The organism is Streptomyces sp. NPDC031418, assembly GCF_055581605.1.
On sequence record NZ_JBVIJC010000003.1, the window covers coordinates 335,745 to 388,987 of the forward strand.

At 71.4% G+C, this 53,243-nt stretch carries 55 protein-coding genes, 1 tRNA gene and 1 riboswitch (1 of these 57 only partly in view); of the genes, 23 read left to right on the plus strand and 33 right to left on the minus strand.

Annotation, left to right across the window (positions count from 1 at the left end; genetic code table 11):
- Positions 1 to 165 carry the end of an LLM class F420-dependent oxidoreductase gene (locus ACZ5CZ_RS05705; RefSeq protein ID WP_385843688.1) on the plus strand. It extends 711 nt beyond the left edge of the window, so the window shows 165 of its 876 coding nt (coding positions 712–876); its start codon lies off the left edge, out of view; the stop codon is at positions 163 to 165.
- 21 nt (positions 166 to 186) lie between these two features.
- Here ACZ5CZ_RS05705 and ACZ5CZ_RS05710 read toward each other — a convergent pair whose 3' ends face one another.
- The 3 genes from ACZ5CZ_RS05710 to ACZ5CZ_RS05720 all read right to left on the minus strand — a co-directional run bounded on the left by ACZ5CZ_RS05710 (position 187) and on the right by ACZ5CZ_RS05720 (position 2,368).
- Complete coding sequence (locus ACZ5CZ_RS05710; RefSeq protein WP_468939483.1) at positions 187 to 1,044, minus strand: fumarylacetoacetate hydrolase family protein; 858 nt, start codon at positions 1,042 to 1,044, stop codon at positions 187 to 189.
- 128 nt (positions 1,045 to 1,172) lie between these two features.
- Positions 1,173 to 1,910, minus strand: coding sequence for a YidC/Oxa1 family membrane protein insertase (locus tag ACZ5CZ_RS05715; protein ID WP_468939486.1), 738 nt, complete (start codon positions 1,908 to 1,910; stop codon positions 1,173 to 1,175).
- A 134-nt stretch (positions 1,911 to 2,044) separates the two neighbouring features.
- Entirely contained in the window at positions 2,045 to 2,368 is a 324-nt protein-coding gene (locus ACZ5CZ_RS05720) for a DUF6412 domain-containing protein (RefSeq protein ID WP_385843683.1), read from the minus strand.
- Between the two features lie 102 nt (positions 2,369 to 2,470).
- Here ACZ5CZ_RS05720 and ACZ5CZ_RS05725 point away from each other — a divergent pair, with 102 nt between their 5' ends.
- On the plus strand, positions 2,471 to 2,857 hold the full coding sequence (locus ACZ5CZ_RS05725; RefSeq protein WP_385843682.1) for a thiol-disulfide oxidoreductase DCC family protein: 387 nt from the start codon (positions 2,471 to 2,473) through the stop codon (positions 2,855 to 2,857).
- Between the two features lie 124 nt (positions 2,858 to 2,981).
- Positions 2,982 to 3,755 (plus strand): serine hydrolase domain-containing protein, encoded by a 774-nt coding sequence (locus ACZ5CZ_RS05730; RefSeq protein WP_468939619.1) that lies wholly within the window; start codon positions 2,982 to 2,984, stop codon positions 3,753 to 3,755.
- 60 nt (positions 3,756 to 3,815) lie between these two features.
- Here ACZ5CZ_RS05730 and ACZ5CZ_RS05735 read toward each other — a convergent pair whose 3' ends face one another.
- Complete coding sequence (locus ACZ5CZ_RS05735; protein ID WP_468939491.1) at positions 3,816 to 4,625, minus strand: class E sortase; 810 nt, start codon at positions 4,623 to 4,625, stop codon at positions 3,816 to 3,818.
- A gap of 201 nt (positions 4,626 to 4,826) precedes the next feature.
- Between ACZ5CZ_RS05735 and ACZ5CZ_RS05740 the strand changes: the two genes are divergently transcribed.
- Complete coding sequence (locus ACZ5CZ_RS05740; protein ID WP_468939494.1) at positions 4,827 to 6,299, plus strand: glycoside hydrolase; 1,473 nt, start codon at positions 4,827 to 4,829, stop codon at positions 6,297 to 6,299.
- Between the two features lie 12 nt (positions 6,300 to 6,311).
- Here ACZ5CZ_RS05740 and ACZ5CZ_RS05745 read toward each other — a convergent pair whose 3' ends face one another.
- Positions 6,312 to 7,055 carry a TIGR03943 family putative permease subunit gene (locus ACZ5CZ_RS05745; protein WP_468939622.1) on the minus strand — a complete coding sequence of 248 codons (744 nt, stop codon included), beginning with the start codon at positions 7,053 to 7,055 and terminating at the stop codon, positions 6,312 to 6,314.
- Between the two features lie 5 nt (positions 7,056 to 7,060).
- Positions 7,061 to 8,122: a permease gene (locus ACZ5CZ_RS05750; RefSeq protein WP_468939497.1), complete on the minus strand. Its 1,062-nt coding sequence runs from the start codon at positions 8,120 to 8,122 to the stop codon at positions 7,061 to 7,063.
- 103 nt (positions 8,123 to 8,225) lie between these two features.
- Between ACZ5CZ_RS05750 and ACZ5CZ_RS05755 the strand changes: the two genes are divergently transcribed.
- Positions 8,226 to 9,236: a tetratricopeptide repeat protein gene (locus ACZ5CZ_RS05755; RefSeq protein WP_468939500.1), complete on the plus strand. Its 1,011-nt coding sequence runs from the start codon at positions 8,226 to 8,228 to the stop codon at positions 9,234 to 9,236.
- A gap of 9 nt (positions 9,237 to 9,245) precedes the next feature.
- Here the strand turns inward: ACZ5CZ_RS05755 and ACZ5CZ_RS05760 are convergent, their stop codons facing one another.
- Positions 9,246 to 10,364: an MrcB family domain-containing protein gene (locus tag ACZ5CZ_RS05760; protein ID WP_468939503.1), complete on the minus strand. Its 1,119-nt coding sequence runs from the start codon at positions 10,362 to 10,364 to the stop codon at positions 9,246 to 9,248.
- 66 nt (positions 10,365 to 10,430) lie between these two features.
- On the opposite strand from ACZ5CZ_RS05760, the gene ACZ5CZ_RS05765 reads away from it, so the two are divergent.
- A complete protein-coding gene (locus ACZ5CZ_RS05765; protein WP_468939506.1) occupies positions 10,431 to 10,973 on the plus strand; it encodes an MOSC domain-containing protein in 543 nt (180 codons plus the stop codon).
- An 81-nt stretch (positions 10,974 to 11,054) separates the two neighbouring features.
- On the opposite strand, the gene ACZ5CZ_RS05770 is transcribed toward ACZ5CZ_RS05765, so the two are convergent.
- Complete coding sequence (locus ACZ5CZ_RS05770; protein WP_468939509.1) at positions 11,055 to 11,516, minus strand: DUF2267 domain-containing protein; 462 nt, start codon at positions 11,514 to 11,516, stop codon at positions 11,055 to 11,057.
- A 107-nt stretch (positions 11,517 to 11,623) separates the two neighbouring features.
- A complete protein-coding gene (locus ACZ5CZ_RS05775; RefSeq protein ID WP_468939512.1) occupies positions 11,624 to 12,049 on the minus strand; it encodes an Hsp20/alpha crystallin family protein in 426 nt (141 codons plus the stop codon).
- A 182-nt stretch (positions 12,050 to 12,231) separates the two neighbouring features.
- Here ACZ5CZ_RS05775 and ACZ5CZ_RS05780 point away from each other — a divergent pair, with 182 nt between their 5' ends.
- Positions 12,232 to 12,534 carry a hypothetical protein gene (locus ACZ5CZ_RS05780; RefSeq protein ID WP_450792911.1) on the plus strand — a complete coding sequence of 101 codons (303 nt, stop codon included), beginning with the start codon at positions 12,232 to 12,234 and terminating at the stop codon, positions 12,532 to 12,534.
- 69 nt (positions 12,535 to 12,603) lie between these two features.
- Here the strand turns inward: ACZ5CZ_RS05780 and ACZ5CZ_RS05785 are convergent, their stop codons facing one another.
- The 3 genes from ACZ5CZ_RS05785 to ACZ5CZ_RS05795 all read right to left on the minus strand — a co-directional run bounded on the left by ACZ5CZ_RS05785 (position 12,604) and on the right by ACZ5CZ_RS05795 (position 16,440).
- Positions 12,604 to 13,368, minus strand: a complete 765-nt coding sequence (locus ACZ5CZ_RS05785; protein WP_385843661.1) for a hypothetical protein — start codon at positions 13,366 to 13,368, stop codon at positions 12,604 to 12,606.
- A 111-nt stretch (positions 13,369 to 13,479) separates the two neighbouring features.
- Complete coding sequence (locus ACZ5CZ_RS05790) at positions 13,480 to 15,000, minus strand: MFS transporter (protein WP_468939517.1); 1,521 nt, start codon at positions 14,998 to 15,000, stop codon at positions 13,480 to 13,482.
- A 123-nt stretch (positions 15,001 to 15,123) separates the two neighbouring features.
- Entirely contained in the window at positions 15,124 to 16,440 is a 1,317-nt protein-coding gene (locus ACZ5CZ_RS05795) for a DUF445 domain-containing protein (RefSeq protein WP_468939519.1), read from the minus strand.
- A gap of 219 nt (positions 16,441 to 16,659) precedes the next feature.
- On the opposite strand from ACZ5CZ_RS05795, the gene ACZ5CZ_RS05800 reads away from it, so the two are divergent.
- Together ACZ5CZ_RS05800 and rdgB are read left to right on the plus strand one after the other, a co-directional pair.
- A complete protein-coding gene (locus ACZ5CZ_RS05800; protein ID WP_468939522.1) occupies positions 16,660 to 17,997 on the plus strand; it encodes an SGNH/GDSL hydrolase family protein in 1,338 nt (445 codons plus the stop codon).
- A gap of 46 nt (positions 17,998 to 18,043) precedes the next feature.
- Positions 18,044 to 18,646, plus strand: coding sequence for an RdgB/HAM1 family non-canonical purine NTP pyrophosphatase (gene rdgB / locus ACZ5CZ_RS05805; protein WP_468939525.1), 603 nt, complete (start codon positions 18,044 to 18,046; stop codon positions 18,644 to 18,646).
- 11 nt (positions 18,647 to 18,657) lie between these two features.
- On the opposite strand, the gene ACZ5CZ_RS05810 is transcribed toward rdgB, so the two are convergent.
- A tRNA-Leu gene (locus ACZ5CZ_RS05810) sits at positions 18,658 to 18,741 on the minus strand.
- Positions 18,742 to 18,780: 39 nt separating this feature from the next.
- The gene (gene bcp, locus ACZ5CZ_RS05815) at positions 18,781 to 19,248 is read right to left on the minus strand and encodes a thioredoxin-dependent thiol peroxidase (protein WP_385843653.1); all 468 of its coding nucleotides are present in this window, start codon (positions 19,246 to 19,248) and stop codon (positions 18,781 to 18,783) included.
- Positions 19,249 to 19,341: 93 nt separating this feature from the next.
- Here bcp and ACZ5CZ_RS05820 point away from each other — a divergent pair, with 93 nt between their 5' ends.
- From ACZ5CZ_RS05820 to ACZ5CZ_RS05830, 3 genes are all read left to right on the plus strand, one after another.
- The gene (locus ACZ5CZ_RS05820) at positions 19,342 to 19,671 is read left to right on the plus strand and encodes a DUF3618 domain-containing protein (RefSeq protein WP_385843652.1); all 330 of its coding nucleotides are present in this window, start codon (positions 19,342 to 19,344) and stop codon (positions 19,669 to 19,671) included.
- 79 nt (positions 19,672 to 19,750) lie between these two features.
- Positions 19,751 to 20,110: a GroES family chaperonin gene (locus ACZ5CZ_RS05825; RefSeq protein ID WP_385843650.1), complete on the plus strand. Its 360-nt coding sequence runs from the start codon at positions 19,751 to 19,753 to the stop codon at positions 20,108 to 20,110.
- Between the two features lie 57 nt (positions 20,111 to 20,167).
- Positions 20,168 to 20,232, plus strand: a riboswitch (guanidine-III (ykkC-III) riboswitch).
- Positions 20,233 to 20,269: 37 nt separating this feature from the next.
- Positions 20,270 to 20,590, plus strand: a complete 321-nt coding sequence (locus ACZ5CZ_RS05830) for a DMT family transporter (RefSeq protein ID WP_385843649.1) — start codon at positions 20,270 to 20,272, stop codon at positions 20,588 to 20,590.
- Between the two features lie 27 nt (positions 20,591 to 20,617).
- Here the strand turns inward: ACZ5CZ_RS05830 and ACZ5CZ_RS05835 are convergent, their stop codons facing one another.
- Positions 20,618 to 23,023 (minus strand): transglycosylase domain-containing protein, encoded by a 2,406-nt coding sequence (locus tag ACZ5CZ_RS05835; protein WP_468939625.1) that lies wholly within the window; start codon positions 23,021 to 23,023, stop codon positions 20,618 to 20,620.
- Positions 23,024 to 24,265: 1,242 nt separating this feature from the next.
- Here ACZ5CZ_RS05835 and ACZ5CZ_RS05840 point away from each other — a divergent pair.
- Genes ACZ5CZ_RS05840 through ACZ5CZ_RS05850 form a run of 3 tightly spaced genes read left to right on the plus strand, consistent with a single transcriptional unit; the run spans position 24,266 to position 26,854 of the window.
- Positions 24,266 to 25,066, plus strand: coding sequence for an ABC transporter permease (locus ACZ5CZ_RS05840; RefSeq protein WP_385843647.1), 801 nt, complete (start codon positions 24,266 to 24,268; stop codon positions 25,064 to 25,066).
- Complete coding sequence (locus ACZ5CZ_RS05845; RefSeq protein ID WP_468939530.1) at positions 25,059 to 25,886, plus strand: ABC transporter permease; 828 nt, start codon at positions 25,059 to 25,061, stop codon at positions 25,884 to 25,886. Before ACZ5CZ_RS05840 ends, ACZ5CZ_RS05845 begins: the two co-directional genes overlap by 8 nt.
- A gap of 5 nt (positions 25,887 to 25,891) precedes the next feature.
- Positions 25,892 to 26,854, plus strand: a complete 963-nt coding sequence (locus ACZ5CZ_RS05850) for an ABC transporter ATP-binding protein (protein WP_468939533.1) — start codon at positions 25,892 to 25,894, stop codon at positions 26,852 to 26,854.
- 18 nt (positions 26,855 to 26,872) lie between these two features.
- On the opposite strand, the gene ACZ5CZ_RS05855 is transcribed toward ACZ5CZ_RS05850, so the two are convergent.
- From ACZ5CZ_RS05855 to ACZ5CZ_RS05865, 3 genes are all read right to left on the minus strand, one after another.
- Positions 26,873 to 27,274: a hypothetical protein gene (locus tag ACZ5CZ_RS05855; RefSeq protein WP_385843643.1), complete on the minus strand. Its 402-nt coding sequence runs from the start codon at positions 27,272 to 27,274 to the stop codon at positions 26,873 to 26,875.
- Positions 27,275 to 27,410: 136 nt separating this feature from the next.
- A complete protein-coding gene (gene rph, locus ACZ5CZ_RS05860; protein WP_385843642.1) occupies positions 27,411 to 28,148 on the minus strand; it encodes a ribonuclease PH in 738 nt (245 codons plus the stop codon).
- 99 nt (positions 28,149 to 28,247) lie between these two features.
- Positions 28,248 to 28,481: a PTS sugar transporter subunit IIB gene (locus tag ACZ5CZ_RS05865; protein WP_385843640.1), complete on the minus strand. Its 234-nt coding sequence runs from the start codon at positions 28,479 to 28,481 to the stop codon at positions 28,248 to 28,250.
- A gap of 184 nt (positions 28,482 to 28,665) precedes the next feature.
- Here ACZ5CZ_RS05865 and ACZ5CZ_RS05870 point away from each other — a divergent pair, with 184 nt between their 5' ends.
- Complete coding sequence (locus tag ACZ5CZ_RS05870; RefSeq protein ID WP_385843639.1) at positions 28,666 to 29,970, plus strand: PTS transporter subunit EIIC; 1,305 nt, start codon at positions 28,666 to 28,668, stop codon at positions 29,968 to 29,970.
- 168 nt (positions 29,971 to 30,138) lie between these two features.
- Positions 30,139 to 31,404 (plus strand): PTS transporter subunit EIIC, encoded by a 1,266-nt coding sequence (locus ACZ5CZ_RS05875; RefSeq protein WP_468939540.1) that lies wholly within the window; start codon positions 30,139 to 30,141, stop codon positions 31,402 to 31,404.
- An 89-nt stretch (positions 31,405 to 31,493) separates the two neighbouring features.
- Here the strand turns inward: ACZ5CZ_RS05875 and ACZ5CZ_RS05880 are convergent, their stop codons facing one another.
- Positions 31,494 to 32,246, minus strand: coding sequence for an MBL fold metallo-hydrolase (locus tag ACZ5CZ_RS05880; RefSeq protein ID WP_385843636.1), 753 nt, complete (start codon positions 32,244 to 32,246; stop codon positions 31,494 to 31,496).
- Positions 32,247 to 32,469: 223 nt separating this feature from the next.
- On the opposite strand from ACZ5CZ_RS05880, the gene ACZ5CZ_RS05885 reads away from it, so the two are divergent.
- Complete coding sequence (locus ACZ5CZ_RS05885; RefSeq protein ID WP_385843634.1) at positions 32,470 to 32,928, plus strand: type II toxin-antitoxin system PemK/MazF family toxin; 459 nt, start codon at positions 32,470 to 32,472, stop codon at positions 32,926 to 32,928.
- On the opposite strand, the gene ACZ5CZ_RS05890 is transcribed toward ACZ5CZ_RS05885, so the two are convergent.
- The 8 genes from ACZ5CZ_RS05890 to clpS form a co-directional block, all read right to left on the minus strand.
- Positions 32,925 to 33,374, minus strand: a complete 450-nt coding sequence (locus ACZ5CZ_RS05890) for a hypothetical protein (protein WP_385843633.1) — start codon at positions 33,372 to 33,374, stop codon at positions 32,925 to 32,927. The genes ACZ5CZ_RS05885 and ACZ5CZ_RS05890 overlap by 4 nt on opposite strands.
- Positions 33,375 to 33,507: 133 nt before the next feature.
- A complete protein-coding gene (locus ACZ5CZ_RS05895; protein WP_385843632.1) occupies positions 33,508 to 35,574 on the minus strand; it encodes a putative Ig domain-containing protein in 2,067 nt (688 codons plus the stop codon).
- 274 nt (positions 35,575 to 35,848) lie between these two features.
- Positions 35,849 to 36,799: a PLP-dependent cysteine synthase family protein gene (locus tag ACZ5CZ_RS05900; protein ID WP_385843630.1), complete on the minus strand. Its 951-nt coding sequence runs from the start codon at positions 36,797 to 36,799 to the stop codon at positions 35,849 to 35,851.
- A 17-nt stretch (positions 36,800 to 36,816) separates the two neighbouring features.
- Positions 36,817 to 37,095, minus strand: a complete 279-nt coding sequence (locus ACZ5CZ_RS05905; protein WP_385843629.1) for a MoaD/ThiS family protein — start codon at positions 37,093 to 37,095, stop codon at positions 36,817 to 36,819.
- Positions 37,096 to 37,258: 163 nt separating this feature from the next.
- Positions 37,259 to 37,681: a M67 family metallopeptidase gene (locus ACZ5CZ_RS05910; RefSeq protein WP_385843627.1), complete on the minus strand. Its 423-nt coding sequence runs from the start codon at positions 37,679 to 37,681 to the stop codon at positions 37,259 to 37,261.
- Positions 37,682 to 37,827: 146 nt separating this feature from the next.
- A complete protein-coding gene (locus ACZ5CZ_RS05915) occupies positions 37,828 to 39,264 on the minus strand; it encodes an amino acid permease (RefSeq protein WP_468939545.1) in 1,437 nt (478 codons plus the stop codon).
- Between the two features lie 379 nt (positions 39,265 to 39,643).
- Positions 39,644 to 40,249, minus strand: coding sequence for a DUF2017 domain-containing protein (locus tag ACZ5CZ_RS05920; RefSeq protein WP_468939548.1), 606 nt, complete (start codon positions 40,247 to 40,249; stop codon positions 39,644 to 39,646).
- A gap of 13 nt (positions 40,250 to 40,262) precedes the next feature.
- Positions 40,263 to 40,580: an ATP-dependent Clp protease adapter ClpS gene (clpS, locus tag ACZ5CZ_RS05925; RefSeq protein ID WP_385843623.1), complete on the minus strand. Its 318-nt coding sequence runs from the start codon at positions 40,578 to 40,580 to the stop codon at positions 40,263 to 40,265.
- A 57-nt stretch (positions 40,581 to 40,637) separates the two neighbouring features.
- Between clpS and ACZ5CZ_RS05930 the strand changes: the two genes are divergently transcribed.
- Positions 40,638 to 41,984: a nicotinate phosphoribosyltransferase gene (locus ACZ5CZ_RS05930; RefSeq protein WP_385843622.1), complete on the plus strand. Its 1,347-nt coding sequence runs from the start codon at positions 40,638 to 40,640 to the stop codon at positions 41,982 to 41,984.
- Positions 41,985 to 42,079: 95 nt separating this feature from the next.
- Positions 42,080 to 42,673, plus strand: a complete 594-nt coding sequence (locus tag ACZ5CZ_RS05935) for a nicotinamidase (protein WP_468939552.1) — start codon at positions 42,080 to 42,082, stop codon at positions 42,671 to 42,673.
- Here ACZ5CZ_RS05935 and ACZ5CZ_RS05940 read toward each other — a convergent pair.
- Both ACZ5CZ_RS05940 and ACZ5CZ_RS05945 read right to left on the minus strand, forming a co-directional pair.
- Positions 42,663 to 42,974 carry a hypothetical protein gene (locus ACZ5CZ_RS05940; protein WP_385843619.1) on the minus strand — a complete coding sequence of 104 codons (312 nt, stop codon included), beginning with the start codon at positions 42,972 to 42,974 and terminating at the stop codon, positions 42,663 to 42,665. The two genes, ACZ5CZ_RS05935 and ACZ5CZ_RS05940, sit on opposite strands and share 11 nt — an antisense overlap.
- A 121-nt stretch (positions 42,975 to 43,095) precedes the next feature.
- Positions 43,096 to 45,456, minus strand: a complete 2,361-nt coding sequence (locus ACZ5CZ_RS05945) for an immune inhibitor A domain-containing protein (protein WP_468939555.1) — start codon at positions 45,454 to 45,456, stop codon at positions 43,096 to 43,098.
- A 355-nt stretch (positions 45,457 to 45,811) separates the two neighbouring features.
- On the opposite strand from ACZ5CZ_RS05945, the gene ACZ5CZ_RS05950 reads away from it, so the two are divergent.
- Positions 45,812 to 46,045, plus strand: coding sequence for a hypothetical protein (locus tag ACZ5CZ_RS05950; RefSeq protein WP_385843616.1), 234 nt, complete (start codon positions 45,812 to 45,814; stop codon positions 46,043 to 46,045).
- A 31-nt stretch (positions 46,046 to 46,076) separates the two neighbouring features.
- Here the strand turns inward: ACZ5CZ_RS05950 and ACZ5CZ_RS05955 are convergent, their stop codons facing one another.
- Both ACZ5CZ_RS05955 and ACZ5CZ_RS05960 read right to left on the minus strand, forming a co-directional pair.
- Entirely contained in the window at positions 46,077 to 46,847 is a 771-nt protein-coding gene (locus ACZ5CZ_RS05955) for an RDD family protein (protein ID WP_468939558.1), read from the minus strand.
- A gap of 62 nt (positions 46,848 to 46,909) precedes the next feature.
- Entirely contained in the window at positions 46,910 to 48,448 is a 1,539-nt protein-coding gene (locus ACZ5CZ_RS05960; RefSeq protein ID WP_468939560.1) for an RDD family protein, read from the minus strand.
- Positions 48,449 to 48,678: 230 nt separating this feature from the next.
- On the opposite strand from ACZ5CZ_RS05960, the gene ACZ5CZ_RS05965 reads away from it, so the two are divergent.
- Positions 48,679 to 49,092 carry an SsgA family sporulation/cell division regulator gene (locus ACZ5CZ_RS05965; protein WP_468939563.1) on the plus strand — a complete coding sequence of 138 codons (414 nt, stop codon included), beginning with the start codon at positions 48,679 to 48,681 and terminating at the stop codon, positions 49,090 to 49,092.
- 17 nt (positions 49,093 to 49,109) lie between these two features.
- Here ACZ5CZ_RS05965 and ACZ5CZ_RS05970 read toward each other — a convergent pair whose 3' ends face one another.
- Complete coding sequence (locus ACZ5CZ_RS05970) at positions 49,110 to 50,504, minus strand: FAD-binding oxidoreductase (protein ID WP_385843611.1); 1,395 nt, start codon at positions 50,502 to 50,504, stop codon at positions 49,110 to 49,112.
- A 97-nt stretch (positions 50,505 to 50,601) separates the two neighbouring features.
- Here ACZ5CZ_RS05970 and ACZ5CZ_RS05975 point away from each other — a divergent pair, with 97 nt between their 5' ends.
- On the plus strand, positions 50,602 to 52,059 hold the full coding sequence (locus ACZ5CZ_RS05975) for a tetratricopeptide repeat protein (RefSeq protein WP_468939566.1): 1,458 nt from the start codon (positions 50,602 to 50,604) through the stop codon (positions 52,057 to 52,059).
- 14 nt (positions 52,060 to 52,073) lie between these two features.
- On the opposite strand, the gene hppD is transcribed toward ACZ5CZ_RS05975, so the two are convergent.
- Positions 52,074 to 53,219: a 4-hydroxyphenylpyruvate dioxygenase gene (gene hppD, locus ACZ5CZ_RS05980; protein ID WP_385843608.1), complete on the minus strand. Its 1,146-nt coding sequence runs from the start codon at positions 53,217 to 53,219 to the stop codon at positions 52,074 to 52,076.
- Between the last annotated feature and the right edge of the window lie 24 nt (positions 53,220 to 53,243).

A 53,243-nucleotide genomic window follows, 5' to 3' on the forward strand; every position in this document is an offset into this window, starting at 1 on the left:
GTCGACGCGGTCTTCGCCTGGGGCGACGACAGCCGGGTACGGGAGCGCATCGACGCCTTCCGGCAGGCGGGCGCGGACCACATCGCCCTCCAGGTGGTGACGGAGGACGGCCCGTTGGCCCTGCCGCGGGCGGAGTGGCGCAGGCTCGCCGACCTCCTGAAGTGACGAGCGGGGGCGGGGTCCGGTTCAGGCGTCCTTCAGTTCCTGCCGCTGCCGGCCCAGCCCCTCGATCTCCAGCTCGACCACGTCGCCTGCGCGCAGGAACGGCTTGGGCTCGGGCTGTCCCATGGCCACCCCGGCCGGCGTGCCGGTGTTGATGACGTCACCGGGGTAGAGGGTCATGAACCGGCTGACGTACCGCACGACCTCGCCCACCGGGAAGATCTGCTCGGCCGTCGTGCCGTCCTGCTTCAGCTCGCCGTTGACCCACAGCCTCAGCGGCAGCCGCTGCGGGTCGGGCACCTCGTCGGCCGTGACCAGCCAGGGGCCCAGCGGGTTGAACGTCTCGCAGTTCTTGCCCTTGTCCCAGGTCCCGCCCCGCTCGATCTGGTACTCGCGCTCGGAGACGTCGTGGGCGACCGCGTACCCGGCGACATGCGCGAGCGCCTCCTCGGCCGACTCCAGATAGCGGGCCGTACGCCCGATGACGACGGCCAGCTCCACCTCCCAGTCGGTCTTGGCGGAGCCGCGGGGCACGAGCACGGTGTCGTTCGGGCCGACGACCGTGTCCGGCGCCTTCATGAAGACGACCGGCTCGGCGGGCGCCTCGGCGCCGGTCTCCCGGGCGTGGTCGTGGTAGTTGAGCCCGATGCACACGATCTTCCCGATCCGGCCGAGCGGCGGTCCGATGCGCAGCCCGGCCGGGTCCAGCGCGGGCAGCTCGCCGGAGTCGGCCGCCGCGCGGATCCGGTCGAGCGCGGCGGCGTCGGCGAGGAGCGTGCCGTCGATGTCGTCCACGAGCGCCGAGAGGTCCCGCAGGGTTCCCCCGGCGTCGAGCAGCGCGGGGCGCTCGGCCCCTGCCGTACCGACGCGCAGCAGCTTCATGGTCACAATCTCCCTCGATCGCGGGCGCCCGTCCGACGGGTGCAGCCATCGGAAGGACTGGCTGATCCTCCAATTCGGCTGTCCAGTCCGCAAGACCCTGTTCACGTACTGGACCGTAACCGTGGCTCCTACCGGTACAGCGCGGCCCGTTCCAGGGCGCTCCAGGTGGTGGAGGTGACGACGTACAGCGCGGCCGCGAGCGGTACGACGGCCACGGTGACGAGGGTGAAGAAGGACATGAAGGGTGCGGCCTTGGTGAGCGCGCCGAGCCCCGGGACCTGTTCGCCGGTCCCGGTGGCCGCCGGGACCGGGTTCTGGGCCATGGTCCGCTTGGTGCGCCGGTAGGTGAAGGCGGCGACGGCCGCGACGAGCACGAACAGCGCGAGGTAGACGAGCCCGGCCGGACCGAGGAGGCCGCCGTCGGCGAGCGCGTCGGCCCACCGCCCGCCGAGCGGGGCCGCGAACAGCCGGTGGGCGAGCAGCGCGTTGCCGGCGCCGCCGATCTCGGCGCTGGAGAAGAGGTGGTAGAGGAGGAAGAAGGCGGGGAGCTGGAGCAGGCTGGGCAGACAGCCGGACAGCGGCGAGACCTTTTCCTCGGTGTGCAGCTCCAGCACCGCCCGCTGGAGCCGCTGCGGGTCCTGGGCGTGCTTCTCGCGCAGCTCGGCGATGCGCGGCTGGAGTGCGGCGCGGGCGCGCTGGCCACGGGCGGCGGCCCGGGACAGCGGGTGGACGAGGAGTCGTACGAGGGCGGTGAACACCACGATCGCCACGGCGGCCGCGGAGCCGTGGAACAGCGGCCGGAGCAGGTCGGCGAGGTGCTCGACCAGCTGGGCGAAGAGGGAGAAGAGGTCGGAGAAGACGGACATGGGTGAGCCCTCCGGGGGGTCTCGTCGTGCCGGAGGCATCCGGAGAGGTGCGGATGCGTGGGAAGAGCGCGGAATGCGCTCGGCGGCAGGACGACCCGCGCGGGGTCACGTGAGGGAAAGAGAGAAGACGTGCCCTACGCGGCGGTCGCCGGCAGGACGCGTCCGGGCGCCCGGGGCCGTCGCCGGCCGGGTGCGTCGGGGTCGCGTTGCGGCAGGAAGGCGGTACGCCGGGCCCGGTCGCGGATGGCCGTACGCACCCGGTGGGGCGGTACGGCGGGCACGCACCGCGCGGCGATCAGCGCGCACGCGGTGAACGCGGAACCGGCCGCGGCGGTCGCGGCGAGCGCCACGGTGGTGAAGAGGGAGCCGGTGTCGAGCAGCACGACCGGCAGCAGCAGAAGCAGCAGGGAAAGGAGCAGCGGGGCGAGCGCGCGCGACCGCGCGAGACTGCGGATCATCTGGCTCCCTCCCCCGGTCACGGCCCTCAACGGCCTCTGTTCTGCCCTCTTTTATACCTGACCGGCTGTCATGCCCGACGGGCGGAGGCGGACAATGGGAGGGTGAAGACTTCCTCACTCGTCCTCGCCTACGACGGGGACTGCGGCTTCTGCCAGGCGTCCGTCGACCGGATCCGGGCCCTCGCCCGGCCGGCGATCGACGCGGTGCCCTGGCAGTTCCTGCCCGAGGAGACGACCGCGCCCCATCTGCGACGCCTGGAGACGGAGGTGCTGCTGCTGGACGGCGGCACGGTCGTCGCGGGCGGTGCCGACGCGCTCGCCCGGTTCGCGGCCTCCTCCCCGGCGCGTGCGCCCCGCGCTGTGGCGGCCCTCGTCGGGGCCCCGGGGGTGCGCGCCCTGTCCCGGGCGGTGTACCGCCAGGTGGCCCGGCACCGTCACCGGCTGCCCGGCTCCACCCCGGCCTGCGCCGTCCCCCCGCGGCACGCCTGACCCGCCCCTGTCCGAGAGACACCGGCCACGAACAGAAGCCGGTGGCCAGGGGACCATCCACCCGAGAGGACCGGCCCTGCCTCCCATACCCACCTGCGTCCTGAGCGACTCGGCTCCCGCCCGGCTGAGCGACGGCCACGCGACGGACCGGTTCGTCGAGATCGGCTCCTTCACCAAGGTGCTCACCGGCACCGCCCTCGTCCGCATGGCCGCCGCGGGCCTGCTCGGCCTGGACGACCCCGTCGAGCGCTGGCTCCCGGCCGCTCCCGGCACCGGCATCACCCTGCGGCAGCTCGCCGACCACACCTCGGGGCTGCCCCGGCTGCCGCCCGGCACCAGGGGCCGCGACCCGTACGCCGCCTTCGACCGGGCCGCCCTGCACCGGCTGCTCGGCCGGCTGGACCGGGTCGCGGTGCGGCCGGCGGGGCAGCAGGAGGAGTACTCCAACCTGGGGTACGCCGTCCTGGGTGCGGCGCTGGCGGGCGCGGCCGGCACCTCGTACGAGGAACTGGTCGGCGAGCATGTGCTGCGCCCGCTCGACGTCCACGAGGTGAGCGCGCGGCCCGACCCGGCGCGGCGGCTGCTCGCGCCCGGCTTCCTGGGCCGCCCCCGACGGCCGTGGACCATGGACGGGGCGATCCTTCCGGCGGGCGGCCTGTGGGCCACTCCGCGGGCGGTCGCCGACCTGCTGGTCCGGCTGGTCATCGAGCGCCGGCTGGGCGAGCCCGCCCCGACCTGGGCCACGGCGGGCCCGATCCGCTGGCACAACGGGGCGACCCGGCACGCCTCGCTCTTCGCCGGAGCCGTACAGGACGGCCGCTGGGCGGTGGTCCACCGGCTGAACGGCGACCCGGAGGGGACGGACCGGGCGGGCGTCGACGTGCTGCGGGGCGAGTGAGCCGGACCGGTCGTCCATGAGCGGCAGGACGGCTCCGGGCGGGACGGTCGCCGCCTCGGCTCAGCGCGGGCGCACGGACACCAGCTTGCCCCACACCACCATCCGGTACCGCGAGGTGAACTCGGGGGTGCAGGTGGTCAGGGTGATGTAGGAGCCGGGCTCGTCGTACCCGTAGCCGGGCCGGACCAGGGAGCGCGGGACGGGCCGGACCACCCCCGAGTCCCGGGCCGAGGTCCGCGGCAGGATGCGGTCGACGTCGTAGGTGTACGTCGCCGTGGCCGTCTCCACCTCGACGGCGTCCCCGCGCCGCAGCCGGGGCAGGTACCGGAACGGCTCGCCGTGCGTGTTGCGGTGCCCGGCGAGCGCGAAGTTCCCCGCCTGGCCGGGCTGTTGGGTGCCCCGGTAGTGGCCGACGTACCCCTTGTCGAGGACGTCCGCCTTGCCCACCCCCTCGGCGACGGGCACCCGGAGCCCGAGCCGGGGGATGGTCAGCACGGCGTACGCCTGGGACGGCCGGGGCGGGGCGTCGGCGGCCGGCCGGTAGGAGCGGTGCGGGGCGGGGGCACCGGCCGTGGGCGCGGGCGTGGACGTCGTACCCGATCCGTCCCCCGGTCCGCCACCCGATCCGCCGGCGGAACTCCCGCCGGAGCCCCCGCCGGAGGCGTCCCGCCCCCACTGCCGCTCCAGGGCCTGCGCGGTCCGCTCGGCGCCGCGCCGGGCCTCCCGGTTGGTCCACCACACCTGGTGCACGACCAGCAGCAGAAGCACCACCCCGACGGTGACGAGCGCCTCGCCGCCGCCCCACAGCACCCGCCGGCGCCGAGCCCGCCGACGCCGGTCACCGTGCCGTACGACCCGTACCCGCGCCATGCCGCCTCCCCCACCGAACGGCCGGAAGTCGCCCGCACGATAGACGGGGACGCTTCAACCGGCCAGAGCCGCACCGGGACCAGGGCTTTCTCCAGCCGTTTTCACAAGCACCGGAGAAAGGGGTGTCAGACCTCTCGACATCCCCACCCGCCACCCCCGATGCTTCGTGCTGCCGGAGCCGCACGGAGAGGCAGACGACCCATGATCCGACGCAGAACGCTGCTGGCCGCCGCGGGCGGTGGCCTCCTCGGCAGCGCCCTGGCCACGGGCACCGCCCGCGCGGACGCGACGATTTCCGTCAACCCGTCCGCGACCTACGGCACCTGGGAGGGCTGGGGCACGTCCCTGGCCTGGTGGGCGAACGTCTTCGGCACCCGGGACGACTTCGCCGACATCTTCTTCACCACCAAGTCCACGACGTACAACGGCACTTCACTCCCCGGTCTCGGCCTGAACATCGCCCGCTACAACCTGGGCGCGTGCAGCTGGAACAGCGTGAACGGCGCGACGATGACGGCCTCGCCCAACATCCCCGCCTTCAAGCAGATCGAGGGCTACTGGCAGGACTGGACGAACGAGGACCCGGCCTCCTCGGCCTGGAAGTGGACGGCGGACGCGAGCCAGCGGGCGATGCTGGTGAAGGCGACCCAGCGCGGCGCGATCTCCGAGCTGTTCGCCAACTCCCCGATGTGGTGGATGTGCTCCAACCACAACCCCTCCGGCGCCGCCGACGGCGGCAACAACCTCCAGTCCTGGAACTACCGCCAGCACGCCTCCCACCTGGCCGCGGTCGCCCTGCACGCGAAGCAGAACTGGGGCGTGGACTTCGCCACGGTGGAGGCCTTCAACGAGCCCTCGTCCTCCTGGTGGACGTCGACCGGCACCCAGGAGGGCTGCCACATCGACTCCACCGTGCAGGCGGCCGTACTGCCGTATCTGCGCAGCGAGCTGGACAAGCGCGGTCTGACGGGGACCAGGATCTCCGCCTCCGACGAGACCAACTACGACCTGGCCCGCACCACCTGGGGCTCCTTCTCCGCCACCACGAAGGGCTATGTCGACCGGGTCAACGTGCACGGCTACCAGGGCTCCGGCGGTCGCCGCGACCTGCTCTACACGGACGTCGTCACGACGGCCGGCAAGGCCCTGTGGAACTCGGAGACCGGCGACGGCGACGCCACCGGCCTGACCACGGCCAGCAACCTCCTCTACGACTTCCGCTGGCTGCATCCCACCGCCTGGGTCTACTGGCAGGTGATGGACCCGAGCGCCGGCTGGGCCACGATCGCGTACGACGCCTCGACCCTCCAGCCGGGCGCGGTCCAGACGAAGTACTACGTACTAGCCCAGTTCACCCGTCATATCCGGCCCGGGATGACGATCCTCGACACCGGGGTGAGCTATGCCGCGGCCGCCCTGGACCGGGCGGCGAAGCGCCTGGTGATCGTGGCGGCGAACACGTCGGCCTCGGCCCAGACCCTGACCTTCGACCTCTCCCGCTTCTCCGCGGTGACCGGCGGCTCGGGCGGGCTCGTCCCACGCTGGAACACGGTCACGACGGGCGGCGACCGCTACACGGCCCACTCGGACATCCGACTGTCCGGCAGGACGGTGTCGGTCCCCTTCGCCGCGAAGTCGGTGCAGACGCTCCAGATCGACGGGGTCACGGTGTGAGGGCCGAGCAGGTCACCGTGTCAGGGCCGAGGGCAGCGGAAGGGCGTCCTGGTAGCCGTTCAGCGGGCGGGGCACCTTCGTGACGGTGCGGGCGTCGAGCGCGACCTGCGCGGACCTGGTGCCGAGCGTGCCGCCGGGGTGCCAGGTCCCGGTGACCGACACCCAGGTGTTGGCGGGCAGCGTGGGTCCGCCGTAGATCCGCACCTTCACGGACTGGGCGTCGGCGGCGCAGCAGCTGATGATGATCCGCGTCAGATCCCAGCTGTGGTCGTCGTGCGGGGTGACGATCCCGGTCATCAGCACGGTGCGCCCCTCGATCGCCCGCCCGCGGTCCTGCTGCACCCGGCCGGTGAAGTCGGACAGGGTGAGGGGCAGCGGCGAGGTCGCGGGCAACGGCTCGAACGACCGCCGCTCGGCGATGGCCTTGGCCGGCTGCCGGGAGGCGGTGTAGGCGCCGAGGGCGGGCGGGGCGTAGACGAGGAGGCTGAGCGCGGGGAGGAGGAGCAGCCAGGCGACGCGGGGCAGACCGGAGTGATCGTGCCCGTGCGACGCTTCCCCTGCGTGGGGACGGTCGAGGAGCAGGCTCGCGACCCCGAGGAGGAGCAGGACGGCCCCGGAGGCGATGAGCAGCGGCCGCATGCTCTCCTTCACATATCGCAGGCAGAGGTCGGTGAGGAGGGAGATGTGCAGCAGCCCGGCCCCGCAGAGCAGCAGCAGCCCCGCCTGGAGAACCCCTCGCCACGACGGTCGCTGGATCCGCCTCACAGCACCACTCCCCCGATCAGCGCGCTGCACGCGATGGCGACGACGACGGTGGCGGCGGAGAACCGTACGGCGAAGGCCCGCCCGAAGGTGCCCGCCTGAAGGGCGATGAGCTTGAGGTCGACCATGGGCCCCACCACCATGAACACCAGCCGCGCCACCGCCGGGAACCCGGTCAGCGAGGCGGCGAGAAAGGCGTCGGCCTCGGAACACACCGCGAGCAGCACCGCGAGCCCGGCCAGGAAGAGCACCGACAGCCAGGTGGACCCGGCGAAGGTGTCGAGCACGGAGCGCGGCACGGCGACGTTGAAGGTGGCCGCGGCCATGGCCCCGAGCACCAGGTAGCCGCCCGCGTGCAGGAAGTCGTGCTGGAACCCGGCCCGGAACTCGTCCCACCGGCTGCGCCCCTCCGTGTGCCCGGCGTGCCGCACGGCCGGCCGCAGCCACTCGGCCCGCCCGAACCGCAGCCAGAGCCAGCCCATCGCGACGGCGGTGGCGAGGGAGGCGAGCAGCCGGGCCAGCACCATGCCGGGCTGCCCGGGAAAGGCGACGGCGGTGGCCGTGAGCACCACGGGATTGACGGCCGGCGCGGACAGCAGGAAGGCGAAGGCGGCCGCGGGCGTGACCCCGCGCCCGATGAGACTGCTCGCGACCGGCACGGAGGCGCACTCGCACCCCGGCAGGACGACGCCCGCGACCCCGGCCACCGGTACGGCGAGAAAGGGCCGCCGGGGAAGGAAGCGCCGGAAGACCCGCTCGGGCACGAACGCGTTGATCGCACCGGACAGCGCGGTCCCCAGCAGCAGGAAGGGCAGGGCCTGCACGGTGACGGCGAGACACACGGTCCGCCAGGCCTGCACGGCGGGGGCGTCGCCCCAGCGCCCGACGAGAAAGAGAAGGGTCCCGGGCACGACGGCGGCCGCGAGCAGCATCAGCCCCCAATGCCGAGGCAACTGCTCGTCCCCGCCCCTCCCGGCCTCTCCTATCTCTGCTTCTGTCTCTGCTTCTCTGTCTGCTTCTATGTCTGCTTCGGTCGGAGCCACCCCACCCGTCCTCTGCATGCCGACTCCGCGTGTTAGACGTCGGCTCCGAAGATAGCGGCCTGCCCCGTACGCTCCCCCACGCGCCTCACTTTTGTCACCGGCCGGCAGTACGGTGTCCCTCATGCGCCCCGACACGCCTGCCGAGAACGTCGACCACCCCGCCGAGGCGGCACGCCTGGAGCGGACCGCCGCCCTGTACCCCGAGGACGCCGAGACCCTGATCCTGCGCGCCGCGGCCCACCTGGAACTCTCCGGCGACCGCCCCGCCGCCACCGCGCTCTACGACCGCCTGCTGTCGACCCCGGACGCCCTGGACAACCCGGCACTGGTGCGAGCCCTGAAGGCCTCGAACCTCTGGGAGTACGGCCATGAGGCGGAGGCCCGGGCGATCATCGAGGGCATCCGCACCGCGGCGCCCCGGGACCCGGCGCCCTGGGTGATCGTGGCGGAGGCCCTGGAGTCGCACGACGAGCTGGACGCGGCGGAGCAGACCTTCACCGAGGCGACGACCCTCCTCCTCTCGCCCGAGGAACCCCCGCCGCCGGCGGCTCACTCCCTCCTCTACGGCCGCCACCGCGTCCGCCGTATGCGCGGCCTCCCGCACGACGACTGGGACACCCTGGCCGACAGCCTCCACACCTCCCCGGTCACCCTGGACGAACTCCACGACCCGAAACGCGTGTGGTCCCTGGGCTCCGACAACCCGGCGGAGCTGGAGGCGGAGATCTCCCGCCTGCGCGCGGAACTGGGCGCCTACCGAGCGGCCCTCTCCCGCCCCTTCCCGGTGGCGGTCCTGCACTGGCCGGCCCCCGAACTGGCCGAGCTGCTGTCGGCGTACCCGGCCCTGACCTCGGAGTACCCCTCCCACGAGGCCCACCTGTCGGCCATAGAGTCCTCCCTGCGCGAACTGGCCTCCTCCGGCACCCCCAACCTGGGCATCGTCACGGGCACGGTCCCCTCCTACGAAGCCTTCGCCGCAGCAGAAGCCACCACCCCCGAAGACCCCGCCCTCCTCCCCCAATACGCCACCACCCTCGCCTCCCGCGGCCGAGCAACGGCCTGGCCGCCGGGGAGGGGGGAGGGGTGCTGGTGCGGCACGGAGCTGTCGTACGAGCGGTGCCACGGGGTGTAAGCCCGCGCTTTAGCTTCCCAGGGCCTTCTCAGCTAGGCCCCAGGCCACGGCCATGGACGAGCCCGCCCAGCCTCCTTCAGAGGTACGCCAGATCGAGGCAATGCCGTGGTCCTCGAGATACTCGACATATTGCCCAATATTCTCCGTAAAGAGCCCGATGAGGCGGGGCTTCTCTTCGCCCCGCTTCTCGTGCCAGTAGTAGCTGTATTCCAGCAACTGGGCCACCGCTTCACGGACGGCCTTGGTGACGTTCCCCGTCTTGACCGCCTTGCCCTCGACGAGCCACGTGCGCGGCTCGTCGTCCACGCGTCGACGCAAAACCAGGTCCCTCGGGTACATGCCTTGGGTGATCGGCGTGTACCCCTTGGTCACCACATGCAGCCCGAAGTCCTTGATCAGTTCCTCGTGTCGACGCTCTCTGCGGTGATGGCCGCCCGTGATGCGGACGTAGTAGTCACTACTGTCGTTGGGGCGGAAGCCGTCAAGGGGATCACCAGCAGGAACGTGTCCGTCGCTCTCGAACACGAAGGGTTCATCCGGCGCCGGAGTTTGAAGCCAGATGCGCTGACTGGCTGCGGCGTCACGCAACAGAAGAGATGCGGTCCGAAGGTCTTGAGCGAGGACCTCCTCCGCGGGGAGGTGAGCGATGTCGTACCGACGGGCAGCCACACTCCCTGCTTCGTACGCGCGAGGCCGGTCTTGCCGCGCACCAAAGGCTGGCGTGTAGGTCCACTGCGCGGCCAACTCCGGCTGGATTCCGGCCCTTAGATGCCTCGCCCGGCGCTTTAGCTCCCGCCGCAGGTCCGCCGGCGTGTAGTCGTCGGACAGCTTCGTCACCCCTTGTTGCAAGGTGAGCGTCACGGCACTGAGGTCCGCGTCAAAGATGTAGGCCAGGTACAGGCCTTCCTGAGGTTCCTTGTTAATCGCGGGGTCAAACACCCCAATCCACGGGGTGCTTGCTGCGCTTCCCTGCCCTCCGTGTCCTGAGGCTACGAAGTTATAAGGCAAGGGAAGATCCGTCTTGTCCTTCACTTCCCTCAGCAAGTCCTGAGCTGGAACGCCTTGGGCCGTACCCAACTTGGCGTCGTAGGTCTCCGCTATGCGTATGAGCAGGTCACGTAGAGGCACGCTCAAGAAAGTAACCCGACTCGTTAGGCTCTGGCTGGATCTTGACGTCTAGGGGAGGGAAGTGCCATGGGTGGGGTCGTCGTCGCCGTAAGCAGTAACACCGACTACTCCTTCACCAAGCCCAACCGGCAGAGCATCAATCTGTTGGCCGGGCTTGGGGTGGAGGGGGATGTGCATGCCGGGGTGACGGTCAAGCACCGGTCGCGGGTGAGGCAGGATCCGACGCGGCCGAATCTGCGGCAGGTGCACCTCATGCACGAGGAGTTGTTCGCCGAGGTCGCCGAGGCCGGGTTCCGGGTGCGGGCTGGGGAGTTGGGGGAGAACATCACCACCCGCGGGCTCGATCTGCACGGGTTGCCCACGGGGGCGCGGCTGCTGATCGGGGAGGAGGCCGTCGTGGAGGTGACCGGGCTGCGGAATCCCTGTGCGCAGATCGACAACTTCCAGCAGGGGCTGCTGAAGCAGGTCGTACGGCGTGGCGAGGACGGGGAGGTCCAGTACCGCGGCGGGATCATGGGGGTCGTGCTGCACGGGGGTGCGGTGCGGCCCGGTGATGTCATACGGGTCGAGCTTCCGGAAGGGGAGCAGCGGCCGCTCGAGCGGGTGTGAGGCGAGGGGGTCAGTGTTTCGCGGGTCTCCGCCAGGGGGCCGCAGCGGGACAGGGCGTGCGGCGCCCTGGCGGGGGCGCGGTCAGACTGCCGGGGCCAGGTTCACTCGGCCGAACAACAGGGCGTAGCCGTGCGGGAGTTGGGCCAGGACGCGGGTCGTCAGGGGCTCGCCCGCCTGTTCCGCCAGCACGTTCAGGACCGAGCTGACGTCCCAGCGGGCCGTCGCGGGCGTGGCTCCCTCGATACGGGCCGCCACCGACTCCACGAACTCCCTCGCCGTCAGGGGGCGGGTGGCCGGGATCTGGGACGCGATCAGCCGGCCCGCCTCGCGGGGCAGGGCCTGGGCGAGGGCCACGCGTTCCTCGCCGGTCACATGGCCGCCGAGTGCCGACAGGACGATCCGGGTCACCCGCTCCGCCTCCGCTCTCGTCGGGTAACGGCCCGCCTCGCGCACCGCCTCGGTCAGCTGCTCCCAGCGGGCGGCGTCGGGGGACAAGGCGGATGCGGCGGGCCTCGTCTGCGGCTGGGCGGTCGTCACGGTCATCGTGCTGGCTCCTCCTCCGGGGGCGCGTCGGGGTAGGGACATGGGGCGCGGCTCGGCTCCGGTTCCGCCGGCCCCGCGGGCGGGCCGTCCCGCGGGGCCGGCCGGGATCAGCCGCTGATCTGCTTGCGGTCGCCCGCGCCGCCCGAGATCTGGATGCGGCGCGGCTTGGCCTGTTCGGCCATGGGGATGCGCAGGGTCAGGACGCCTGCGTCGTACGAGGCGTCGATGCGGTCCGTGTCGAGGGTGTCGCCCAGGAACAGCTGACGGGTGAAGGTGCCCGTGGGCCGTTCGGCGACCAGCATCTCCGCCTCCTCGGGGGCGGGGCTGCGGCGCTCGGCGCGGACGTTGAGGACGTTGCGCTCGACGTCCAGTTCGATCGTCTCGGGGTCGACGCCGGGCAGGTCGAAGTGGACCAGGAAGTCCTCGCCGCTGCGGTAGGCGTCCATCGGCATCGCGGACGGCCGGGCGTGGGTGCCGAGGACCTGTTGCGCGAGCCGGTCGAGATCGCGGAAGGGGTCGGTGCGCATGAGCATCACAGTCACTCCTCTCCTCAGGAATTACCGGGTGCGATGCCCTACGGGTTCTTGTCCCTCGCGTTCTTATATAGCTCGCAGCTGGAAAGTTGACAAGGCTGGGCTCATAGGCGGGCCGCTGTCGGTGCGCGCGTTAGCCTCAAGTGCCTTGAGCGGAGAGATCAGAGATCGAGGAGGCAGGTATGGCCAAGGTCCCCAGCGCGGTCGTCGCCGCGAGCGGACTCGTCGGTGGGTACGGCGTCGCCCGCTGGACGAAGAAGCGGCAGCTGGGCGGTGCCGTCCTCGCCGTCGCCGGGGTCGCCGCCGCGCAGCAGTGGCGCCGGCAGGCGGGCGGGGTGGCCGCCGGTGCGCTGACCGCCGCGTACGTCGGTGCGTTCGCCGGGTCGCATCCGCTGGCCAAGAAGATCGGGGCCTGGCCGTCCGTCCTCGGGGTGGCCGGTGCCGTTGCCCTCGCCTCCTGGGCCGTGGCGGACCGGCGCGGCTGAGACACCGGCCCCGACTTCAGAAAGCCCGGGCTGCGGCGCCCCCGGTGAGTCCGGGCGCCGAGCCCGGCTCTACCGGCCCAGCGCCACCCGCAGCGTCACCCCGTGCCGGGTGCGCAGCCGGCGTATCTCCCACACCGACAGCAGCGTCACCGAGACCGGGCCGCCAAGCAGGAAGGTGTAGAGGACCGAGGGCGGGGCCGCCACGTCCGGGCCCTCGAAGAGGTTGATGACCAGCAGGGTCCAGACCAGCAGCGGGGAGACCAGGGCCGGCAGTATCTCGTGCACCTCGCCGAGGGCGAAGCAGGAGTTCACGCCCGCGATCAGGGCCACCAGCGTGAGCACCACCGCGAAGACCACCCCGATCAGGCAGGCCACCCAGCCGATGCCGAAGGCCGCCAGGATCAGCAGGCTGAGCAGGATGCCGTGGTGGCCGAAGTCGTACGGCGTGATGATGTTGCCCATCATCAGCTCCACCAGCAGCCACACCGCCCCCGCGCTCAGCAGGATCAGTCCGATCGAGCGGGCCGGGCCGACCAGCCGGGCGGCGTAGCGCCCGCTCAGCGGTGCGCGGGCCGCGGCGACGAACGCGATCATCGCGACGAGGGCGACGGCGAAGGTGATCCCGCCGCTGACGACCAGGTCCTCCGCCTTGCCGAGGACGAACTGCTCCCCGCCCTCGGTGATCGGATACGCCACCAGCAGCCACACGGTGGCCACCAGCCCCAGCGTCGTGCGAAAGGCCTGGAGGCCCGCCATGAGCGGGTCCTGCACCCGGTCCTCGTGCCGGGCAAGGCTGTTCAGCCACTCGAAGAATTCCACGAAACCGGACAGCATGAGCGCCGAGACTCCCCCGAAGATCCGTCAAACAGGGGCACGCCGACGCGGGACCGCCCGTGGGCCGGGTGCCACGGGCGGATACTCTAGCCGATCTTCAGGGGCTTCTCGTCACTCTGCCGAAAAGCCCTGGGGTGCCGGGGTTGTCCGGCTCGCCGCCGCCGTCAGCGGGCGGGCGATGTCCTCCAGGGAGCGGCGTTCCGCCGGTACCGCCAGCGCGGCGGCGACCAGACCGGCCGCGCACATCAGGGCCGCCCCGATCTGGAAGGCGAGGACCGTGTCGCCGACCCGGCCGGTGCCGGTGAGGTCGGCGAAGAGGAGCGGACCGCTGATGCCGCCGGCGGCGGTGCCGAGGGCGTAGAAGAAGGCGATGGACATCGCCCTGGTCTCCATCGGGAAGATCTCGGAGACGGTGAGGTACGCGCTGGAGGCGCCCGCCGAGGCGAAGAAGAGCACCGCGCACCAGCAGGCCGTCAGGGTGCCCGCCCCGAGGACGCCCCGGTCGAACAGCCAGGCCGTGCCGAAGAGCAGCAGGCCCGACAGGAGGTAGGTGGAGGAGATCATGACGCGCCGGCCGGCCGTGTCGAAGAGGTGGCCGAGCAGCAGCGGGCCGCAGAAGTTGCCGACCGCGATCACCGCGAAGTAGTAGCCGGTGCGGTCGGCCGGCACGTCGAAGAACTTGGTGAGGATCGCGCCGAAGCCGAAGGTGATCGCGTTGTAGAGGAACGCCTGGCCGATGAAGAGGGAGAAGCCGAGGACGGCCCGGCGGCGGTACTGGCCGAAGACCGTGCGGGCGATCTCCCGGAAGGTGACGCTGCGGCGCTGGTGGATCTCCAGCCGGCCCTCCGGCTCGGGCAGCCGTACGCCCTTCTCCTCGGCCACCCGGCGTTCGATGTCGGTGACGATCTCCGCCGCCTCCTGGTCCCGGCCGTGGATCAGCAGCCAGCGCGGACTCTCCGGGACATGCCGTCGTACGAGCAGGATGACCAGGGCGAGGACGGCGCCGAGGGCGAAGGTCAGGCGCCAGCCGACGGCCGCGGGCAGCAGGGAGGTGTCGAGGGCGACGATCGACAGCAGGGAGCCGCCCACCGCGCCCAGCCAGAAGCTGCCGTTGATGATCAGGTCGACCCGGCCGCGGTAGTCGGCCGGGATCAGCTCGTCGATCGCGGAGTTGATCGCCGCGTACTCACCGCCGATGCCGAAGCCGGTGAGGAAGCGGAAGAGGAAGAACCACCAGGCCTCCCAGGAGACCGCGGTGAGCGCCGTCGCGGCGAGATAGACCGCCAGGGTGATCATGAAGAGCTTCCGGCGGCCGAAGCGGTCGGTGAGCCGGCCCCAGAAGAGTGCTCCGGAGCAGGCGCCGGCCACATAGAGCGCGGCCGCGGTGCCGGTGATCTGGCCCGAGGTGATCGACAGACCGCTGCCGGGCTCCGCCAGCCGGCTCGCGATGTTGCCGACGACCGTGACCTCCAGGCCGTCCAGGATCCACACGGTGCCGAGGCCGATCACGATCGTCCAGTGCCAGCGCGACCAGGGCAGCCGGTCGAGGCGGGCGGGGATGTCGGTGGTGATCGTCCGACCGGTCCCTGCGGGCTGTTCGGAGTACGGCGTCGGTGTCTCGGCTGCGGCCATGGGCTCCCTCCTCGTTGAAGGACGTCCCTGTGAAGGACAGCGGAACAAGTGCCCGCCTCGCGCGGTTTCAGGCGCCCGGCGCCCGGCGCGCCCCGCACGTCGGCCACCCGGCCCCCCGGTGCGTCAGCCGCCCACCATCCGCGACACCGTGTAGATCAGCAGTCCCGCCAGGGATCCCACCACCGTGCCATTGATCCGGATGAATTGCAGATCGCGGCCGATGTGCGCCTCGATCTTCCGGGTGGTGTGCTCGGCGTCCCAGCCGGCCACGGTGTCCGTGATCAGCGAGGTGATCTCGCGGCGGTACGTGGTCACGATGTGCACCGCGACACCCTCCACCCAGCTGTCGACCTTGCCCTGCACCTTCGGCTCACGCGCCATCCGCGCACCCAGCGAGAGCAGCGCGGCCCGCACCCGCATCCGCAGCTCGCTGCGCTCGTCCTCGGCGGCCGCGACGATCATCGAGCGTACGGCCGACCAGGTGGAGCCGATCAGGTCCTGCACCTCGCCCCGGCCCAGCACCTCGCCCTTGAGCCGCTCCACCCGCGCGCGCGTGTCGGTGTCGGACTGGAGGTCGGAGGCGAAGTCGGTGAGGAAGCGGTCCAGGGCGCCGCGCGCCGGGTGCGAGGGCATGTCCCGCATCTCGGTGACGAACCGCAGCAGCTCCTTGTAGACCCGCTCGCCGACCCTCTTGTCCACGAACCGCGGGGTCCAGCCGGGCGCGCCGCCCTCCACGGCGTCCATCACATCGGCGCGGTGCAGCACCAGCCAGTCGTGCGCGCGGCCCACCACCAGGTCGACCACCCGCCGGTGCCCGCCGTCGGCGACGATCCGGTCCAGCAGCTTGCCGAGACCCGGTGCGATCTCCTGGGCGTCCGCCCGCCGGGTGATCGCCTCGCTCACCACCGCCCGCACGTCGGTGTCCCGCAGCACGGTCAGCGCACCCCGCAGGGCCGTCGCCAGTTCGGCCGTGACCCGGTCGGCGTGGGCCGGCTCGGCCAGCCAGGCGCCCAGCCGGCTGCCGATGCCGACGGCGCGCAGCCGCTGCCGTACGACGTCCTGGGAGAGGAAGTTCTCCCCGACGAACTCGCCCAGCGAGATGCCCAGCTGGTCCTTCTTGGTGGGGATGATCGCGGTGTGCGGGATGGGCAGGCCGAGCGGGTGCCGGAACAGGGCCGTCACCGCGAACCAGTCGGCCAGCGCGCCGACCATGCCCGCCTCGGCGGCGGCCACCACATAGCCCGCCCAGGGGCCGGCGCCCTCGTGCCCGGCCAGCCTGGCCAGGACGTAGACCACGGCGACGAACAGCAGCATGCCGGTCGCCGTGAGCTTCATGCGCCGCACCCCGCGCCGGCGCTCCTCGTCGGCCGGGGTGAAGGCCGTCATGGTCCGGTACGACACTCCCCGCCCCGGCGCTGTCTCGGTCTCGGTCGGTTCCATCAGCTCCACCCGTCGGTGATCCCGCACACAATTGTCCCTTCCTGACCGACTCCCGGAACGGAACAGGAGTTCCCGGCGTCTGTCGGAACGGGGGTTTGGACAGGGCCCTGTCAGCTCTCCCCGGCCCCTGTCGCATCATGGACCCATCAAGGTCGGAGCCTCGGAGTCCCCTCTCCCGAGGAGAACGGACTCCCGTCTCCCGAGGAGAACGACACCAGCGTGACCAAGCGTCAGGGTTATGCCGTACTGAGTGCGCTCGGCGCGCTCGTCATCGCACTGTGCAGCGCGATCTGGCTCATCGCGGCTGCCGGTGACAGCGGCCCCGTCGGCGGCAGCCTCGCCGGCGACCGCCCGCACCGCGGCTCCTCCGCCGCGCCCGCCTCCACCGGCAGCTGGGCCACCGCCTGGTCCACCGCGCCGGTCGGCGGCGAACCCGGCACCGAGGCGGCCGGGCTGGCGGGCCGCTCGGTGCGCAACGTCGTGCACGCGGCCATCGGCGGTACGAGTGCCCGGATCACGCTGTCCAACCTGTACGGCCAGTCGCCGCTGACCATCACGCACGCCACCCTCGCCCTCTCCACCGGCGACGGCACCGCCGCGGCCGACACGGAGAGCATGCGGCGCCTCACCTTCGACGGCGCCACCGGCGTCACCGTCCCCGCCGGCCACGACGTCGTCAGCGACGCGGTGCGCCTCGCGGTCCCGGCCGGCAGCGATGTGCTGGTCACCACCTACTCCCCCGTCGCGTCCGGCCCGGTGACCTTCCATCCGCACGCCCGGCAGATCTCGTACGTCGCCGCCGGGGACCGTACCGAGGACTCCACCGGGCTGCCGTACACCGGGCGGACGCCGTACTGGCGCTATGTGACCGCACTGGACGTGTTCGGCGAGGAGGCCGACGGCACTGTCGTCGTCTTCGGCGACTCCATCACCGACGGCATCACCTCCACCATCGGCGCCAACCACCGCTGGACCGACGTCCTCGCCGGCCGGCTGCGCGGCGCGCTCCGCGGCGGGTGGCGGCTGCCGCGCTACAGCGTGGTGAACGAGGGCATCAGCGGCAACGAGGTGCTCACCGACGGACTCGGCCGGCCGGCCGAGAACGAGAGCGGGCTCGGCCGCTTCGGCCGCGACGTGCTCTCCCGGACCGGCGTCCGGGTCGTCGTCGTGGACCTCGGCGTCAACGACATCCTGCGCCACCGCACACCCCCCGCCCCGGACCGCGTCACCGCCGGTCTGCGCACCCTGGTCCGCGAGGCGCACGCCCGCGGGCTGAAGGTCGTGGGCGCCACCCTGATGCCCGTCGAGGGCCACCGCGGCTGGACCCCGGCCAAGGAGGCGGTACGGCAGCAGGTCAACGCGGAGATACGGGCCGGCGGGGTGTACGACGCGGTCGTCGACTTCGACCAGGCCCTCCGCGACCCCTACGCCCCCCATCGGCTGCGCCCCGACTACGACTCCGGCGACCACCTGCACCCCAGCGACCTGGGCTTCGCCAGAATGGCCCAGGTCTTCAACCTGAACCTCCTGAAGAACGCCGGCCAGGCGGAGCTGTAGCGGGGCGGGCGGGGCCGTCGGGGTGGGGCGGGGAATACTGGGGCGCATGACCCGCTTGATCCTCGCCACCCGTAACGCCGGAAAGATCACCGAGCTGAGGGCGATCCTCGCCGAGGCCGGACTGCCGCACGAACTCGTCGGCGCGGACGCCTTCCCGGAGGTCCCCGACGTCAAGGAGACCGGCGTCACCTTCGCCGAGAACGCCCTGCTCAAGGCGCACGCTCTCGCCCAGGCCACCGGTCTGCCGGCCGTCGCCGACGACTCCGGGCTCTGCGTGGACGTGCTGCACGGCGCCCCCGGGATCTTCTCCGCCCGCTGGGCCGGGCGGCACGGCGACGACCGGGCCAACCTGGAGCTGCTGCTGGCCCAGCTCGCCGACATCGGGGAGGAGCACCGCGGCGCCCACTTCGCGTGTGCGGCGGCGCTCGCCCTGCCGGACGGCAGGGAACGGGTGGTCGAGGGGCAGCTGCGCGGAATCCTGCGGCACGCGCCCGCGGGCACGAACGGCTTCGGCTACGACCCGATCCTCCAGCCCGACGGCGAGAGCCGGACCTGCGCCGAGCTGAGCCCGGCCGAGAAGAACGCGATCAGCCACCGCGGCAAGGCGTTCCGCGCCCTGGTGCCGGTGGTGCGGGAGCTGCTCGGCTAGGTGTGCTGCGGTGCGGCCGGAGGGACTCGAACCCTCACGGGAGTTACCCCACTGGGACCTAAACCCAGCGTGACTGCCAGTTCCACCACGGCCGCCTGGTGCTGCCCGGCCATGCTAGCGGCCGGGCGGCGCGTTCAGATGCCCAGATCCTTGATGATCTTGGCCACGTGGCCGGTGGCCTTCACGTTGTACAGGGCGCGTTCGACCTTGCCCTCCTCGTCCACGATCACCGTGGAGCGGATGACGCCGACGACCGTCTTGCCGTAGAGCTTCTTCTCGCCGAAGGCACCGTAGGCCTCCAGGACCTGCTTGTCCGGGTCGGCGAGGAGGGTCACCTTGAGGGACTCCTGCTCGCGGAACTTGGCGAGCTTCTCCGGCTTGTCGGGGCTGATGCCGATGACGTCGTAGCCGGCGGCGGCCAGCACCTCCAGGTTGTCGGTGAAGTCGCAGGCCTGCTTGGTGCACCCCGGGGTGAGTGCGGCGGGGTAGAAGTAGACGACGACCTTGCGGCCCTTGTGGTCCGCAAGGGAGACCTGGTTGCCGTCGGCGTCGGGGAGGGTGAAGGCGGGGGCCACGTCCCCCGGCTGGAGTCGCTCGCTCATCGGGCCAGGGTAACCGGGGGGCCTTGCGGTGCGCTGGCAGCAGAAGCTGACAGACTGTTCGGGACAGCATCAGAAGACTTCGGAGGCCGTACGGTGGCGGACACGTCGGACACCAGAACCCCGGCGCAGATCGAGGCGGACATCAGGCGCCGCCGCGAAGTGCTGGCCGAGACGCTGGACGAGATCGGGGTGCGGGTGCACCCGAAGACCATCGTCGGGGATGCCAAGGCCAAGCTCGCCGCGAACGTGGATCACACCGTCGGCCGGGCGTACGTCCAGGTCAACCGTGTGGTGAGCGAGGTACGGGCGCAGTTCGTGGACGAGACCGGCACGCTGCGCGTGGAGCGGGTCGTACCGGTCGCGCTGCTCGCCGTCGGTGTCGTGGGGCTGTTCGCCCTGGGCTCCCGGCGCCGCAAGAACTGACCCGGGAACCGACGCAAGGACGGACGCAGGAACTGACCCGGACGCCGACGGGCGGGACGAAGGCAGGTAGGTTCAAGGCGTGAGCGCCAACAGAAACGAGCAGAGCACCCCCCAGCACGACAAGCTGCCCATCCGGATGCTGCACGACCGGGTCCTGGTCAAGCAGGAGTCCGGCGAGGGCGAGCGGCGGTCGGGGGGCGGCATCCTGATCCCCGCGACCGCGGCGGTCGGCCGGCGGCTGGCCTGGGCCGAGGTCGTCGCGGTCGGCCAGAACGTGCGGACCGTGGAGCCGGGCGACCGGGTGCTGTACGACCCGGAGGACCGGGCCGAGGTCGAGGTGCGGGGAGTCGCGTACGTCCTGATGCGCGAGCGGGATCTGCACGCCGTGGCCGCGGACCGGTTCGAGGGCTCGGAGGACTCGACGGGCCTGTACCTGTAGGGCCTGATGACGGAAGGGGCCGGTGACGGTTGTCACCGGCCCCTTCCGCGTTCCCTTTGCTAGCTTCGTAAGGGAGCCCGACGAGACGCGCCGTACCGGGATGCAGGCAAAGACGACGCACCGAGGAAGAGTCGTCTCCCGTCTCGGAAGGTGCCTGTCATGGCCTGGGTTCTGCTGCTCGTCGCCGGTCTGCTCGAGGTCGGCTGGTCGATCGGGATGAAGTACAGCGAGGGGTTCACCCGGCTGGTCCCGAGTCTGTTCACCGGCGCCGGCATCGTCGCGAGCATGGTGCTGCTGTCGTACGCCGCGAAGACCCTGCCCATCGGTACCGCGTACGGCGTGTGGGTGGGCATCGGCGCGGCCGGGGCGGCGGTGCTCGGCATGGTGGTGCTGGGTGAGCCGGTCACCGCCGCCCGGGTGTTCTTCGTGGTCCTGCTGCTGGTCGCCGTCGTGGGTCTGAAGGCGACCAGCGGTCACTGAGCCGTCAGGGCCCGTCACCTTCGGAGATCAGAGACCTCCCGGACCTCCTCCGGGGCCGCCCGCGCCACCGCCCGTGCCGCCGCCGGTGCCACCGCCCGTACCGCCGCCACCGGTGCCCCCGCCGCCGGTCGTCGTGGACCCGCCGGTGGTGCTGGGGTCGGTGGTCGTCCCCGTGGTGCCGGTGGTGCCGCCGGTGGTGTCCGTACCGGTGGTCCCGCCGCCGCCCGTGGTGGTGCCGCCGGTCGTCGTCCCCCCGCCGGTCGTGTTGCCGTCCGTGGTCGTGCCGCCGGTGCCCGGGGTGCCGGTGGTGCCGCCGGTTGCCGGAGTGCTGGCGCCGTCGCTGGGCGTGCCGGTGGTGCCGCCGTTGTCCTGGGCGCCGGTGACGGCCGGCGCGGACGGGGCGGTGGAGCCGGGCGCCTGCGGCTGGTCGGCGCCCTGTTCCAGCTGGAGGTCGAAGTCGGCGGCGGCCTTGCCCTTGAGCGCGTCACGCGTGTACTGCGCCCAGATCTGGGTGGGCGGGCCACCGCCGTTCATCCGCACCTGGCCGAGCGCGCCGTACAGCGGCATGTGCTTGGCCGTCACCGGGTCCTGGCCCATCACGGAGACCACGGTGGCCAGGTCCGGGGTGTAGCCGGCGAACCAGGCGGCGGTGTCGTTCTCCGCGGTGCCGGTCTTGCCGGCCGCCGGGCGGCCCGCCTGGAGCGCGGCGGTGGCGGTGCCGTGGTCGACCACGCTCTGGAGCACCGAGGTGGTGGTGTCGGCTGCCTCCCGGCTGACGGCCTGCTTGGCCGGCTCGTCGGGCAGCGTGACGTCCTCCGTGCCGTCCTTGGTGATCTTCTCGATCAGGGTGTACGTGCCGTGCTTGCCGTGGTTGGCGAGGGTGGCGTACGCCTCCGCCATGTCCAGGACGCTGGCGGTGGCGGTGCCGAGCGCGATGGACGGGTACGGCTGGAGGTCCGGGGTGTCGGCGGGGATGCCGAGGTCGGTCGCGGTCTGCTTGACCTTGGACGGGCCGACGTCGACGGCCATCTGCGCGTACACCGAGTTCACGGACAGGTCCGTCGCCTTGGTGACGGTGATCTGGCCGTACGACTTCTGGTCCTCGTTCTGCGGGGCGTAGCCGCCGCCGCTCCAGCCCTGCACGGGGCGCTCGTTGGTGCCGTCGTACATGGTGTTCGGCGTGATGGTGCGGCCGTCCTGGGTGGTCGAGCCGTTCTGCACCGCGGAGGTGAACACGAAGGGCTTGAAGGTGGAGCCGACCTGGAAGTCACCGCGGGTCGCGCCGTTGGTGTACTGCTTCACGTAGTCGATGCCGCCGTACATCGCGACGACCTTGCCGGTCTTCGGGTCGACGGAGGCACCGCCCGCGCGGACGTAGCTGTCCACCTTGCGGTTCTTCTTGTCCAGCTGGGAGATCAGCTGGTCGTTCACCGCCTTCACGAAGGCGTTCTGCTTGTTCTTCTGGATCGTGGTGGTGATCCGGTAGCCGCCGAGCGCGAGCTTGTCGGGGTCGATGATGTTGTTCGTGGTCAGGTAGTGCTTGACCGCCTCGACGAGGTAGCCGCGCTGGCCGGACAGGCCGGTGGAGACCGTCTGCTCCTTCGGCATCGGGAACTTCAGGCCGGTGCGCTCGGACTGGCTGAGCCAGCCCTTCTTGACCATGCCGTCCAGGACGTAGTTCCAGCGGGCGAGGGCCGCGGACTTGTTCTCCGGGTGGGCGACGACGTCGTACTCGCTGGGCGCGTTGACGAGCGCGGCGAGGTAGGCGGCGCGGGCCGGGTCGAGGTTCTCGGCGTCCACGCCGTAGTAGGCCTGGGCGGCGGCCTGGATGCCGTAGGCGTTGCGGCCGAAGAAGCTGGTGTTGAGGTAGCCCTCGAAGATCTGGTCCTTGGTCTTCTGCTGGTCCAGCTTGATCGAGATGAAGAACTCCTTGGCCTTACGGGTGACCGTCTGTTCCTGGGCCAGGTAGTAGTTCTTCACGTACTGCTGGGTGATCGTCGAGCCGGACTGCTTGCCCTTGCCGGTCGCGGTGTTCCAGGCGGCGCGGAGCATCGCCTTGGGGTCGACGGCGGACTCGCTGTAGAAGTCGCGGTCCTCGGCGGCCAGTACGGCGTGCTGGGCGGCCTTGGAGACCTGCGCGAGGCTCACGTTCTCGCGGTTGATCTGGCCGTCGCGGGCCAGCTGGGAGCCGTCGGCGTACAGATAGACGTTGCTCTGCTTGGTGGCGAGGGCGTTGGCCGGCGGGATCTGGACCATCGAGTAGCCGATGAAGAAGACGCCGATGATCAGCAGTATGCCGACGAGGAAGGTGCCGAGCACCATCTTCCAGGTCGGGATGAGCCGCCGCCATCCGGTCCGCTTGGGCTTCTTGCCCTTCTTCCCCTTCTTGCCCTTCTTGACCTCCCCGTCGGCGGCGCCACTGAGCACGGCGATCTCGGGCTCGGGGGCAGGGGTGGATCCGGGAGCGCCGGGGGCGGCGGGGGTGCCGGGGCCTCCGGGGGTGCCGGGGGCGCTGGGCTTACCGGTCGAGCCGGTAGCGCCGGTGGTGCCGGTCGGGCGGGGGGTGCCGGTCGGGCGGGGGGTGCCGGAGGCACCGAAGGCGGCGGCACCCGCGGCACCCGCTGCTGCGGCTCCGGCCGCACCGGCGGCACCCTTGGCCGCACCGGCCGCGGCTCCTCCCGCACCGGCCGCGGCTCCTCCCGCACCGGCCGCGGCTCCTCCCGCACCGGCCGCGGCTCCTCCCGCCGCACCGGCAGCACCCTTGGCAGCACCGGCGGCACCGGCCGCACCTGCGGCACCCTTCGCCGCGGCGGACGCGGCGCCGGAGCCCGCGGAGCGGGGCGCGTTGACGCGGCGCAGGACCTGGGTCGTCTCGGGGGCCTGGCCGGGCGACGGGGCCGGGCTCTTGCCCTGCGCCTTGCCCGGGGTCTGGCCCTGGCCCTCACCCTTGCCCGGGGTCCGGGTGTCCCCGGGCGGCGTGATGCGGCGCAGCACCTGGGTGCTCTCGGCCGACGGCGGCTGCTCGGAGTCGCGCCGGGTCGCCGGGGCGCCCGGCTGACCGGAACCGGAAGCAGCGCGCGCACCGGCACCCTTGCCGCCGGAGGCAGCGTCGGCGCCCGCACCCTTGCCGCCGCGAGCGGCCTGGCGGGCGCGCGCGATGGAGGCCGTACGGTCCTGGGCCGCGCCGCTCACCGTGCCCGAGCGGTCCTGTCCCGCCGTCTGCCCGGCGTCCGGCCCCTTCCCGGCGTCCGGCGCCTTCCCCTTCCCGGCAGAAGCACCGGCAGAAGCACCGGACGGCTTGCCGGTGCTCTTCGGCCCGTCTGCGTTCTTCGGCTCGCTCGGCTGTGCAGCCCCCTCCGCCTTGTCGGGGGCCGTCTCCTCACGGCCCCCGGGGTTTCCGGGCCCCTCAGCCGGCAGCGGCTTTTCCGGCGCGGCGCCTTCCTTCGGCTGCTGCGGCTGCGGCTCGTCGCTCATGTCGTGCACGGACTCCTGTTTCGCGTCGTACGTTCCCGTACGCCTCGTACGCTTCTGCGCCCCCGGTGTGAAGACTCTCGCACCTGGCGTTCCGTTCCCGGATCCCGGCACACTTCGGGCACAAAATGCGTGGCCGGCCGCCGGGCCTCCGGACTAGGCTCCTGCGCTTCGGTGTCGAGCTGTCCGAGGAGGTCGACTGACATGGGTGCGGGACGGTTGTACGCGGCCGTCGCGGCGGGGGGATTCCGACGGTACGCGACGTATCGCGCCGCCACTGCGGCAGGGGTCTTCACCAACACCGTCTTCGGGCTGATCCTCGTCTACACCTACCGCGCGGTGTGGGACCAGCGGCCGCACCTCGGCGGGTGGGACCAGGCGCAGGTGGTGACGTACGTGTGGCTGGGACAGGCGTTCCTGTCGACGCTCGCGATCGGCGGCGGGGGCGTCGAGGGCGAGCTGATGGAACGCATCCGTACGGGGGACGTGGCGATCGACCTGTACCGGCCGGCCGATCTTCAGCTGTGGTGGCTCGCCACCGACCTGGGCCGGGCGCTCTTCCAGCTGCTGGGGCGGGGTGTCGTCCCCTTCCTCTTCGGCGCCCTGTGCTTCCCGATGTACTTACCGACGGACGCCGGCACCTGGATCGCCTTCCTCGTCGCCGTACTGCTCGCCATGATCGTCGGGTTCGGCCTGAGGTACCTGGTGGCGCTCAGCGCGTTCTGGCTGATGGACGGCATGGGGGTGACGCAGATGTCCTGGCTGCTGGGCTACTTCTGCTCGGGCATGCTGCTGCCGCTGAACATCTTCCCGGGGACGCTCGGCGAGGTCGTACGGCTGCTGCCCTGGTCCTCGCTGCTCCAGGCGCCGGCGCAGATCCTGCTGGGGCACGCGGACCCGCTGGGCACCTATCTGTTCCAGGGGGCCTGGGCGGTGGTGCTGCTGGGTGCCGGGCGGCTGCTCCAGTCGGCGGCGACGCGCAGGGTGGTGGTCCAGGGTGGCTGAGCACGTCACCGGCCGGGCGCGGGAGGGGCTGCGGGCCTATCTGCTGATCGCCGCGATGTGGGTCAGGTCCACCATGGCCTACCGGGCCTCCTTCGCGATGACCACCATCGGCAACTTCGCCGCGACCTTCCTGGACTTCGTCGCGATCGTGCTGATGTTCTCCCGGGTGCACGCCCTCGGCGGCTGGTCGCTGCCGGAGGTGGCCTTCCTCTACGGCGTCTCCGCGACCGCCTTCGGGCTGGCCGACCTGGTCATCGGGCCGATGGAGAAGCTGGGGGCGCGGCTGCGGGACGGCACGCTGGACACCCTGCTGCTGCGGCCGGTGCCGGTGCTGGCCCAGGTGGCGGCCGACCGGTTCGCGCTGCGGCGGCTCGGCCGGGTGACGCAGGGCGCGCTGGTGCTGGCCTGGTCATTGACCCGGCTGGAGGTGGACTGGACGCCGCTGAAGGTGCTGCTGCTGCCGGTGATGCTGGTGAGCGGCTGCGGGATCTTCTGCGCGGTGTTCGTGGTGGGCGCCGCCTTCCAGTTCCTGGCGCAGGACGCCTCCGAGGTGCAGAACGCCTTCACCTACGGCGGTACGACGCTGTTGCAGTACCCGCCGACGGTGTTCGCGCGGGAGCTGGTGCGCGGGGTGACGTTCGTGCTGCCGCTGGCCTTCGTCAACTGGCTGCCCGCGGCCTACGTGCTGGACCGGCCGGGTCCGCTGGGCCTGCCGCGGTGGACGGCGTTCCTGTCGCCGGCGGTGGCGGTGGGGTGCTGTGCGCTCGCGGGGCTGGCCTGGCGGGCGGGACTTCGTTCGTACCGGAGCACGGGGAGCTGAGTGGCATGGGTGACTTCATCACGGTGGAGCAGCTGGAGAAGGTCTTCCAGGTCCGCAGGAAGACCGGGTTCCTGAAGCGGGAGCGGCGCGAGGTGCGGGCCGTGGACTCGCTCTCCTTCACGGTGGCGCGCGGGGAGATGGTCGGGTACATCGGGCCGAACGGCGCCGGGAAGTCGACCACCATCAAGATGCTGACCGGGATCCTGACGCCGAGCGGCGGCCGGCTGCGGGTGGCGGGCATCGACCCCTCGCGCGAGCGGCACCGCCTCGCGCACCGGATAGGGGTGGTGTTCGGGCAGCGTACGACGCTCTGGTGGGATCTGCCGCTGATCGACTCCTACCGGCTGGCGCACCGCATGTACCGCATCCCGGAGGCCCGTTACCGGGAGAACCTGGACCGGTGCGTCGAACTCCTGGAGCTGGGCTCCCTCCTGGACGTGCCGGTGCGCCAGCTCTCGCTGGGCCAGCGGATGCGCGGGGACATCGCGGCGGCGCTGCTGCACGACCCCGAGGTGCTGTACCTGGACGAGCCGACGATCGGCCTGGACGTGGTGTCCAAGGCCAAGGTGCGGGGCTTCCTGCGGGAGTTGAACGCGGAGCGCGGCACGACCGTGCTGCTGACCACGCACGACCTGACGGACATCGAGCAGTTGTGCTCGCGGGTGATGGTGATCGACCACGGGCGTCTGGTGTACGACGGCCCGCTGGAGGGGCTGCACGAGGCCGGGGAGAGCGAGCGGACGCTCGTGGTGGACCTGGAGCGGGAGTTGCCGCCGGTCGAGGTGGAGTCGGCCCGGGTGGTGCGGGTGGAGGGGCCGCGGCAGTGGCTGGCGTTCCCCGCCGGCCAGTCGGCGGCCCCGCTCGTGGCGCGACTGGCGGCGGAGTACCCCCTGGTGGACCTGTCGGTCCGGGAACCGGACATCGAGGCGGTCATCGCCCGGATGTACGCGGAGAAGGCGGCGCCGTGAGCCGGGGCGCCGGGCCGGTCAGCTGGTGCAGACCTTGGTCAGTTCCCCGGCCGCGTCGGTCACCGGGCTGAGGTCGGGGGTGCGGTCGCCGTTCTTGAGGGCCGTCCGCACGTTGCCGACGGCCTTGTTCAGGTCGTCGACCGCCTTGTTGACGTCCGCGTTGTCGGTCTTGTCGCCGATCTTCTTCAGATCCTTCTCGATCTGGTCGAGGGCGGTGTCGGCCTGGGTCGGGTCGTTCGAGGCGTTCTCCACGGCCTGCTGGAGGTCGGTGACGCTGTCGGCGACGGAGTCGGCGGTCTGCACGCAGTCCAGGGCCTTGTCGACGGCGTCGCAGCCGGTGGTGAGCCCGGCGGTCAGCACGGCGACGGCCACGGTCGCGGCGATGGCGGTGACGCGGCCCCGGCGTCGGCTGGCGGCCATGATGGTGGTTCCCTCCCCTGGACGGCAGAACGGGCGTACGACACTGGGCCGTACGCCCGTACCGGTAGGACGCCGGTAAGGGTGCGGGGGTTGCGCCGCCGCAGCTCCTTTCCGGTCTCCCCTTCTTCTCTCCCGCCTACTGGGCGAGCGTGGCCTCCAGGGCGGCGCGCTGGAGGGCGGTCAGCTCGGCGCAGCCGGTGACGGCGAGGTCGAGCAGGGCGTTCAGCTCGTCGCGGGCGAAGGGCGCGGCCTCGGCGGTGCCCTGGACCTCGACGAAGCGGCCGTCGCCGGTGCAGACGACGTTCATGTCGGTCTCGGCGCGCACGTCCTCCTCGTAGCAGAGGTCGAGGAGCGGGACGCCGCCGACGATGCCGACGGAGACCGCGCTGACGGTGCCGGTGAGCGGCTGCCGACCGGCCTTGATCAGCTTCCTGCCCTGGGCCCAGGCGACGGCGTCGGCGAGGGCGACGTAGGCGCCGGTGATCGCGGCGGTGCGGGTGCCGCCGTCGGCCTGGAGGACGTCGCAGTCGAGGACGACGGTGTTCTCGCCGAGCGCCTTGTAGTCGATGACGGCGCGCAGGGAACGGCCGATGAGGCGGGAGATCTCGTGGGTCCGGCCGCCGATCCTGCCCTTGACGGACTCGCGGTCGCCGCGGGTGTTGGTGGCGCGGGGCAGCATGGCGTACTCCGCGGTGACCCAGCCCTCGCCGCTGCCCTTGCGCCAGCGGGGGACGCCTTCGGTGACGGAGGCGGTGCAGAAGACCTTGGTGTCGCCGAAGGAGACGAGGACGGAGCCCTCGGCGTGCTTGCTCCAGCCGCGTTCGATGGTGACCGGGCGGAGCTGTTCGGGGGTACGGCCGTCGATGCGAGACATGCGCATGAGCCTAGTCCCCAATACGGAAGGGGCTCCTCCCGCATCGGGAAGAGCCCCCTCCGGGGTGAGCCGCAGCGGCCCGGGGTGAGCCGGGACGGCTCACATCATGTCTTCGATCTCCGCGGCGATCGGGTCCGCGTCGGTGCCGATGACGACCTGCACGGCGGTGCCCATCTTCACGACGCCGTGGGCGCCCGCGGCCTTCAGGGCGGTCTCGTCGACCAGCGAGGGGTCGGAGACCTCGGTGCGCAGCCGGGTGATGCAGCCCTCGATCTCCTCGATGTTGTCGATTCCGCCGAGGCCGGCGACGATCTTCTCAGCCTTGCTGGCCATGTTCCTTCTCCCTGATCCGAACCGCTTTGTCGCAGTAACCCACAGTTGGCCCATCTTCGCGAGCGGTCATGCCGTCCGTGCCGAATGATGGCGATCACGACAGCGGAACCGTCCGCCAACTGGTCTACACCACCCCGGGGACGGTCGCCAAACCGCGTCCGAGTCGAGTGGCCGGGAGGCGCCCATGAGCGCGGAGAGCGCCAGCAGCTCCGAGAGCACGGTGAGCCCGGCGCGGGAGCGCTGGAACCGGCTGTTCCAGGGGTTGCAGAAGATGGGCCGCAGCCTTCAGCTGCCCATCGCGGTGCTGCCGGCCGCGGGCATCCTCAACCGGCTCGGCCAGCCGGACGTGTTCGGCAAGGACGGTCTGGGCTGGACCAATGTGTCGAGGGTGATGAGCGGCGCGGGCGGCGCACTGCTCGACGGTTCGATCGGGCTGCCGCTGCTGTTCTGCGTGGGGGTCGCGATCGGCATGGCGAAGAAGTCGGACGGCTCCACGGCGCTCGCGGCGGTGGCGGGCTTCCTCGTCTACTACGGCGTGCTGCACCAGTTCCCGCACACCTGCCCGGCGGGAGCCAAGGTCGTGGAGACCGGCTGCCAGGTGGCGGACGGCACGGTGAGCGCCTTCACCTTCCAGAACCCGGGGGTGTTCGGCGGCATCGTGCTGGGCCTGCTGGCGGCCTACCTCTGGGCCCGGTTCCACCGCACCCGGCTGGTGGACTGGCTCGGCTTCTTCAACGGCCGCCGGCTGGTGCCGATCCTCATGGCGTTCGTGGCGATCCTCTTCGCCGTGGTGTGCCTGTGGGTCTGGCCGCCGGTCGGCAGCGCTCTGGAGACCTTCAGCGGGTGGCTGCGGGACGCCGGTTCCTGGGGCGCCGGGCTGTTCGGGGTGGCGAACCGGGCGCTGCTGGTGGTGGGCCTGCACCAGTTCCTGAACGTGCCCATCTGGTTCCAGTTCGGCAGCTACACCAAGCCGGACGGAACGGTGGTGCACGGCGACATCAACATGTTCCTCGCGGGCGATCCGCACGCGGGCCAGTTCACCTCGGGCTTCTTCCCGATCATGATGTTCGCGCTGCCGGCCGCCGCACTGGCGATCACCCACACCGCCCGGCCCGAGCGGCGCAAGGAGGTCGGCGGTCTGATGCTGTCGGTCGCGCTGACCTCGTTCGTCACCGGCATCACCGAGCCGATCGAGTACTCGTTCCTGTTCATCGCGCCGGCGCTGTACGCGGTCCACGCCCTGCTGACGGGCGTGTCGATGGCGGTGACCTGGGCGCTCGGGGTGCACGACGGCTTCAGCTTCTCGGCCGGTCTGATCGACTACGTGATCAACTGGCAGCTGGCGACGCGGCCCTGGGCCATCGTCCCGCTCGGCCTGTGCTTCGCGGCCGTCTACTACGCCGTGTTCCGCTTCGCCATCACCAGGTTCGACCTGAGGACCCCGGGCCGGGAACCGGCCGAGGACGTCGAGGACGTCACCAAGGTCTGAGGCCTTCCGCCGGGCCTACGGCGCGTAGCCCTTTCGTCGCGGATTTCGTGGTTCCTTATCCCGCCTTCATCGTGCTACAACAGGTCTACACCACTGGGTGGTGTAGACCAGAGACGCTGCCGTCCCCTTCCATGGTTCCCGGGCGGCGCCTTGCCCTTGGAGGAACTTGTGACCACGGCGACCGCCGCTCCCGCGGCCCAGAAGAAGAAGGGCGCCGGAGTGATGGCGGTGCTCCAGCGCATCGGCCGCAGCCTGATGCTGCCGGTGGCCGTGCTGCCGGCCGCCGCACTCCTCGTCCGCCTCGGCAACGACGACATGCTGGGCCGCCCGGACTTCCCGGCCTTCCTGACGAAGATCGCGTCGTTCATGGCGGCCGGCGGCAACGCGATCCTCAACAACATGGCGCTGCTGTTCGCCGTGGGCATCGCGATCGGCTTCGCGAAGAAGTCGGACGGCTCCACGGCGCTCGCCGGGGTCGTCGGCTACCTCGTGTTCAAGAACGTGCTGGGCACCTTCACCGACAAGAGCCTGCCCAAGGTGGCCACGGTCGTCGACGGCAAGATAGTCATGGCCGACGCCCCGGCGGACGCCAAGGTCCTCGGCGGCGTGGTGATGGGCCTCGCGGTCGCGCTGATCTACCAGCGCTTCTACCGCACCAAGCTGCCCGACTGGGCGGGCTTCTTCGGCGGCCGCCGGCTGGTGCCGATCCTGTCGGCCTTCGCGGGCCTGCTCCTCGGCATCGTCTTCGGCTACATCTGGCCCTTCCTCGGCACCGGTCTGCACAACTTCGGCGAGTGGCTGGTCGGTTCGGGTGCCGTCGGCGCCGGTCTCTTCGGTGCCGCCAACCGTGCGCTGATCCCGATCGGCATGCACCACCTGCTGAACTCCTTCCCCTGGCTCCAGGCGGGCGAGTACCACGGCAAGAGCGGTGACATCGCGCGCTTCCTGGCCGGCGACCCGAGCGCGGGCCAGTTCATGACCGGCTTCTTCCCGATCATGATGTTCGGCCTGCCGGCCGCCTGCCTCGCCATCGTGCACTGCGCCCGCCCCGAGCGCCGCAAGGTCGTCGGCGGCATGATGCTCTCGCTCGCGCTGACCAGCTTCGTCACCGGCGTCACCGAGCCGATCGAGTTCACCTTCATGTTCATCGCGCCGGCCCTGTACGCCATCCACGCGGTGCTCACCGGTGTCTCCCTGGCGCTGACCTGGGCGCTGGGCATGAAGGACGGCTTCGGCTTCTCCGCCGGTGCGATCGACTTCTTCCTGAACCTGGGCATCGCGCACAACCCGTGGGGCCTGGCCCTGGTCGGCCTCTGCTTCGGCGCGGTCTACTACGTCGTGTTCCGCTTCGCGATCACCAGGTTCAACCTGCCCACGCCGGGCCGGGAGTCGGACGAGGAACTCGCCGAGCTCCAGAAGGCCGAGGCCAAGTAAGGCCCTCGGACAACCCCGTCAGAACCGGAATTCCCCGGGCCGCCTCAGCGCGGCCCGGGGAATTCCCGCTTCCACACCCCTAGCCGGGCTCAGACCTCGTAGCTGGCCCGCGGTACGGCCAGATCCACCGGCCCGGAGTACACCGCGCGCGCGTCCCGCAGGTTGATCTCGGGATCGGTCCACGGCGGGATGTGCGTGAGCAGCAGACGGCGCGCCCCCGCGCGTGCCGCCGTCTCCCCCGCCTCGCGCCCGTTGAGGTGCAGGTCGGGGATGCTCTCCTTGCCGTGCGTGAACGCGGCCTCGCACAGGAACAGATCGGTGTCCCGGGCCAGCTGGTCCAGCGCCTCGGTGACGCCCGTGTCGCCGGAGTACGTCAGCGACCTCCCCGCGTGCTCGATCCGGATGCCGTACGCCTCCACCGGGTGCCGGACCCGCTCGGTGTGCACGGTGAACGGTCCGATCTCGAAGGTGGACGGCTTGACCGTGCGGAAGTCGAAGACCTCGCTCATGGAGGAGGCGGAGGGGGTGTCGGCGTAGGCCGTGGTCAGACGGTGTTCGGTGCCCTCGGGGCCGTACACGGGGATCGGTGCGCAGCGGCCGCCGTCATGGCGGTAGTAGCGCGCCACGAAGTAGGCGAGCATGTCGATGCAGTGATCGGCGTGCAGATGGCTGAGGAAGATGGCGTCGAGGTCGTAGAGACCGCAGTGGCGTTGCAGCTCGCCGAGGGCGCCATTGCCCAGGTCGAGCAGCAACCGGAAGCCGTCGGCCTCGACGAGGTAGCTCGAGCAGGCCGAATCCGCGGACGGGAACGACCCCGAGCAGCCGACGACGGTGAGCTTCATGAAGCAGAAACCTCCGTTGGCGGGAAACGATGCGGGCGGGGGTGCGGACTGACGGTGGTCGTGCGGTCCGTCGAGCGTAAGGCGGGAAAGCGCGGGTCGCTCCTTTGCCAGGGGCCGTTGTGGGCGAACTCACCTGTGCTGTCACCGGTTCGGCTGGACGTGGGGCGCATCAGGTTCGGCAGAGGGCGCGCGGTGTGTGCCGTGCGCCGGTAACGTCGTGTGTATGGACACGTCCTGGTGGCTGGCGCTCGCGGCGGTGGTGCTGCTCGCGCTGGTCGCCACGCTCGTCGACGGCTGGGGCCGCGGCCGCCGGGCCGCCGCGCGGCACCTCAGGCCGCCGGGCCGGCCGGGCACCCGCGCGCCGCACGCCCTGCGGCCGGCCCCCGGGGACATCTGGTGGGCGAACGTCCCCTACGAGGACCGGCCCGGGCTGAAGGACCGGCCCTGCCTGGTGCTGACGGTGCGGGGCGACCGGGCCACGGTCGCGAAGATCACCAGCAAGTACCGCGACGAGCGGGCCGGGGTCATCCCGCTGCCGCCCGGCGCGGTCGGCGACGCCGGGGGCCGGCCGAGCTTCCTGGAGACGGACGAGCTGCGCGAGGTGCCGTTCGGTCACTTCCGGCGCCGGGTGGGCGTGGTCGACCCGGTCCTGTGGGACCAGGTACGGCACCTGGCCGGTTAGCGGACCTCGACCGTCACCGTCCAGGACTGGATCCCCTTGCAGGAGACCTGGCCGGGGTCGGTGGACTGGGGGCACAGGGGGCGGGTGGAGGTCAGCTTCTCCGTGCCGGCGGCCACCGCCTGGAAGGCGGCCGTGGCGTCGCCCGGCTGGATGACGAACCCGGTGTTGATCGCCTTCAGCGCGGTGCCGCTCGCCATGACCGGCTTCCACGGCCGGGTCTTGGTGCCGTCCAGCGTGATCCGCACCTCGCCGCCCTTGGCCACACAGACGGTACGGCCGCTGTCGGCCGCCTTCAGTTCCACCTGGCCCGCGCAGCCGGTGCCGCTCGCGGTCGGCGAGGAGTGCACCTTGCCGCTGCTCGCGGTGTCCTTGCCGCTCTGGGAGCCGCAGCCGGCGAGGAGCAGGGCCGTTGCTCCGGCGAGGACGCAGAGGGTCGTACGGCGCATGGGGGTTCTGCCTTTCTGCTGTGGCCGGACGACCGGCCGCCTGGTGCAGATGTGACGTACCACCGGCGCAAAAGGATCCCGCACGCGGAAGGTTTCCTTCCGCGTGCGGGACCGGGTCACTGCTCCGTATGGCTCAGCCGGTCGTCAGGGAGGTGTCGTCCACGACGAAGCTGGTCTGGAGGGAGGAGTCCTCCACGCCGTTGAACTTCAGGGTGACCGTCTGGCCCGCCAGCGAGGACAGGTCGAAGGTCTTCTGCACGTAACCGGAGGAGGCGTCGACGTTCGAGTACGTCGCCAGGGTGGTCGAACCGGCGGTCACGGTCAGCTTGTCGTACGCGGTGCTGCCCGTCTCGGCGGTGTCGATGTGCAGGTAGAAGCTCAGCGTGGCCTTGCAGCCGGCCGGGATGGTCACCGACTGGGACAGCGTGTCGGTGTGGGCCGAGCCGTAGCCGTTCAGCCATGCCTTGTAGGAGCCGCCGTGGGCCGCCTCACCGGTGTCGTTGGTGATGACGCCGCTGGAGCCGGTCCAGCCGGTGCTGCCCGACTCGAAGCCCGGGTTGGCCAGCAGCTGCGAGGACGAGCAGCCGGAGCCGGAGGAACCGACGGTCCAGGTGAAGGAGGTGGAACCGGTGGCGCCGGTGGAGTCCTTCGCGGTGACCGTGACCTGGTAGGTGCCCGCGGTGGACGCGGTGCCGGAGATCAGGCCGGTCGAGCTGTTGATGGACAGCCCGGTCGGCAGGCCGGTGGCACTGTAGGTCAGGGCCGCGCCCGCGCTGTCGGTGGCCTTGATCTGGAGGCTGGCCGAGCCGCCGGTCGTGGTGGACTGGCTGCCGGGGTTGGTGACCGTCACCGTGTTGCCGGTGCTGGTGCCGGAGGTGAAGGCGGCGGTGCCGTTCGGGGTGCCGTAGCCGGTCGGGCCGTCGTAGCCGGTCTCGGCGGTGCAGAAGTACGCCGTGGAGCAGGAGCCGTTGGAGCCGCTGGTCACGTCGTACAGGTTGCCGGTGTGCTGGTAGGGGTACTTCGCCGGGTAGTCGGCCGAGCCCGGGGTGCCCGCCAGGGCGTAGACGCCGGCGATGATCGGGGCGGAGGCGCTGGTGCCGCCGTAGACCGCCCAGCCGGAGCCGCCGAAGGTGTCGTAGACCGCCACACCGGTGGCCGGGTCGGCGACCGCGGAGACGTCGGCCTCCATCCGCTTGGAGCAGCCGGTGTCGGTCTGCCAGCTCGGCTTCGGGTCGTAGGCGGAGCAGCCGGAGCCGGTGCCCTCGGTGGAGCTGGTGTGCCAGACGGACTCGCTCCAGCCGCGCGAGGTCGAGGACTGGGTGAGCGCGGTGCCGCCGACGGCGGTCACGTACTGCGAGGTCGCCGGGTACTCGGCGCCGTAGGCGGAGTCGCCCGCGGAGACGGTGATGGCGACACCCGGGTGCTTGAAGTACTGGGTGTCCTCGCTGGTCTGCGTGGAGGACTCGGAGCCGCCCCAGCTGTTGGAGACGAACTTGGCGCCGAGCGCGACGGCCTCGTTCTCGGCGATGCCGAGGTCGGTGTCGTTGGCGGAGTTGGCCTCGACCAGGATGATGTTGCAGTTCGGGCAGGTGGCGCTGACCATGTCGAGGTCGAGCGCCTCCTCGCCGGCCCAGCCGGTGTCGTTGGTCGGCAGCGAGGTGGTGGAACCGGTCTGGCTGACCTGCTTGAAGCAGCCGTTGGCCTTGGTGCAGGCGGACAGGCCGTAGGTGGAGCGGTAGGTGGCCAGGTCGGCCTCCGCGTTCGGGTCGTTGAACGCGTCGACGATGGCGACCGTCATGCCCGAACCGGCCGTGGTGGGCAGGTTGTAGGCGCTGTGCAGGTTGGCCGGGGAGAGGCCGGAGGGCGTGGCGGCCGCGACGGCGTTGGCCAGGCGCTGCTTGATGTCGGTGCGGCGCTGCGCGAAGCAGGACGCGTGACCCGGCTCGGCGGTGGCGCACAGGTGCTGGGTGGGCACCTTCTGGCCGGCCTTGCCGGTGGTGTGGAAGGTCTGCCGCTTCGGGTCCGTCAGGGCCTTGGCGTTCTGCGTGACCTTGGTGGTGTGCGGGTGCGCCGTGACGGGCTGGGCGCCGGCGGTCGGCGCCGCGACGAGCCCGGTGACGGTGAGGGCGAGCGCGGGAAAGGCGACGGCCAGAGCTCTTCGCAGGTTCTGTCCGCGCCCGCGCGGGCGTGACTCACGCATGGGGTACTGCCTCCATGGGGAAGTGGGGTTTCTCGCACTGGGTGGGCAGGCCCGTGACGCGCGTGCGGCGGCGAACCGCGCAGTCATGAGCATGACACTCACAGACGCCCCGAAATGTCGGTGAACGTGACATGTCAGGGTGCGGTCAGGAACGTATCCGTGGCCCCGGCTTCACCGGCAGTACCCAAAGCATTTCTTTGCTTCACCATAGGAAGCACTTAGCCCCCTCATAGGCATCCCAAGAGGGGGCTGAAGCGGGGCGGTCCGGGGCCGGCTAGGCCCAGAGCTGGCCCTGGAGGGTCTCGATGGCCTCTTCCGTGGTGGCCGCGGTGTAGACGCCGGTGGAGAGGTACTTCCAGCCGCCGTCGGCCACGACGAAGACGATGTCGGCGGACTGCCCGGCCTTGACCGCCTTCTTCCCGACACCGATCGCCGCGTGCAGGGCGGCGCCGGTGGAGACGCCCGCGAAGATGCCCTCCTGCTGGAGGAGGTCCCGGGTGCGGGTGACCGCGTCGGCCGAGCCGACCGAGAAGCGGCTGGTCAGCACGGAGGCGTCGTACAGCTCGGGGACGAAGCCCTCGTCGAGGTTGCGCAGGCCGTAGACAAGGTCGTCGTAGCGCGGTTCGGCGGCGACGATCTGGATGTCCGGCTTGTGCTCGCGCAGATAGCGGCCGACGCCCATCAGCGTGCCGGTGGTGCCGAGGCCCGCGACGAAGTGGGTGACGGAGGGGAGGTCCGCGAGGATCTCCGGGCCGGTCGTGGCGTAGTGGGCGCCCGCGTTGTCCGGGTTGCCGTACTGGTAGAGCATCACCCAGTCGGGGTGCTCGGCGGCCAGCTCCTTGGCCATGCGCACGGCGGTGTTGGAGCCGCCCGCGGCCGGCGAGGAGATGATCTCGGCACCCCACATGCCGAGCAGGTCGCGGCGCTCCTGGGAGGTGTTCTCCGGCATCACGCACACCATGCGGTAGCCCTTGAGCTTGGCGGCCATGGCCAGGGAGATGCCGGTGTTGCCGGAGGTGGGCTCCAGGATGGTGCAGCCCGGGGTCAGCCGGCCGTCCTTCTCCGCCTGCTCGATCATGTGCAGCGCGGGGCGGTCCTTGACCGAGCCGGTGGGATTGCGGTCCTCCAGCTTCGCCCAGATCCGGACGTCGGCGGACGGCGAGAGCCGCGGCAGGCGCACCAGCGGGGTGTTGCCCACCGCGGCCAGCGGGGAGTCGTAGCGCATCGCTGACCGTGGACCGATCAGCGCATGCCGCCGGCGACGGCCGGCAGGATGGTCACGTTGTCGCCGTCGGACAGCTTGGTCTCGATGCCGTCCAGGAAGCGGACGTCCTCGTCGTTCAGGTAGACGTTCACGAAGCGGCGCAGCTGGCCGCCGTCCACGATGCGGGCCTGGATGCCCGCATGCCGGGTGTCGAGGTCGGCGAACAGCTCGGCGAGGGTGTCCCCTTGGCCCTCCACCGCCTTCTGACCGTCGGTGTAGGTGCGGAGGATGGTGGGGATGCGGACCTCGATGGCCATGGTCGCGGGCTCCTGTCAAAGGTGTCGTCGGAACGGCGGGCTCGGTACGTCAGCAGCGGGCACGCACCACAGTCACAGAACGATGGGCTCATCGTATCGATTCCCGAACCCGGTCCCGGAATGTGATCCCACATGGCGGACGAAAACCGACCGACTGGTGAGATCAGTAGGCCTCCACCACCGTGACCTCCTCCTCGGTCACCTCTCCGTCCACGATCCGGAACGAGCGGAACTGGAACTCGCCGAGGCCGTCGGTGTCGGCGGTGGACACCAGGACGTAGTGCGCGCCGGGCTCGTTGGCGTAGGAGATGTCGGTGCGCGAGGGGTAGGCCTCGGTCGCGGTGTGCGAGTGGTAGATGACCACCGGCTCCTCGTCGCGGTCGTCCAGCTCGCGGTAGAGCCTGAGCAGGTCGCCCGAGTCGAACTCGTAGAAGGTGGGCGACATGGCCGCGTTCAGCATCGGGATGAAGCGCTCCGGGCGGTCCGAGCCCGCCGGCCCCGCGACGACGCCGCACGCCTCGTCGGGGTGGTCCTTGCGGGCGTGGGCGACGATCTGGTCGTGCAGGGCCTGGGTGATGGTCAGCATGTCGGCCAGGATAAGCAAAGGGGCCGTCCCGTACCGAGGGATGGTACGGGACGGCCCACATGCCGGACGCCCTGAGCGGCGGCCGGCGAGGATGCCACGAGTATCCTCGCCGGCCGGACGTCCCTTTCCGGTGGCCTCGATGCGGCTCAGCGCTTGCTGAAGGCCGCCGCCTCGGGGTTGCGGCGCTTGAGCACCGCGTACGCCACGCCGAGGATCGCGCCCCACAGCGGGGCACAGTACAGCGACACCCGGGCGTCCTTGTCGATCCCCATGAGCACGATCACCATGAGGATGAACAGCAGGGCGAACACGCTGGTGTACGGCGCTCCGGGCGCCCGGAACGCGCTCTGCGGCAGCTCGCCACGGTCGGCCTTGGCCCGGTAGCGGAGCTGGCAGAGCAGGATGACGATCCAGGCCCACATGCCGGAGATGGTCGCGAAGGAGACGACGTAGTCGAACGCCTTGCCCGGCCACTGGTAGTTGATCCAGACGCCGACCAGCATCAGCGCGGCGGAGAAGGTGGTGCCGACGAGCGGCGTGCCGCTGCGGGTCAGCTTGGTGAAGACCTGCGGGCCCTGGTTGTTGAGGGCGAGGTCGCGCAGCATCCGGCCGGTGGAGTACATGCCGGAGTTGCAGGAGGACAGCGCGGCCGTCAGGACGACGAAGTTGACGATGCCGGCGCCGGCGGCCAGGCCCATCTTCTGGAAGGCGGCCACGAAGGGGCTCACGCCCGGCTGGAAGCTGGTCCACGGCACGACCGACAGGATCATGATCAGCGCGCCGACGTAGAACACGGCGATCCGCCAGGGCACGGTGTTGATCGCCTTGGGCAGCACCTTCTCGGGGTCCTTGGACTCGCCCGCGGTCACACCGACCAGCTCGACGGCGAGGAAGGCGAACATGACCATCTGGAGGGTCATCAGCGTGTTGCCGACGCCGTGCGGGAAGAAGCCGCCGTCGTTCCACAGGTGGGCCACGGAGGCGGTGTCGCCGGCGTCGGAGAAGCCGATCGTCAGGATGCCGGCGCAGATCAGGATCATGCCGATGATCGCGGTGACCTTGACCATGGAGAACCAGAACTCCAGCTCGCCGAAGAGCTTCACGGAGATCAGGTTGGCGCCGTAGAGGACGATCGTGAAGACCAGGGCCGAGATCCACTGCGGGATGTCGAACCAGTACGTCATGTACTTGGCCGCGGCGGTGACCTCGGTGATACCGGTGACCACCCAGAACAGCCAGTACGTCCAGCCGGTGACAAAGCCCGCGAAGGGGCCGATGAACTCGCGCGCGTACTCCGAGAAGGAGCCCGACACCGGGCGGTACATCAGCAGTTCGCCGAGGGCGCGCATGATCAGGAAGATGACGACGCCCGCGATGGCGTACGCCAGGATCAGACTGGGTCCGGCCTTGGAGATGCCCTTGCCCGCGCCGAGGAACAGGCCGGTGCCGATGGCACCGCCGATGGCGATCATCTGGATCTGCCGGGACCCGAGTCCGCGGTGGTACCCCTCGCCCGCCTCGCCGTCCGTGACCTGCACGGCCTCATTGCCGTCGTGTTGCCGGTCGACCTGCGCTGAGGTCATGTGTGGTGCGCCTTTCTCCATGCCGACCCGGGCCTTTGCGTCGGCCCCGGATCGGGTCTCGATCCCCCCGGATTGCTGGAGCTGTTGCCTGGCCGACGGTCGTCGGCTCGGTGGCGCACCCGGCCGAACGTGGGTGGTGTTGGCCGGGCGGTCGTGAAGATGTATCACGGCCGCAAGAGTGATCACACGAAGGCGATGTGACGCACCGCACAGGGAAAAGCGGACAAAGAACGCTCGAGCGCGACAAACCAGGCCGCAACGGTGACGGGATCGTTATCCGGATTTGAGTGTCCGCTGAGCGAACATCCGTGCACCGGAAGATTCCGTTCCGTATCGGGACAGGCAGACGCCCGCCGCCTTCTCGCAGCAGGGTCCGCCGTTACGGCAGCAGCGTCGCCACCAGGGTCTCCTGGAGCCCGCCGAGCCACAGGTACGCCATGACCATCGGCTTGCGCGGGTCCTCGTCCGGGAGCCGGTAGAGCAGGTCGGTGTCGTCCTCGGCGCTGATCTCCAGCCGGGCGCCGATCGCCAGCCGCAGGTCGTTGAGGGCACCGAGCCACTGCCGGGACTCCGCCGGGGACAGCTTCAGCACCGCCCCGCTGTCGTCCACCGGCGCCAGCGCGTCCAGGGTGCGGATCACCGCCAGCGCGTTCTCCCGCTTGCCGGCCCGGAGGTCGTTCTCGGTGAAGCGGCGGAACTCGGCCGAGTGGGCGCGCCGCTCCTCGATCTCGCCGGGCGAGTCGGGCACCTTCTCCGGGTCGCTGTAGGCGTCCGGGAAGAGTCTGCGCAGCACCGGGTCGGCGGGCGGCTCGCTCGGCCCCTCGGCGAACAGCTCGGCCAGCGGATCGTCGGAGGCGTCGGCGCCCGGCCCGGGGCCGATCAGCTCCAGGAGCTGGACGGCCAGCGACCGGATGATGGAGACCTCGACGTCGTCGAGCGCGACGGCCGCGCCGCCGCCGGAAAGCGGTTCGAAAAGTCCGGGCATGTAAGTGGCTTCGCTACTTCCGGTCTTGCTGGAGGGTGGCCCACAGGCCGTAACCGTGCATCGCCTGCACGTCGCGTTCCATCTCCTCGCGGGTACCGCTGGAGACGACCGCCCGGCCCTTGTGGTGGACGTCGAGCATGAGCTTGGTGGCCTTGTCCTTGGTGTAGCCGAAGTACGTCTGGAAGACGTACGTCACATAGCTCATCAGGTTGACCGGGTCGTTGTGCACGATCGTCACCCACGGGACGTCGGGTTCGGGAACGGCGAATGCCTGTTCCGCCGACTCGGTGCGTTCGATCTCCAGGGGCGCGGGTGACGTCACACTGCCCATGCTGCCACGGAGCTTCGAAATCGTCACACCGACGAAAAGGGAGTATGCTCCTTGGTCATGAACACAGCGGACCTTGGGCTGCCGGTGGATGTTCCCTCGACGGCGCTCTTCACGGACCAGTACGAGCTGACCATGCTTCAGGCCGCGTTGAAGGCCGGTACGGCCGAACGGCGGAGCGTGTTCGAAGTCTTCACCCGGCGGCTGCCGGAGGGGCGCCGCTACGGCGTCGTGGCCGGCACCGGACGCGTCCTGGACGCGGTGGAGAACTTCCGCTTCGACGCCGGTGTCCTCGGCTTCCTGGGCGAACGGAAGATCGTCGACGAGGAGACCCTGAACTGGCTCGCCGACTACCGCTTCACCGGTGACATCTGGGGCTACCCCGAGGGCGAGGTCTACTTCCCGGGCTCCCCGATCATGCGCGTCGAGGGCAGCTTCGCCGAGTGCGTGCTGCTGGAGACCGTGATCCTCTCCATCCTCAACCACGACTCGGCGATCGCGGCCGCCGCCTCCCGCATGGCCTCGGCCGCCGGGGATCGCCCGCTGATCGAGATGGGCGCCCGCCGCACCCACGAGCTGGCCGCCGTCGCCGCCGCGCGCGCCGCCTACGTGGGCGGCTTCGCGACCACGTCCGACCTGGCCGCCGGCTTCCGCTACGGCATCCCGACCGTGGGCACCTCCGCGCACGCCTTCACCCTGCTGCACGACCGGGAGCGCGACGCCTTCCAGGCCCAGGTGAACACCCTCGGCCGGGGCACCACGCTGCTGGTCGACACCTACGACGTCACCGAGGCGGTGCGTACGGCGGTGGAGGTGGCCGGGCCCGAGCTGGGCGCGGTCCGCATCGACTCCGGGGACCTGCTGCTCGTCGCGCACCGGGTGCGCCAGCAGCTGGACGAGCTGGGCGCCACCGACACCAAGATCGTCGTCACCTCCGACCTGGACGAGTACGCCATCGCCTCGCTCGCCGCGGCGCCGGTGGACGCGTACGGCGTCGGCACCCAGCTGGTGACCGGCTCCGGGCACCCCACCTGCTCGATGGTCTACAAGCTGGTCGCCCGCGCCGACTCCGCCGACCCCGGGGCCCCGCTGGTGCCGGTCGCGAAGAAGTCGAGCGGGGGCAAGGCGTCCGTCGGGGGCCGCAAGTGGGCGGCGCGCCGGCTGGACGCGGACGGGGTGGCCGAGGCGGAGGTCGTCGGCACCGGCCCGGTACCGCCGGAGCTGGCCGACCGCCAGCTGCTGGTGGAGCTGGTCAAGGGCGGTGAGGTCGTGGCGCGCGAACCGCTGGACGTGCCCCGGGAGCGGCACATCGCCGCCCGGGCGAACCTCCCCCTCTCGGCGACCCAGCTCTCCCGCGGAGAAGCCGTCATCCCGACGGAATACCTGCCGTCGCGCTCGGGTAGCTGAAGCCGGACCGACGCCCGCCCCCGCCGCACCCCTCCCGCACCGGCCCGCAAGTCTCTAGGCTCAGACACTTAACCCAATAGTCGAAGGACACCACCATGCGCCGCGCGTTGATCGTCGTAGATGTGCAGAACGACTTCTGCGAGGGAGGCAGCCTCGCCGTGGCCGGTGGTACGGACGTGGCCGCCGCCATCACCGAGCTGATCGCCCAGGCGGGCGGCACCGGGTACCGGCACATCGTCGCCACCCGTGACCACCACATCGCCCCCGGCGGCCACTTCGCCGACAACCCCGACTACGTCCACTCCTGGCCGGCGCACTGCGTCGCCGGCACGGAGGGCGTCGGCTTCCACCCGAACTTCGCGCCCGCCGTCGCCTCCGGCGCGGTGGACGCGGTGTTCGACAAGGGGGCCTACTCGGCGGCGTACAGCGGCTTCGAGGGCGCGGACGAGAACGGCATCCCGCTGGCCGAGTGGCTGCGGGCCCGGGAGATCGACGAGGTGGACGTGGTGGGCATCGCCACGGACCACTGCGTGCGGGCCACCGCCCTGGACGCCGCCCGGGAGGGCTTCCGCACCCAGGTGCTGCTGGACCTGACGGCCGGGGTGGCCCCGGCCACCACCGAGCGGGCCCTGGAGGAGATGCGCGAGGCGGGCATCGAGCTGACCGGCAAGCCGGTGGTCAACGCGTAACCACCGGTGCCCGGAGCAGCGCCCTGATCGGGTGCCACAGCTCCCCGGGGTTGACACCGTTGTCGGTCCGCCATATCAGGCCGTCCGGGTGGTGCAGCACCGCCGTGATCTCGTCCGGCGTCGGCGGTGCCGCGTTGCCGCGCAGATAGACCGCGCGCAGCCCCAGGTTGCGGAGCCTGGTCAGGGCCCGCGCCCGGTTGCGGGCGTGCACGAGTACCCGTACGCCGACGGCGCCGTGGGGCAGGTTCAGCGCCACCACGACCATGCCGTTCGGCAGCTTGCAGAAGCCTCCTGCGGCCATCCGGTCACATCCCCGTTTCGGTCGGTGTCAATAAGCGAGTCACAGGACGCACCTAAACACGATCGGCGGCAACCCGCCAGAGGGTTGCCGCCGATACGTTTCTGACCTGCGGAAATACCGCTTACTTGATCGCGGGGCCGACTTCCAGCTCGATCGTCGAGCCGTCCTTGGCCGCCTTGGTGATCACGATCTTGGTGTTGGTGTCAGTGACCTTCACACCGGCGGCCGGGTTCGCCGGGTCGTAGTAGGTGCTGGTGTGGTCGTTGAAGACCCGCACCCCCTTCTGCGACCGGATCGTGGTCGCCTTGCCCGACTGGTGCAGCGTGATCGCGTCCGTCGGCTCCAGGGTGAAGGTGGAGTCGTAGGCCTGGACCCGGTTGCGCATCAGCGTGCCGTCGGACCACCGCAGCGCCTTCGGGTGGGCGTCGACCGGCAGGATCAGACCGGCACCCGGGTGGTCCTTCGCACCCGTGTTGTCGTCGGCCTGCGAGGTGTCCCACTTCCAGATCAGCAGACCGTTCTGGTACGCGTAGTGCTCCACCCAGTCCGGACGGTCGGTGTTGGTGTAACCGAAGTTGTACGGGCCGGTCTTGAGCGTCTTGTCGTACGACACGTACTGCCGGTTCTCGGCGATGTAGTACTGCTTGTAGTCCTTGGCGAAGGACGCGCCGATGCGGGAGAAGCCGGAGGCGGTCCACGCGGGGTCCGCCGACTCGGCGTTGTCGGAGAACAGCGGGGTACCCCCAGCCGTCACCGCGATCTCGTCCGCCGCGAAGCCCTTCTGGGCCACACCGCCGTCGGTCTGGTAGCGGAAGCGCAGGTCGATCTTCTTGCCCGCGTAGGCGTCCAGGGAGTACGACAGCTTGCGGTAGCCGTCGACCGTGCCGGTCAGGGCCGGCTTGCCGGAGCCGTCGCGCGGGATGGCCTGGCCGTTCACCGTGCCGTCCAGGGCGGTCCAGTTGGCGCCGCCGTCGGTGGACACCTCGGTGTAGAGGTAGTCGTAGCCGTTCTCGATGTCGTACCAGCCGTCGAGGGTGAGCGCGGCCGAGGACGTGCCGGTGAGGTCGACGGAACGGGTCAGCGTGTTCTTCAGGTTGTCACCGCTGCCGCTCCACCACTGGGCCGAGCCCTGCGCGGGGGTGACGATCTGGGTCGTGACCTCCTTGTCGGGCAGGGAGACCACCACCGCCTGGCGGTACTTGGTGTTGTACTCGGACAGGCCCAGCTTGTGCCAGGAGGAGACGCCCGCCTTGGCGGTGTCGTAGTTCAGCCAGCCCAGCTGGAGCTTGTCCCAGGCGTTCAGGTCGCCGGGCAGGTCGCCGATGGACTCCTTGCCGGTGCCGAGCCAGGAGCCGGAGGACATCAGCGTCCAGAAGCCGGTGGAGTTGTCACCGCCGTTGGTGTCGTACTCGTCCGGCAGGCCGAGGTCGTGGCCGTACTCGTGGGCGAAGACGCCGAGGCCGCCGTTCTCCGGCTGGATGGTGTAGTCGCCGACCCAGACCCCGGTGTCGCCGACCTGCGCGCCGCCCAGCTTGTTGTTGGCGGGGCCGGTGGCGCCGGCGTCGGTGCCGAAGGCGTACCAGCGGTGGGCCCAGATCGCGTCGGTGCCCTGGGCGCCGCCGCCCGCGGACTCGTCCTCGCCCGCGTGCACGATCTGGAAGTGGTCGACATAGCCGTCGGGCTCGTTGAAGTTGCCGTCGTTGTCGTAGTCGTAGCGGTCCCACTGGTCGTACTGGGCCAGGTCCGCCTTGATGTCGGCGTCGCTGCGGCCCGCGGCCTTCTGCTGGGCCACCCACGCGTTCAGGCCGTCCTTGACGACGTTCCACACGCTCGGGCAGTTGGTGGAGCCGCAGGCGTTGTTGCCGTAACGGGCCTCGTTGTAGGGCACCTTGACCCAGTCCGAGACCTCGCCGTCGACCGAGTAGCGGCCCGAGGACTGCTTCTCGTAGTACTTCTTCAGCGACTCGGTCTTCTTGCCGGTGCCGAAGTAGAGGTCCTGGTAGTGCTTCCGGTTGTAGTCGCTCTGCCAGGCCGTGGAGTTGTCCTTGGTGCGGTCCGGCGCGGCGATCCGGTTGTGCAGGGGACCGGCGCTGCCGCCGTACTTGGGGTCGGTCTGGTCCCCGAACTCCACCAGGATGGTGAAGATCTTGTCGGTCTTCTCGCGGCTCAGTTCGACGTACTTGCCGTCGCCCTTGGCGCTCTTGAGCTTGACGACCTTGGAGCCGTGCCGCTCCTGGGCCTTGGCCTTGCCCGCTATGAGCTGGTTCAGCGCCTCCTGGCGCTGGGCCTTCTGGGTCTTGCTGAGCGGCCCGTCGAGGTCGTGGGCGCGCTGCTTCACCGGGGCCGGGTCGTGCCGGCTGATGGCGGCGGACCGGGTCTGGGTGCTGGCCTCCGCGACGGCGAAGGTGGCGAACGTGGCGGAGGCCGCCGCGAGCGTCACCCCGATCGCGGCAGCTCTGAACGTCCAGGATCTGCTGGTCACTTGAGTTCCTCCCCCGCGCCGCGCACACGGACAGGGGGGTTCCCGGGTCATGGAGAGGATCCGTGCGCGCATGACAAGCGCGTGTTCAAGTGACGTAATTTGACTTGAGGTTTAGCAGAAAAGACAGATCTTGACTTGGTCAGTGTGCGTGCACTATGCGAAGTTGACCTTGGCTTTACGGCGACCGTGCTTCTTGTGCGCCCCCCGTGCACCGGTACCGTGGGTTAGGTCACGCTTACCGGGCGTCCCGCTCGGGCATGCACGCCAGGAGACACGCACCCAGAACGTCCGCAGCCCCCCGCAGACTTCGGCCGGTTACCGCCGACCACCGCCGACTTCCGAGGACACGATTGCCATGCCTCGTCCGACCGCCGCACAGCTCGTCTACGGTTCGTGCACCGTGATCTTCTCGACGCTCGCCATGCTGCTGCTGTCCCAGACGAGTTCGGCGCTCGGCGTCGTCGTCATCGCGCTCGCCGCGCTCGCGCTCGGGCTGCTGGTGGCCATGACGGTGCCGCTGCCGAAGCCGCGCACGGCCGCCGCCCCGGCCCGGGCGGCCGAGACGGAGCGGGTGACCACGTCCCTGTGAGACCGCGCCGGCGCCTCGGCCGGGCGGTGCCTCAGTCGGTGCTGACCACCACCGTCTTGGCCGCCTTGTCGTGCAGGCCCTGCTTGTACGGCTTGTCGAAGTAGCTCCAGCCGCCCGAGATCGCGGTCCAGAAGCAGAAGCAGCAGAAGGCGAACGGCAGCCAGAGGACCAGGGCGCGGATCAACGCGGTCTGCACCGAGGGCGTGGCGCCGTTGTCCAGGTTGGCCACCCGCATGTGGAGCCACTGCTTGCCGAGGGTCTGGCCCGACTTGCTGATCATGAAGGTGTCGTAGGCGACATAGAGGACGACCGCGACGAAGGACTGCGCGAGGGATCGGCCGGCCTCGATGTGCGTGCCGTTCACGTCGTACTCGCGCACGCCGAACGCCCAGGTGAGCAGCCAGACGACGACGCCGACGAGGAGCATGTCGATGATCCGCGCGAGCGTCCGCTTGCCGCTGTCGGCGAGCGGGGGCATCCCGGCCAGCGGGTCGGTGGGATAACCGCCGCCGCCGTGCGGGCCGTAGGGGCCACCACCGCCGGGCCCGGAGGGACCGCCGCCGTACGGGCCACCGCCGGAGGGGCCCTGGCCACCGCCGGAGGGGCCCTGGCCACCGCCGGAGGGGCCCTGGGGGCCGCCCCCGTAGGGACTCTGCGGGCCGCCCCCGTAGGGACTCTGCGGGCCGCCGCCGTACGGGGTGTCGTACGGCGAGCCCGGCCCCTGGTCCGACGGGGGCCGCTTCCTGAACGGGTCGTCCTCGGGGGGCTGCTCCCCGGAGCCGTGGGGCGGTTCGCTGCTCATGGCCCGAGTGGAACCCGAACGCCCCGGCTCCGCATCCGGCGCGCGGCCGTACGGAGTAGTCGTCAGCCCGCGACGAAGGTGTGCGCCGCCTTGTCGTGCCAGCACTGGTGCCAGGGCCGGTCGAACAGGCACCACAGCACGCCGACGATCCCGACGCCGAGCAGCCCGGGCACGCTGTAGACCAGCCAGCGGCGCAGCGCCGGGCCGAAGGTGGGCGGCTCGTGCGCCTCGATGTCCCGGACCTCCAGGCCGCACAGCTTCTTGCCGAGGGTACGGCCCCACTTGACGGTGGGCAGCACCTCGTACACCACGCCGAAGAGGAGCAGGACGGCGAGGACGACGCCGAGGCCGGTGGCGGTCGTGCCGTCGAGCAGCCAGACCGTGACGGTGTGGCCCGACTGCTCGGCCGCGTCGACCTTCTGCCGGATGTGGTCGGCCGCCTGGATGCCGAACGGGACCGCCGCGGCGGCGGTGACGGCGGCGGTGACCAGGGTGTCGATCAGCCGGGCGGCGAACCGCTTGCCGAGCCCCGCGGGACGGGCGGCGGCCTGGCGGCGCGCGGCCGCCTGGAACACGTCCTCCACCGGGGGCTTCCACGGCGCCACGGGCTGCTCGTCCGCCCCGCCGGCCAGCTGGTGCACCTGCTGGGCCCAGGAGGCCTGACCGCCGCCCGGGCCACTGGTGAGGGGGTTCCCGGCGGGAGCGCCCAGGGGAGCGCCCTGAGCGGCCTGAGCGCCCTGAGCACCGAGCGGGGAGGCGGCCTGGTAGGGGCCGGGCTGTTGCGGGTGCGGTTGCTGCGGCAGGGGGGCGGCCGAGGCGGACTGCGGTCCTTGGGCCGCCTGCGGCGACTGGGCCGGTGTCGGCTGTGCCGCCTGCCCCGGCTGCTGCTCCGTGGCGGCGCGGGCGGCGGCCTGGCCCGCGGCGAAGCCGGAACCGGCGGGCCCGCCCGCGACATACGGGCCGCTCGCCGCGCCCACGGCACCCGGCATCCCCACCGGGCCCTGCGCTGCTCCGAAGCCGGGCCCGCCGGACGCCCCGGAGGGGGAGCCCGTACGGGGGTCCGGCGACCCCTGCTGGTCCTTCTCCCGCACCGGCCGGAACGTCATCGTGCCCTTGTCCGGCTGGGCCGGGCCGGGGATCGGACGGCGGAAGACGAAGGTGCCGGGGTCGGGGGCGTCGTCCTCGGCGGGCGGGACGGTCGTGGTGCCCTCGGTGGAGGGGGCGGCGGAGGCGGGCCGGGCCGGGGTGTCCGCCGGCACGCGCGGGTCGGTGCCCCAGGGCGCGGCGGCCTGCGGCTGCGGGTCCTCGTCGAAGAAGTGCGGGCCCGTCTCCTCCACGGCCGGGGTCACGGCCGGGGTCACCGCCGGGCTCCCGGCGCTTGCGGCCTGCTGCGCGGCCGGTGCCGCCGGGCTTGCGGGCGGGGTCGCCGGGCGGACGCCGGGGGGTGGGATGAGCGGCTCGCCGTCCTTCGGCGCGGGGCGGCTGGTGCCGGGGACCCAGGAGGCACCGTTCCAGTACCGGACGTAGCCGGGGATGGACGGGTCCGGGTAGTAGCCCTCGCGGGGCCGGTCGTCGCCTGGGGCCGGGGTTGGGGCGCTCATGTCCGTCGTCCCGTATCTGCTCGGGGGTGGGATGGGGGGATCCACATCTATCAGACCGGGGCATGCCACAGCGCCAGTCCTGCCGGACCCCATCCTTTCCGGGCAACGCCGCATCCGTTCCCGGCGCCCGGCGAAAAAAATTCTTCGAACCCGCGTAATGCACCGCCCCCCGCCCCCTCTCCCCTGCCGTGGGCCCGTACCGAGCGGCCCCGGCGAGAAAGGAACACGTCATGCATCACACGGTGGTGGAGCGGGAGCTGGAGCTGCGGCTCATCCTGTCGCCCGAGCACAGCGTCCCGGTCCCGGCCCGGCTCGGCTACCGCTCCGACGACCCGTACGCCGTCCACATCGCCTTCCACATCAACTCCGAGCAGCCGGTCGACTGGACGTTCGCCCGGGACCTGCTGGTGGAGGGGGTGTTCCGGCCGTGCGGGCACGGGGACGTGCGGGTGTGGCCGGCGAAGACCGAGGGGCGCAGTGTCGTCCTGATGGCGCTGAGTTCGCCCGACGGGGACGCGCTGCTGGAGGCGCCGGTCCCGCAGGTGTCGGCCTGGCTGGAGCGGACGCTGCGGGCGGTGCCGCCGGGGGCGGAGGGTGGGCAGCTGGGCATCGACGAGGCGCTCGACCAGCTGCTCGCCCGGTGAGGGCCGGACGGCCCCGGTCAGAACAGCTTGCCCGGGTTGAGGATGCCCAGCGGGTCGAAGACCTGCTTGACCGCCCGCTGCATCTCCAGGCCCACCGGGCCGATCTCCCGGGCCAGCCACTCCTTCTTCAGCACCCCGACGCCGTGCTCGCCGGTGATGGTGCCGCCCAGCTCCAGGCCGAGCGCCATGATCTCGTCGAAGGACTCACGGGCCCGCCGGGACTCCTCGGGGTCCGCGGCGTCGAAACAGACGGTGGGGTGGGTGTTGCCGTCCCCGGCGTGGGCGCAGACCCCGATGGTGAGCCGGTACTTCTCGGCGATCCGCTCGACCCCGTCGAGCATCTCCCCGAGCCGGGAGCGCGGCACGCACACGTCGTCGATCATCGTGGTGCCCTTGACCGCCTCCAGCGCGGTCAGCGACAGCCGGCGGGCCTTCAGGAGGAGTTCGGACTCGGCGGCGTCCTCCGCCGGGACCACCTCGGTGGCGCCGGCGGCCCGGCACAGGGCGCCGACGGCGGCGAGGTCGGCGGCCGGGTCGGGGGTGTCGAAGGCGGCCAGGAGCAGGGCCTCGGTGGTCTCCGGCAGGCCCATACGGGCGAGGTCGTTGACGGCCTTGACGGTCGTACGGTCCATCAGTTCGAGGAGGGAGGGCAGATGACCGCCCTCCATGATCCGGCAGACCGCGTCGCAGGCGGCGGCCGCGGAGCCGAACTCGGCGGCGAGGACGAGCTGCGGCCGCGGCTTCGGCTTGAGCGCCAGCACGGCCCGTACGACGATGCCGAGCGAGCCCTCGGAGCCGACGAAGAGCCGGGTGAGGTCGTACCCGGCGACGCCCTTCGCGGTGCGGCGGCCGGTGGACAGCAGCCGGCCGTCGGCGAGGACGACGTCCAGGCCGAGGACGTACTCGGCGGTCACCCCGTACTTGACGCAGCACAGGCCGCCGGAGCCGGTGCCGATGTTGCCGCCGATGGTGCACATCTCCCAGCTGGAGGGGTCCGGCGGGTAGGACAGGCCGTGTTCCTCGACCGCGTGCGAGAGGGTGGCGTTGACGACGCCCGGTTCGACGACGGCGATCCGGTCGACCGGGCTGATCTCCAGGATGCGGTCCATCCGGGTGAGGGACAGCACGATGCAGCCGTCGGTGGCGTTGGCGGCGCCGGACAGGCCGGAGCGGGCGCCCTGCGGGACGACGGGGACACGCAGCTCGGTGGCGGTGCGCATGACGTGCTGGACCTGTTCGACGGTGCGCGGCAGCACCACCACGGCGGGGGCGCCCGCCGGGCAGAAGCTCGCCATGTCGTGGGCGTAGGAGGCGGTGACGTCGGGGTCGGTGAGGACGGCCTCGGCGGGCAGCCCGGCCAGGAGCCGGTCGGTGAGGTTACCGGTTCGCACAGTGTCTTCGGTGCGGCTCATGATCACAGGGTCGCACCCGCGGCCATCGGTGTGAACCCGGCCGCCCCGCCCCGGGGCCACCCGGGTGTGCTCGTCGTACTGACGCACAGTGAGCGCCATGGACTACCGACTGGGCACGCCTGCGACGGCCGGGCCGCCGGTGCCGCGCAGGCGCCGGCGGGTGCTGCGGCGGATGCTGGTCGCCGCGCTGGGCGGCGGGGTGGCGGCGGGCGCGGTGCTGATGCTGCCTTCCACCGAGTCGCACCCGAGGGCGGCGGGACCGCCCGCGCCGGGGCCGCAGGCACAGGCACAGGCGCAGGCGCAGGCCCTGACGGCGGTGACCGCCGGGGTGCCGGCGGCGCTGCCGCAGCTGACGGCGCTGATCGGCGAGCAGGAGCGGCGGGTGCGGGAGCGGCCCCGGGACGCGCGGGCGTGGGCGGTGCTGGGGTCGGCGTATGTGCAGCGGGGGCGGCGGGCGGCGGACCCGGCGGACTTCCCGCGGGCCGAGCGGGCGCTCCAGGCCTCGCTGCGGGTGCACGGGCAGCACAACACCGAGGCGCTGGACGGGCTGACCGCGCTGGCCAACGCGCGCCGCGACTTCCCGGCGGCGAAACGGTACGGCGAGCAGGCGCTGAAGGCGGCGCCGAAGCGCTGGCAGTCGTATCCGCCGCTGATCGACGCCTACACCGGGCTCGGTGACTACAAGGCGGCCCGGGGGAGCCTGGACAAGCTGCTGGCGCTGCGCACCGGCGCGGCCGAGCGGCCGGCGGTGATGGCGCGGGCCGCGGCGGTGTACCGGGACCGGGGGTGGCGCGAGGACGCGGTGGCGCAGCTGACGGACGCGGCGGCGGCCGCCGGGACCCCGGCCGAGCAGGCCGCGTATCTCACCGGGCTGGGGCAGCTGGCGTGGGAGCGCGGGGATCTGCCGGACGCGCTGCGGCACTTCGAGGCGGCCGTACGGCTGGATCCGGAGCAGCGGGCGGCGGCCGGGCGGGGCCGGGTGCTGGCCGCGCAGGGCCGGACGAGTGCGGCGGTCGTCGCCTACCGGCAGGCGTCGGCCGCGGCCGCGGACCCGGCCGACGTGGTCGAGCTGGGCGAGCTGTACGAGTCGCTGGGCCGGCACCGGGAGGCCGGCGCGCAGTACGACCGGCTGAAGGCGCTGGTACGGCGGCGGATCGCGGCCGGGGTGGACGAGGAGCTGCTGATCGGGCGGTTCGAGGCGGACCACGGGGACGCGCTGGACGCGGTGCGGCGGCTGCGCGCGGAGTGGGAGCGCCAGCCGGGCATCGAGGTGGCCGACGCGCTCGGCTGGGCGCTGCACCGGGCCGGCGAGGACCAGGAGGCCCTCGGCTACGCGGTCCTGGCGACGGACACGGCGAAGGGCGGGGTGCGCAGCGCGCTGTACGCCTTCCACCGGGGCATGGTCGAGCGGGAGCTGGACCTGTACGCCCCGGCCCGCCGCCATCTGGCGGAGGCGCTGCGGATCAACCCGTACTTCTCGCCGCTCGCGGTGCCGGCGGCGCGGGCGGCGCTGCGGGAGCTGGGCGACGTCCCGGAGGAGCCGCCGCCCAGCTGAGCCCGAGGGCGGGGCTACAGGTTGCCGCGCTTGGCCTGCTCGCGCTCGATCGCCTCGAACAGGGCCTTGAAGTTGCCCTTGCCGAAGCCCATGGAGCCGTGCCGCTCGATGAGTTCGAAGAACACCGTCGGACGGTCCTGGACCGGCTTGGTGAAGATCTGGAGCAGATATCCGTCCTCGTCGCGGTCGGCGAGGATCTTCAGCTCGCGCAGGGTCTCGATCGGCACCCGGGTGTCGCCGACCCACTCGCCGAGGGTGTCGTAGTAGGAGTCCGGGGTGTTGAGGAACTGCACACCGGCCGCGCGCATGGCCCGTACCGTCGCGACGATGTCGTTGGTGTTCAGCGCGATGTGCTGGACGCCGGCGCCGCCGTAGAACTCCAGGTACTCGTCGATCTGGGACTTCTTCTTGGCGATCGCGGGCTCGTTGATCGGGAACTTCACCTTCAGGGTGCCGTCCGCGACGACCTTCGACATCAGCGCGCTGTACTCGGTGGCGATGTCGTCGCCCACGAACTCCTTCATGTTCGTGAAGCCCATGACCTTGTTGTAGAAGCCGACCCACTCGTTCATCCGGCCCAGCTCGACATTGCCGACGCAGTGGTCGATGGCCTGGAAGGTGCGCCGGGCGGGCGGCTCGACGATCGGCGAGGCGGCGACGTAGCCGGGCAGGTAGGGGCCGTCGTAGCCGGTCCGTTCGACCAGGGTGTGGCGGGTCTCGCCGTAGGTGGCGATGGCGGCGAGGACGACGGTGCCGTGCTCGTCCTTCAGCTCGTACGGCTCGGTGACGCCGCGCGCGCCGTGCTCCAGGGCGTACTCGTAGGCGGCGCGGGCGTCCGGCACCTCGATGGCCAGGTCGATGACGCCGTCGCCGTGCTCCGCCACATGCCGTTCGAGGAAGTGGCCCCAGGGGCTGCTCGCCTTGATCACGGAGGTGAGGACGAAGCGGGCGGAGCCGTTCTCGAGCACGTAACTGGCGGTCTCGCGGCTGCCGTTCTCCGGTCCGGAGTAGGCGACCAGCTGCATGCCGAAGGCGGTGGAGTAGTAGTGCGCCGCCTGCTTGGCGTTGCCCACGGCGAAGACGACCGCGTCCATTCCCTTGACCGGGAAGGGGTCGGCCTGCCGTGCGGTGTCGGGAGTGTGGTGTGTGGTCTGCGTCATGGCGGAAGGGTGACTCCGCTCTGC

Excerpts from the sequence above, each read along its gene's own strand:
- ACZ5CZ_RS05710 (WP_468939483.1), bottom strand. The coding sequence starts at position 1,044 with ATGAAGCTGCTGCGCGTCGGTACGGCAGGGGCCGAGCGCCCCGCGCTG.
- ACZ5CZ_RS05715 (WP_468939486.1), bottom strand. The coding sequence starts at position 1,910 with ATGTCCGTCTTCTCCGACCTCTTCTCCCTCTTCGCCCAGCTGGTCGAG.
- ACZ5CZ_RS05720 (WP_385843683.1), bottom strand. The coding sequence starts at position 2,368 with ATGATCCGCAGTCTCGCGCGGTCGCGCGCGCTCGCCCCGCTGCTCCTT.
- ACZ5CZ_RS05735 (WP_468939491.1), bottom strand. The coding sequence starts at position 4,625 with ATGGCGCGGGTACGGGTCGTACGGCACGGTGACCGGCGTCGGCGGGCT.
- ACZ5CZ_RS05740 (WP_468939494.1), top strand. The coding sequence starts at position 4,827 with ATGATCCGACGCAGAACGCTGCTGGCCGCCGCGGGCGGTGGCCTCCTC.
- ACZ5CZ_RS05750 (WP_468939497.1), bottom strand. The coding sequence starts at position 8,122 with ATGCAGAGGACGGGTGGGGTGGCTCCGACCGAAGCAGACATAGAAGCA.
- ACZ5CZ_RS05755 (WP_468939500.1), top strand. The coding sequence starts at position 8,226 with ATGCGCCCCGACACGCCTGCCGAGAACGTCGACCACCCCGCCGAGGCG.
- ACZ5CZ_RS05765 (WP_468939506.1), top strand. The coding sequence starts at position 10,431 with ATGGGTGGGGTCGTCGTCGCCGTAAGCAGTAACACCGACTACTCCTTC.
- ACZ5CZ_RS05770 (WP_468939509.1), bottom strand. The coding sequence starts at position 11,516 with ATGACCGTGACGACCGCCCAGCCGCAGACGAGGCCCGCCGCATCCGCC.
- ACZ5CZ_RS05775 (WP_468939512.1), bottom strand. The coding sequence starts at position 12,049 with ATGCTCATGCGCACCGACCCCTTCCGCGATCTCGACCGGCTCGCGCAA.
- ACZ5CZ_RS05780 (WP_450792911.1), top strand. The coding sequence starts at position 12,232 with ATGGCCAAGGTCCCCAGCGCGGTCGTCGCCGCGAGCGGACTCGTCGGT.
- ACZ5CZ_RS05785 (WP_385843661.1), bottom strand. The coding sequence starts at position 13,368 with ATGCTGTCCGGTTTCGTGGAATTCTTCGAGTGGCTGAACAGCCTTGCC.
- ACZ5CZ_RS05790 (WP_468939517.1), bottom strand. The coding sequence starts at position 15,000 with ATGGCCGCAGCCGAGACACCGACGCCGTACTCCGAACAGCCCGCAGGG.
- ACZ5CZ_RS05795 (WP_468939519.1), bottom strand. The coding sequence starts at position 16,440 with ATGGAACCGACCGAGACCGAGACAGCGCCGGGGCGGGGAGTGTCGTAC.
- rdgB (WP_468939525.1), top strand. The coding sequence starts at position 18,044 with ATGACCCGCTTGATCCTCGCCACCCGTAACGCCGGAAAGATCACCGAG.
- bcp (WP_385843653.1), bottom strand. The coding sequence starts at position 19,248 with ATGAGCGAGCGACTCCAGCCGGGGGACGTGGCCCCCGCCTTCACCCTC.
- ACZ5CZ_RS05830 (WP_385843649.1), top strand. The coding sequence starts at position 20,270 with ATGGCCTGGGTTCTGCTGCTCGTCGCCGGTCTGCTCGAGGTCGGCTGG.
- ACZ5CZ_RS05840 (WP_385843647.1), top strand. The coding sequence starts at position 24,266 with ATGGGTGCGGGACGGTTGTACGCGGCCGTCGCGGCGGGGGGATTCCGA.
- ACZ5CZ_RS05850 (WP_468939533.1), top strand. The coding sequence starts at position 25,892 with ATGGGTGACTTCATCACGGTGGAGCAGCTGGAGAAGGTCTTCCAGGTC.
- ACZ5CZ_RS05855 (WP_385843643.1), bottom strand. The coding sequence starts at position 27,274 with ATGGCCGCCAGCCGACGCCGGGGCCGCGTCACCGCCATCGCCGCGACC.
- rph (WP_385843642.1), bottom strand. The coding sequence starts at position 28,148 with ATGTCTCGCATCGACGGCCGTACCCCCGAACAGCTCCGCCCGGTCACC.
- ACZ5CZ_RS05865 (WP_385843640.1), bottom strand. The coding sequence starts at position 28,481 with ATGGCCAGCAAGGCTGAGAAGATCGTCGCCGGCCTCGGCGGAATCGAC.
- ACZ5CZ_RS05870 (WP_385843639.1), top strand. The coding sequence starts at position 28,666 with ATGAGCGCGGAGAGCGCCAGCAGCTCCGAGAGCACGGTGAGCCCGGCG.
- ACZ5CZ_RS05880 (WP_385843636.1), bottom strand. The coding sequence starts at position 32,246 with ATGAAGCTCACCGTCGTCGGCTGCTCGGGGTCGTTCCCGTCCGCGGAT.
- ACZ5CZ_RS05885 (WP_385843634.1), top strand. The coding sequence starts at position 32,470 with ATGGACACGTCCTGGTGGCTGGCGCTCGCGGCGGTGGTGCTGCTCGCG.
- ACZ5CZ_RS05890 (WP_385843633.1), bottom strand. The coding sequence starts at position 33,374 with ATGCGCCGTACGACCCTCTGCGTCCTCGCCGGAGCAACGGCCCTGCTC.
- ACZ5CZ_RS05895 (WP_385843632.1), bottom strand. The coding sequence starts at position 35,574 with ATGCGTGAGTCACGCCCGCGCGGGCGCGGACAGAACCTGCGAAGAGCT.
- ACZ5CZ_RS05900 (WP_385843630.1), bottom strand. The coding sequence starts at position 36,799 with ATGCGCTACGACTCCCCGCTGGCCGCGGTGGGCAACACCCCGCTGGTG.
- ACZ5CZ_RS05905 (WP_385843629.1), bottom strand. The coding sequence starts at position 37,095 with ATGGCCATCGAGGTCCGCATCCCCACCATCCTCCGCACCTACACCGAC.
- ACZ5CZ_RS05910 (WP_385843627.1), bottom strand. The coding sequence starts at position 37,681 with ATGCTGACCATCACCCAGGCCCTGCACGACCAGATCGTCGCCCACGCC.
- ACZ5CZ_RS05915 (WP_468939545.1), bottom strand. The coding sequence starts at position 39,264 with ATGACCTCAGCGCAGGTCGACCGGCAACACGACGGCAATGAGGCCGTG.
- ACZ5CZ_RS05920 (WP_468939548.1), bottom strand. The coding sequence starts at position 40,249 with ATGCCCGGACTTTTCGAACCGCTTTCCGGCGGCGGCGCGGCCGTCGCG.
- clpS (WP_385843623.1), bottom strand. The coding sequence starts at position 40,580 with ATGGGCAGTGTGACGTCACCCGCGCCCCTGGAGATCGAACGCACCGAG.
- ACZ5CZ_RS05930 (WP_385843622.1), top strand. The coding sequence starts at position 40,638 with ATGAACACAGCGGACCTTGGGCTGCCGGTGGATGTTCCCTCGACGGCG.
- ACZ5CZ_RS05935 (WP_468939552.1), top strand. The coding sequence starts at position 42,080 with ATGCGCCGCGCGTTGATCGTCGTAGATGTGCAGAACGACTTCTGCGAG.
- ACZ5CZ_RS05940 (WP_385843619.1), bottom strand. The coding sequence starts at position 42,974 with ATGGCCGCAGGAGGCTTCTGCAAGCTGCCGAACGGCATGGTCGTGGTG.
- ACZ5CZ_RS05950 (WP_385843616.1), top strand. The coding sequence starts at position 45,812 with ATGCCTCGTCCGACCGCCGCACAGCTCGTCTACGGTTCGTGCACCGTG.
- ACZ5CZ_RS05955 (WP_468939558.1), bottom strand. The coding sequence starts at position 46,847 with ATGAGCAGCGAACCGCCCCACGGCTCCGGGGAGCAGCCCCCCGAGGAC.
- ACZ5CZ_RS05960 (WP_468939560.1), bottom strand. The coding sequence starts at position 48,448 with ATGAGCGCCCCAACCCCGGCCCCAGGCGACGACCGGCCCCGCGAGGGC.
- ACZ5CZ_RS05965 (WP_468939563.1), top strand. The coding sequence starts at position 48,679 with ATGCATCACACGGTGGTGGAGCGGGAGCTGGAGCTGCGGCTCATCCTG.
- ACZ5CZ_RS05970 (WP_385843611.1), bottom strand. The coding sequence starts at position 50,504 with ATGAGCCGCACCGAAGACACTGTGCGAACCGGTAACCTCACCGACCGG.
- ACZ5CZ_RS05975 (WP_468939566.1), top strand. The coding sequence starts at position 50,602 with ATGGACTACCGACTGGGCACGCCTGCGACGGCCGGGCCGCCGGTGCCG.
- hppD (WP_385843608.1), bottom strand. The coding sequence starts at position 53,219 with ATGACGCAGACCACACACCACACTCCCGACACCGCACGGCAGGCCGAC.